This window comes from Embleya sp. NPDC008237 (genome assembly GCF_042956465.1).
In the GTDB taxonomy this organism is placed as follows: Bacteria; Actinomycetota; Actinomycetes; order Streptomycetales; family Streptomycetaceae; genus Embleya.
Genome location: NZ_JBIBGL010000026.1, coordinates 56,424 through 108,981, shown reverse-complemented (window position 1 = coordinate 108,981; position 52,558 = coordinate 56,424). Strand labels below are relative to the sequence as shown.

43 protein-coding genes and 4 pseudogenes are annotated in these 52,558 nt (G+C 71.1%); 28 read left to right on the top strand and 19 right to left on the bottom strand.

The annotated features are described in order from the left end of the window. Positions 1–379 precede the first annotated feature (379 nt). Positions 380–1,270, top strand: coding sequence for a phosphotransferase family protein (locus ACFZBU_RS43420; RefSeq protein WP_391589320.1), 891 nt, complete (start codon positions 380–382; stop codon positions 1,268–1,270). A 294-nt stretch (positions 1,271–1,564) separates the two neighbouring features. Here the strand turns inward: ACFZBU_RS43420 and ACFZBU_RS43415 are convergent. From ACFZBU_RS43415 to ACFZBU_RS43400, 4 genes and pseudogenes are all read right to left on the bottom strand, one after another. Then, positions 1,565–1,756 (bottom strand): annotated as a pseudogene (locus tag ACFZBU_RS43415) (class I SAM-dependent methyltransferase); the annotation flags it as partial. 372 nt (positions 1,757–2,128) lie between these two features. Then, positions 2,129–2,473, bottom strand: coding sequence for a hypothetical protein (locus ACFZBU_RS43410; protein WP_391589319.1), 345 nt, complete (start codon positions 2,471–2,473; stop codon positions 2,129–2,131). Positions 2,474–3,071: 598 nt separating this feature from the next. Further along, positions 3,072–3,929: a S1 family peptidase gene (locus ACFZBU_RS43405; protein ID WP_391589318.1), complete on the bottom strand. Its 858-nt coding sequence runs from the start codon at positions 3,927–3,929 to the stop codon at positions 3,072–3,074. A 1,314-nt stretch (positions 3,930–5,243) separates the two neighbouring features. Beyond that, a complete protein-coding gene (locus tag ACFZBU_RS43400; protein WP_391589317.1) occupies positions 5,244–6,158 on the bottom strand; it encodes a LysR family transcriptional regulator in 915 nt (304 codons plus the stop codon). A gap of 101 nt (positions 6,159–6,259) precedes the next feature. Between ACFZBU_RS43400 and ACFZBU_RS43395 the strand changes: the two genes are divergently transcribed. Continuing rightward, positions 6,260–7,273, top strand: coding sequence for an NADP-dependent oxidoreductase (locus ACFZBU_RS43395; RefSeq protein ID WP_391589316.1), 1,014 nt, complete (start codon positions 6,260–6,262; stop codon positions 7,271–7,273). Positions 7,274–7,678: 405 nt separating this feature from the next. Here ACFZBU_RS43395 and ACFZBU_RS43390 read toward each other — a convergent pair whose 3' ends face one another. Further along, positions 7,679–7,990 carry a chaplin gene (locus ACFZBU_RS43390; protein WP_391589315.1) on the bottom strand — a complete coding sequence of 104 codons (312 nt, stop codon included), beginning with the start codon at positions 7,988–7,990 and terminating at the stop codon, positions 7,679–7,681. A gap of 408 nt (positions 7,991–8,398) precedes the next feature. Between ACFZBU_RS43390 and ACFZBU_RS43385 the strand changes: the two genes are divergently transcribed. The 8 genes from ACFZBU_RS43385 to ACFZBU_RS43350 all read left to right on the top strand — a co-directional run bounded on the left by ACFZBU_RS43385 (position 8,399) and on the right by ACFZBU_RS43350 (position 15,206). Beyond that, positions 8,399–9,010: a hypothetical protein gene (locus ACFZBU_RS43385; RefSeq protein WP_391589314.1), complete on the top strand. Its 612-nt coding sequence runs from the start codon at positions 8,399–8,401 to the stop codon at positions 9,008–9,010. Between the two features lie 474 nt (positions 9,011–9,484). Further along, positions 9,485–9,799, top strand: coding sequence for an integration host factor, actinobacterial type (gene mihF / locus ACFZBU_RS43380; RefSeq protein ID WP_391589313.1), 315 nt, complete (start codon positions 9,485–9,487; stop codon positions 9,797–9,799). A 133-nt stretch (positions 9,800–9,932) separates the two neighbouring features. Next, on the top strand, positions 9,933–10,937 hold the full coding sequence (locus ACFZBU_RS43375) for a YdcF family protein (protein WP_391589312.1): 1,005 nt from the start codon (positions 9,933–9,935) through the stop codon (positions 10,935–10,937). Positions 10,938–11,348: 411 nt separating this feature from the next. Next, the gene (locus tag ACFZBU_RS43370; protein WP_391589311.1) at positions 11,349–11,519 is read left to right on the top strand and encodes a hypothetical protein; all 171 of its coding nucleotides are present in this window, start codon (positions 11,349–11,351) and stop codon (positions 11,517–11,519) included. A 71-nt stretch (positions 11,520–11,590) separates the two neighbouring features. After that, positions 11,591–12,160, top strand: a complete 570-nt coding sequence (locus ACFZBU_RS43365) for a MauE/DoxX family redox-associated membrane protein (protein ID WP_391589310.1) — start codon at positions 11,591–11,593, stop codon at positions 12,158–12,160. Between the two features lie 30 nt (positions 12,161–12,190). After that, positions 12,191–12,745 (top strand): hypothetical protein, encoded by a 555-nt coding sequence (locus ACFZBU_RS43360; protein ID WP_391589309.1) that lies wholly within the window; start codon positions 12,191–12,193, stop codon positions 12,743–12,745. Beyond that, positions 12,742–14,658, top strand: a complete 1,917-nt coding sequence (locus ACFZBU_RS43355) for an ABC transporter ATP-binding protein (RefSeq protein ID WP_391589308.1) — start codon at positions 12,742–12,744, stop codon at positions 14,656–14,658. Before ACFZBU_RS43360 ends, ACFZBU_RS43355 begins: the two co-directional genes overlap by 4 nt. Then, on the top strand, positions 14,655–15,206 hold the full coding sequence (locus ACFZBU_RS43350; protein ID WP_391589307.1) for a S26 family signal peptidase: 552 nt from the start codon (positions 14,655–14,657) through the stop codon (positions 15,204–15,206). The genes ACFZBU_RS43355 and ACFZBU_RS43350 overlap by 4 nt, the downstream gene beginning before the upstream one ends. Positions 15,207–15,209: 3 nt before the next feature. Here ACFZBU_RS43350 and ACFZBU_RS43345 read toward each other — a convergent pair whose 3' ends face one another. Beyond that, positions 15,210–16,274, bottom strand: a complete 1,065-nt coding sequence (locus ACFZBU_RS43345) for a hypothetical protein (protein WP_391589306.1) — start codon at positions 16,272–16,274, stop codon at positions 15,210–15,212. A 988-nt stretch (positions 16,275–17,262) separates the two neighbouring features. Then, positions 17,263–19,968, bottom strand: a complete 2,706-nt coding sequence (locus ACFZBU_RS43340) for an AAA family ATPase (RefSeq protein ID WP_391589305.1) — start codon at positions 19,966–19,968, stop codon at positions 17,263–17,265. Positions 19,969–20,289: 321 nt separating this feature from the next. Between ACFZBU_RS43340 and ACFZBU_RS43335 the strand changes: the two genes are divergently transcribed. Together ACFZBU_RS43335 and ACFZBU_RS43330 are read left to right on the top strand one after the other, a co-directional pair. Further along, complete coding sequence (locus ACFZBU_RS43335; RefSeq protein ID WP_391589304.1) at positions 20,290–20,865, top strand: hypothetical protein; 576 nt, start codon at positions 20,290–20,292, stop codon at positions 20,863–20,865. A 151-nt stretch (positions 20,866–21,016) separates the two neighbouring features. Further along, a complete protein-coding gene (locus ACFZBU_RS43330) occupies positions 21,017–21,676 on the top strand; it encodes a hypothetical protein (protein WP_391589303.1) in 660 nt (219 codons plus the stop codon). 311 nt (positions 21,677–21,987) lie between these two features. Here the strand turns inward: ACFZBU_RS43330 and ACFZBU_RS43325 are convergent, their stop codons facing one another. Both ACFZBU_RS43325 and ACFZBU_RS43320 read right to left on the bottom strand, forming a co-directional pair. Continuing rightward, complete coding sequence (locus tag ACFZBU_RS43325; protein ID WP_391589302.1) at positions 21,988–23,052, bottom strand: hypothetical protein; 1,065 nt, start codon at positions 23,050–23,052, stop codon at positions 21,988–21,990. A 410-nt stretch (positions 23,053–23,462) separates the two neighbouring features. Continuing rightward, complete coding sequence (locus tag ACFZBU_RS43320) at positions 23,463–23,609, bottom strand: hypothetical protein (protein WP_391589301.1); 147 nt, start codon at positions 23,607–23,609, stop codon at positions 23,463–23,465. A 28-nt stretch (positions 23,610–23,637) separates the two neighbouring features. On the opposite strand from ACFZBU_RS43320, the gene ACFZBU_RS43315 reads away from it, so the two are divergent. The 3 genes from ACFZBU_RS43315 to ACFZBU_RS43305 all read left to right on the top strand — a co-directional run bounded on the left by ACFZBU_RS43315 (position 23,638) and on the right by ACFZBU_RS43305 (position 27,079). Next, positions 23,638–23,946: an SH3 domain-containing protein gene (locus ACFZBU_RS43315; RefSeq protein WP_391589300.1), complete on the top strand. Its 309-nt coding sequence runs from the start codon at positions 23,638–23,640 to the stop codon at positions 23,944–23,946. 956 nt (positions 23,947–24,902) lie between these two features. Further along, complete coding sequence (locus ACFZBU_RS43310; protein WP_391589299.1) at positions 24,903–25,784, top strand: hypothetical protein; 882 nt, start codon at positions 24,903–24,905, stop codon at positions 25,782–25,784. Positions 25,785–26,227: 443 nt separating this feature from the next. Beyond that, positions 26,228–27,079 (top strand): alpha/beta fold hydrolase, encoded by an 852-nt coding sequence (locus ACFZBU_RS43305; RefSeq protein ID WP_391589298.1) that lies wholly within the window; start codon positions 26,228–26,230, stop codon positions 27,077–27,079. A gap of 78 nt (positions 27,080–27,157) precedes the next feature. Here ACFZBU_RS43305 and ACFZBU_RS43300 read toward each other — a convergent pair whose 3' ends face one another. Then, complete coding sequence (locus ACFZBU_RS43300; protein WP_391589297.1) at positions 27,158–27,913, bottom strand: class I SAM-dependent methyltransferase; 756 nt, start codon at positions 27,911–27,913, stop codon at positions 27,158–27,160. A gap of 728 nt (positions 27,914–28,641) precedes the next feature. On the opposite strand from ACFZBU_RS43300, the pseudogene ACFZBU_RS43295 reads away from it, so the two are divergent. The 6 genes and pseudogenes from ACFZBU_RS43295 to ACFZBU_RS43270 all read left to right on the top strand — a co-directional run. After that, positions 28,642–29,286 (top strand): annotated as a pseudogene (locus tag ACFZBU_RS43295) (ABC transporter ATP-binding protein); the annotation flags it as partial. A 77-nt stretch (positions 29,287–29,363) separates the two neighbouring features. Further along, entirely contained in the window at positions 29,364–30,158 is a 795-nt protein-coding gene (locus ACFZBU_RS43290) for an ABC transporter permease (protein ID WP_391589296.1), read from the top strand. Positions 30,159–30,253: 95 nt separating this feature from the next. Beyond that, on the top strand, positions 30,254–30,517 hold the full coding sequence (locus ACFZBU_RS43285) for a hypothetical protein (RefSeq protein ID WP_391589295.1): 264 nt from the start codon (positions 30,254–30,256) through the stop codon (positions 30,515–30,517). A gap of 342 nt (positions 30,518–30,859) precedes the next feature. Beyond that, positions 30,860–32,005 carry an epoxide hydrolase family protein gene (locus tag ACFZBU_RS43280; RefSeq protein ID WP_391589294.1) on the top strand — a complete coding sequence of 382 codons (1,146 nt, stop codon included), beginning with the start codon at positions 30,860–30,862 and terminating at the stop codon, positions 32,003–32,005. Positions 32,006–32,090: 85 nt separating this feature from the next. Continuing rightward, complete coding sequence (locus ACFZBU_RS43275) at positions 32,091–32,744, top strand: EF-hand domain-containing protein (protein ID WP_391589293.1); 654 nt, start codon at positions 32,091–32,093, stop codon at positions 32,742–32,744. An 85-nt stretch (positions 32,745–32,829) separates the two neighbouring features. Then, positions 32,830–33,519: a class I SAM-dependent methyltransferase gene (locus ACFZBU_RS43270; protein WP_391589292.1), complete on the top strand. Its 690-nt coding sequence runs from the start codon at positions 32,830–32,832 to the stop codon at positions 33,517–33,519. Positions 33,520–34,208: 689 nt separating this feature from the next. Here ACFZBU_RS43270 and ACFZBU_RS43265 read toward each other — a convergent pair. Further along, positions 34,209–34,769, bottom strand: a complete 561-nt coding sequence (locus tag ACFZBU_RS43265; RefSeq protein WP_391589291.1) for a hypothetical protein — start codon at positions 34,767–34,769, stop codon at positions 34,209–34,211. A 1,389-nt stretch (positions 34,770–36,158) separates the two neighbouring features. After that, on the bottom strand, positions 36,159–36,377 hold the full coding sequence (locus ACFZBU_RS43260) for a hypothetical protein (RefSeq protein WP_391589290.1): 219 nt from the start codon (positions 36,375–36,377) through the stop codon (positions 36,159–36,161). A 1,040-nt stretch (positions 36,378–37,417) separates the two neighbouring features. Between ACFZBU_RS43260 and ACFZBU_RS43255 the strand changes: the two genes are divergently transcribed. The 3 genes and pseudogenes from ACFZBU_RS43255 to ACFZBU_RS43245 all read left to right on the top strand — a co-directional run bounded on the left by ACFZBU_RS43255 (position 37,418) and on the right by ACFZBU_RS43245 (position 41,388). Then, positions 37,418–38,953 (top strand): serine hydrolase domain-containing protein, encoded by a 1,536-nt coding sequence (locus ACFZBU_RS43255; RefSeq protein WP_391589289.1) that lies wholly within the window; start codon positions 37,418–37,420, stop codon positions 38,951–38,953. A 44-nt stretch (positions 38,954–38,997) separates the two neighbouring features. Then, positions 38,998–39,153 (top strand): annotated as a pseudogene (locus ACFZBU_RS43250) (IS5/IS1182 family transposase); the annotation flags it as partial. A 246-nt stretch (positions 39,154–39,399) separates the two neighbouring features. After that, entirely contained in the window at positions 39,400–41,388 is a 1,989-nt protein-coding gene (locus ACFZBU_RS43245) for a hypothetical protein (protein WP_391589288.1), read from the top strand. A 532-nt stretch (positions 41,389–41,920) separates the two neighbouring features. Here the strand turns inward: ACFZBU_RS43245 and ACFZBU_RS43240 are convergent. Both ACFZBU_RS43240 and ACFZBU_RS43235 read right to left on the bottom strand, forming a co-directional pair. Further along, a complete protein-coding gene (locus ACFZBU_RS43240) occupies positions 41,921–42,838 on the bottom strand; it encodes a DUF6891 domain-containing protein (RefSeq protein ID WP_391589287.1) in 918 nt (305 codons plus the stop codon). A 67-nt stretch (positions 42,839–42,905) separates the two neighbouring features. Beyond that, entirely contained in the window at positions 42,906–43,895 is a 990-nt protein-coding gene (locus ACFZBU_RS43235; RefSeq protein ID WP_391589286.1) for an NAD(P)H-dependent oxidoreductase, read from the bottom strand. 169 nt (positions 43,896–44,064) lie between these two features. Between ACFZBU_RS43235 and sigJ the strand changes: the two genes are divergently transcribed. The 4 genes from sigJ (at position 44,065) to ACFZBU_RS43215 (ending at position 46,537) form a co-directional block, all read left to right on the top strand. Then, a complete protein-coding gene (sigJ, locus tag ACFZBU_RS43230; RefSeq protein WP_391589285.1) occupies positions 44,065–45,012 on the top strand; it encodes an RNA polymerase sigma factor SigJ in 948 nt (315 codons plus the stop codon). Between the two features lie 441 nt (positions 45,013–45,453). Further along, a complete protein-coding gene (locus tag ACFZBU_RS43225; protein WP_391589284.1) occupies positions 45,454–45,669 on the top strand; it encodes a hypothetical protein in 216 nt (71 codons plus the stop codon). Between the two features lie 12 nt (positions 45,670–45,681). After that, entirely contained in the window at positions 45,682–45,903 is a 222-nt protein-coding gene (locus tag ACFZBU_RS43220) for a hypothetical protein (RefSeq protein ID WP_391589283.1), read from the top strand. Between the two features lie 352 nt (positions 45,904–46,255). Further along, on the top strand, positions 46,256–46,537 hold the full coding sequence (locus ACFZBU_RS43215) for a hypothetical protein (protein WP_391589282.1): 282 nt from the start codon (positions 46,256–46,258) through the stop codon (positions 46,535–46,537). Between the two features lie 169 nt (positions 46,538–46,706). Here ACFZBU_RS43215 and ACFZBU_RS43210 read toward each other — a convergent pair whose 3' ends face one another. The 5 genes and pseudogenes from ACFZBU_RS43210 to ACFZBU_RS43190 all read right to left on the bottom strand — a co-directional run bounded on the left by ACFZBU_RS43210 (position 46,707) and on the right by ACFZBU_RS43190 (position 52,478). Then, entirely contained in the window at positions 46,707–46,877 is a 171-nt protein-coding gene (locus ACFZBU_RS43210) for a hypothetical protein (RefSeq protein WP_391589281.1), read from the bottom strand. 314 nt (positions 46,878–47,191) lie between these two features. Next, on the bottom strand, positions 47,192–48,223 hold the full coding sequence (locus ACFZBU_RS43205) for a LacI family DNA-binding transcriptional regulator (RefSeq protein ID WP_391589280.1): 1,032 nt from the start codon (positions 48,221–48,223) through the stop codon (positions 47,192–47,194). A gap of 158 nt (positions 48,224–48,381) precedes the next feature. Then, positions 48,382–50,613, bottom strand: a complete 2,232-nt coding sequence (locus tag ACFZBU_RS43200) for an RICIN domain-containing protein (RefSeq protein WP_391589279.1) — start codon at positions 50,611–50,613, stop codon at positions 48,382–48,384. 480 nt (positions 50,614–51,093) lie between these two features. Then, positions 51,094–51,419 (bottom strand): annotated as a pseudogene (locus ACFZBU_RS43195) (sugar phosphate isomerase/epimerase); the annotation flags it as partial. A 111-nt stretch (positions 51,420–51,530) separates the two neighbouring features. Next, positions 51,531–52,478 carry a hypothetical protein gene (locus ACFZBU_RS43190; protein ID WP_391589278.1) on the bottom strand — a complete coding sequence of 316 codons (948 nt, stop codon included), beginning with the start codon at positions 52,476–52,478 and terminating at the stop codon, positions 51,531–51,533. Positions 52,479–52,558: the final 80 nt, after the last annotated feature.

Sequence of the window (52,558 nt, the reverse complement as noted above, 5' to 3'; positions counted from 1 at the left end):
CGCGGTCTCCGGCAAGTCGCCCAAGGACGTGCTGGACCAGCTCCAGAAGGAAGCCGAAGCGGCGGTCGCGCAGCAGAAGAGCTGACGCACCACAGGTGATCACGAGACCGGAGACCGGAGCGGACGGGCGACCACGACGGCTCGGAACGCCTCGCCCGCCAAGCCGTCGACGCCGAAACACACCGACCCACCGAGACTGAGTCCGCTTCACCCGGACACCCGCCCGGTCCTCGACAAAGGCGATACGCCGAAGCCGACAGGGTGTCGCGCCGGTTGGCGGCGGGTACGGCCGGTCGCGCGCGGCGCCCGGATCCGGTGGGTCCGTCGGCCCTGGTCGGGGCCGGCGCGCTGCTCGTGCTGCCGGCGGGCGTTCGGGGGCGTGGCCACGCCGGTTTCCGCCGTCGAACTGGGCACGGGGATGTACAACAACGTGTACCGCGTGACCCTCGCCGGGTGGGACCGGCCGGTGATCCTGCGGGTCGCGCCGGAAGCGGCCCGCCAGTTCCGCAGTGAGCGCCACCTGATGCGGAACGAGTACGGCAGCGTGCCCTGGTTGGCGGTGATCGCTCCGCTGGCGCCGCAGGTCCTCGCCGTGGACCGGTCACACGAGGTGATCGGCCGGGACTGGATGATCCAGTCCCACCTGGACGGCGTTGCGGCTGCGGAGCACCTGGGGACGTATCCGCGCAGGGCGTGGCCGGCGTTCTTCCGGCAGATGGGCGCCATCGCCCGCTCCGTGCACGACGTGCGGGGTCCGTGCTTCGGGCCTGTCGGCGGCCCGGGGTACGGGAGGTGGAGCGAGGCGGTGATCACGTCCCTGGAGGAGATCGCCGCCGACCTGGACGGGGCCGGTCTGGATGCGGCCGATGTGCGAAAGGCCGTCGCGGTGGCCGCGCACGACCGTGCCGTGCTCGACGAGGTGACCGAACCGAGGTTGCTGACCGGGGAACTGTGGACGGTCAACGTGATGCTCGACGCCGGGGCCGCGGAGCCCACGATCACCGGAGTGCTCGACATGGACCGCACATGGTGGGGCGACCCGGCCGCGGACTGGACGATCCGCATGGCACTGGCGAAGCAGGACGAGCGCGTCGCGTTCTGGGAGGCGTACGGTGACCGGGACCGCTCTCCCGCCGCGGTATGGCGTTCGCTGGTCCACGAGGTCCGGCACCTCGGCGCCGTGCGTCTGGAGCACCACCGGCTGGGCAACGCCGCCGGGGTGGAGAACACCTACGACGCCATGGCTACCGTTCTGGCCGACCTGGACTGACGTTTCCACACCACCGGTGCGCCGGGTCGGTCGGAGGTTCGGCCGGAGATGGTGGTGACGGCGACCCTGGGCAGGAGGTGGGCGGTGGGCAGGCGCCGGCGGGCTTTGCTTTGCAGTCCGGCGAGTGCGGTGTCCGGGTCCGGGTCCGGGTCCGGGTCGCCGAGTCGGAGCGCGACGCGGTAGATGTTCCGGTAGGTGTCGATCCAGGCCCGGACGGGTGTGGCATCGCACGGCGGTGAACCCGGCGGTATGCAGTGCCGCGGGCCAGTCGCTGTGGCGGTGGCGTGCGGGCAGTCATGGGTCGCCGGGGTTGGGCGGGTGCCGGCCGGTGACGACGAGACGCCCGCCCGGTCGGAGAATCCGGCGGGCCTCCCGGGCCGCCGGGGAGCGGTCGTCGCCGTACTGGAGAGCATCGATGGAGACGGCCGCCGACACGCTCGTGTGGGGAAGCCCGGTGGTGGTCAGGTCGTTCACCATGAAGTGCGCCGTGCCTTCGTCGCGTTGGAGTCGGCCGTTGTCGTGCCTGGGTCACCGCGACCGGCGAGAAGTCGACACCGAGCAGGTCGACGTGTGCCGCGCGGGCCGGCCTCGGACCGAGGCCGCCGCGTCTGCATTCGAGATCGGCCGGCACCTCGCCCTCCTTCAGGGCCAGTTCAGCGGCAATGTGGTGCAGCAGATCGGCGCAGAGGAAGGAGAGTCGGCCCCGCGAACGCGGGGATTGCTGCCTGCTATTCGTCCCCAAGGCCCGGGATTGACAGGTCGACTCGCGCAGACAGGATGTGCGCGAATGCGCCCATGCGCACCGGGGTACTTCACAATCCCCCGGTGCCCGTCCCGCCGCGGCTTGACGACCGTCCCTCAGAGGTCGAAGCGCTGTTCGGTGGCGGTGGGATCGGACGCGGACCCGTATCGCAGAACGCCGTGCGCCGGGCGGAAGGGCAGAGCGTGCAGCACCGGTGCCATCACGGCGAAGAGCGCGTCGGCGTCGGGACCGTAGGCGTAGAACACGACCTCGCCGCCTCCGAACTCGTGCCCGTCGAACTCGCCGACGCCGGCTTGGTCGATCGCGTCGGTCAACCGCGCCTCGACCCGGCGGACGGCGGCCCGTTGGTGCTGTGTGCCGAAGCCGTCTTCCGCCAGCCGAAGCCGGTTCAGAACGCACGCTATCTGCTCATCGACGCGCAGGCCCGGCTCACGACACACGATCTTCCAACTGTGGCAGACCGCTACCGCGGGCCGGCTGACGCTGCTTCCGCGAACCGTCGTCTCATCCGGTCGACGGCTCGGCCCACGAGCACGTCGGTCGACGAGGACCCGGCAGCTGCCGGAGCGACGGGTCCGTGAAGCCGTCGACGGCCATCGCCCCGGCGGGCCGAGCCGTGGGTGTAGCGCGGCCACGGCGTCGTCGAGGGAACGGGCTCGTGCCACCCGGCTGCGAGATGCACCAGGTCGTAGCCCGGCCGTGGTCTTCTCGTCCGCTGTGTCCGACGAAACGTGAGCGGCCGGGCACGGTCACACGAGGTGTACCTGTGCCCGGCCTGCTCCCGCGGCTACCCCGACGCGCAGACGCTGCTTCCGGTCTTCGGTTGCCATGTGAGGGGCAGGTGACCGAGGTTCGTACGGACCCGGTCGCAACCCTCGCCCGCGCCCGGGGAAACGGCCGTCAGTCGTCGACTGGGACGGGACAGCGTCCCCCGGACGGCGACCCCGGACGGTGACCCCCGACGGCGGGCGGTTCCCCAACCGGCACCACACCGGCGCCCGGCGTGGATCAGCACGCGCCGGGCGCCGGCGTCTCGGCCTACTTGTGGCCGTGGATCGTCTTCTGGATCCAGTTCTTGTACGCGGTGTCGTTCGTGTACAGGCCCGGGCCCGTCGCGCAGCCGGGCTTGCCGTCGCCGTCGCCCGAGGTGGTGCCGATCAGTTCCCACCGGCCGCCGCGGTTCTTTTGGATCTGCGGGCCGCCGGAGTCGCCGAAGCAGGCCATGGCCTTGGGCTTCTGGCTGATCGTGCACAGGCGGGTGGCGTCGGTGCGGCCGTTGCACTCGGCGCTGGTGCCCAGGCGGGTGTCCAGCTCCTGGAGTCGGTTCGGGAAGACCGCGTTCTCCAGGCTGTCCGGGTCGACTATGGTGCCGAAGCCCAGGAGCCGAGTCGGCGTGCCCACCGGCCCGGCCTGCTTGGCGAGCTTGATCGGCTTCTCCTTGACCGGCCGGTCCAGGCGGATCAACGCGAGGTCGTTCACGTTGTAGCCACCATCCTCGGCCGGCTGCGAGTAGCCGGGGTGCATCACGATCTTGTCGATGCCGCGAACGGTACCGCCCTGCGAGCGGTTCTCGCTGCCGATCCGCACCGTCCCGGCCAGTTCGATCGGCAGATCACGGTCGACACAGTGCGCCGCGGTGAGCACCCACTGTCGATCGATCAGGGTGGCTCCGCAGCCGGCGTCCACGCCCCCCGCCTTCATCGGGACGTAGGCCATGAACGGGTAACTCTGGGTGGAGTCCTGCCCGTTGATGATCGCCCCGGCGCTGCCGGCGAACGCCGTGGAGCCGAGCACGAGTGCCGCCCCCGTGGCCGCGATCGCCTTGGCGACCAGACCGCGCCGGCGGCGCGAGGTGGGGCCGGTTTCGGCGGTGGGACGCGAGGTGAATGCGCGCATGTAGTGACCTTTCGTGAAGGAAGGATCGGCCGCACGAGGGGTGCGGCGGCCGTATCCGGGCCGAACGCTTCGCGCGTCCGGGCCCGTGCAATTCATCCTCGGTGCGGCGCGCCGCCGGAAACAGTCGGCTCGATGTCATCCTCGGTCAGATTCCGGACACGCCAGTGGTCGCGGCACTCGCGGCACTCGCGGCACTCGCGGTCGACGGGCCGTCGGACACCGGTTCGCCGCCCCCGGCCGGCTTTCGGCACTGCCGCCCGGCACCACCCACACGCCGGTTCGCGACAAGCGGCGGCCGCGCGAGGATCAGCGGGCCCGTCAGCCCTCTGCGCGCGACACGAGGATGGGTCCGGTCCGGTCCGACCGGTGGGGTCGGGTCCGGACCGGACCGGTCGGCCGTCGCAGCCACCGCATCCCACCAAACAGGTGGGGCAGGGAGCAAGGGTTTTCAGACACAATCGCCCCTCCGATACGCCGAGCAGGGGCGGCCGGCAGGACCGACGCGGTCTCCTGCGCGTCGGTGCCTGCCGGCCTCGTGGCGCTGAAGGCCGTGGAACCACGCCTACCAGGGATTCCCGCCGGGGCGGTTCCTCCTGGCCACGAGCCGCTCGCGGACGGACGCGGTGCAGTTCCATCATCACGTCGCGTCACGTCGCGATCGAAGACGATGGTCGCAAGTTCCACATCGGGGTGGGGAGCGGCGGCGGCCCCTTCGAAGGGCAGGTTCAGCGAGCGCGGGTGGGGCGCGACGATGTCCTCCAACGACTCGATGAGATCGGCACCCACCCCCGGTCCACCAGGTTCTCGATCACGCTCTCGTCCCATTGGCAACTCAGGAGCTCCGTGGTCTCCAGGCCGCACGCCGGGGTTCCGTCACCCGTCGGGGAAACGGTTGCACGACGTCCCGCGAGGAGCCGTCGTCGTTGCGATCGGGTACGGACGGCGGACCCAGTCGGGTCACGAGAGTGAGTGAAGACGGAGCCGCCTCGTTTGGTGTTTCCGGGCCGCAGGATTCGGCGAGGGTCGCCGGCGCCAGACCCGGAGGTCGAGAACCCGGAAACAGGACCATTCGGGTGCCACTGCGGCGCACGCGGAGGCAACCGTGCAAGGCCGTGCGTTCCGGGGAGACAGCCGGAACTGCGTCTACACGGACGCCGCGCCGTGGGCGGGATCGGTTCGTGTCGCGCCCGGACCGAGGGCATCGTGCTCGGGGACCTCATGCCCGTGATGGCGCCGGAGCCGGCCGGCCACAACCAGATCATGTCGTCGTCACGCTGCGGGATCACCACCCCGGAGCCGGAAGAACCGAACGCTTCACCGGTAGGTCGCTCGGAGTTCGCGGATCAGGGCGCGGACGGAGAGGCTGGAGGCCAGCTCCGGGGTGGTGATGTAGCCCACGGAACGGGTCGGGCGCTCGGGTCCGAGATCGGTGATCTCGATGCCGTCCGGTGCTTCGTTCAGCGAGAGCGCGGGCATGATCGCCATTCCGAGACCTCTGCTCACCATTGAGAGCACCGCTCCGTCGTCCTCGGTCAGGACGGTCGCCTTCGGAATCCAGTCCTGCTCGGCCCACCACCGGCGGGTGTAGGAACCGCAGTTCTCGTGCCAGTCCACCAGCGGCAGGGAGCGCGGGGCGGGGTGGCCGGCCGGGTGCACCAGCGAGTAGTGCTCCTCGATGAGTACGTCGCCGATGAGCCCGGCGGGCACGAGCGAGGTGGCGCCGATCGTTGCGATGCCCACGTCCGCACGCCCCCCGGCGACCTCACCGGCGGTGCCCGCGCCCAGTTCTCGGACGACATGCACCTCCGGTTCGATGCCGGGGTGGCGGGCGGTGAGGCGCTCCAGGACGGGCGGCAGCAGGTAGAGGGCGGCGCTACGAAAGGCGGCGATCCGCAGCGGGCCGGCGACCGTGCCCCGTTCGGCGCCGCGGGCCTCTGCGGCCAGGGTGTCCAGGAGCCGCAGGACCCGGCGGGCGTGGGCGGCAGCGGCGGTACCGGCCGCGGTGGGCGTCGCGCCCCTCCGGCCTCGCTCGAAGAGGACCACGCCGACCTTGCGTTCCGTCCCGCGTATGGAGTGCGAGACTGCGGACTGGGTCAGTCCGAGGACCTTGGCGGCCGCCGAGAACCCACGCTCGCGGTCGACGGCCACGAGGATGCGGAGCTCGTGCGGGGCGAGGTCGGTGGCGGCAGCCGCGGTGGGTGCCGAAGATATCGGGGCTGAGGCTGTCATAGGGGGTCCCACCTGCTGCTATGAGGGCTCTTCATGGATCGGGCCATTCCATGAGCGCAACCCTCTCCTCGGCCTCCGCATTCCTCCGTACGGTCGCCGTCATGACCGAGACCGCGCTCACCGTGCACCAGACCGCCCGCCCTCATGGCTTCCCCACTGCCGACCACTTCGCCTTCGTAGAGTCCGCCATGCCGGAGCCCGGCCCGGGAACGGCGCTGGTGGAGAACTTGTACTGGTCGGTGGACCCCTACCACCGGGAGATGATGGACGGGCACTTCGCGCTGAACGCTCCCCTGGAGGGCCGCACGATCGGCCGGGTCGTGGACTCCCGCGATCCGGCGCTCCGCGAGGGCGAGATCGTCTTCCACCGGCAGGGCTGGCGCACTCACACTGTCCTCGCCTCCGAAGAGGCGCGTGCGGTCCCCCATTTCGACGGCGTACCGCTCTCCGCGCACCTGAGCATCCTCGGCGGCACCGGCCTGACCGCCTACGTCGGTCTCACCCGCATTGCCGAACTCCGCGAGGGGCAGGACGTGTTCGTCTCGGCGGCGGCCGGCGGTGTGGGCACGGCCACCGGGCGGCTCGCCCGGCTGATGGGCGCGGGACGGCTGGTCGGCAGCGCGAGCAGGGCGGCGAAGGCCGCCTACCTGACCGAACACGTCGGCTACGACGAGGTCTTCGACTATCGCTCGGGCCCGGCGGCCGAACTGCTCGCCAAGGCGGCGCCCGAAGGAATCGACCTCTACATGGACAACGTCGGCGGCGAGCTCCTCGAAGCGGCGATCTCCTCGCTGCGGGAGCACGGACGGATCGTGCGGATCGGCACGATCGCCCAGTACAACAGCACCGGCACGCCCTACGCCCTGCGCAACCTTCCCGACATTGTCGAGAAGAGCCTGCGCATGGAGGGCTTTTTGGTCCGCAACTACCGTGATGTTCAGGAGGAGTTGTACGAGTTCGTCGTGCCGCACCTGCAGAGTGGACGCGTCACGCTCGACGAGACCGTGGTCGACGGCTTCGGCGGCATCGTGGACGGGTTCCTGGGAATGCTGCGGGGCGAGAACCAGGGCAAGATCATCGTGCGGGCGGCCGGGGCGGCCGGGGCGGACGTCTGACGGACTGGGGCGTGCCCGGCGCCGCAGAGGAGCGGGGATCCACCTCCGACAGGGCGAGCGCACCGGCCGGGCCGAGCATGCCTTTCCAGTCACGCCGGCCGGGCGAGGCAGCGCCGCTTGAATCATCGAGGCGCTCCACAAGATGATTCGCGCGCCGGCGGCGACCACCACCACGTCCCCGGCGCATCCGCATCGCGGCCGGCTGCCGGCCGGCTGGGGAAAGTCGCCGGCGCCCTCGGTAGGGACCGGGCCGGCGTGCAGCGCGTCTCCCCGGCCTGTCCCGGCCCGCCGGTGGGTTTCGTCGTGCGGGTGCTTCCGGATGTGCCGAGACCCCCGCGGGATGCAGGCGCGGGGGTCTCGGTGTGTCGGACGTGGAGGAACGTCCGGTGTGGCTGGTCCCTGGGGTCAGCCTCGGTGGCCTTCGTGCTGCGGCGCCTGGTGGCCGCTGTCGTGGCCCTTGTGCTCGTCGTCGCTACCGTCGACGTTGAGGCAGGTGTTGCCGATGGCGGGGTTGAGGATGCCGACGATGTTGACGGTGTTCCCGCACAGGTTGATCGGGACGTGGACCGGGATCTGGATCTGGTTGCCGGAGGCCACGCCGGGGGAGCCGACCGCGGCGCCGTCCGCGTCGGCTTCGGCGTGGGCGGCGCCCGCGCCCGCCATCAGGACGGCGGCGGTGCCGGCCATCACCATGGTGACCTTCTTGAACGAACCCACGAACACTCCCTCGTCGCCGTGGCGTCGGTCTGTCCCGACGCCCTCGTGTCGATCAACGACGCACACGCCCGAAGGACTTCGGCCTCGCCCGTTGTTCACCCGAATGCCACACACCACACAGCACACCCCATCCGGCGCCGCAGCCCGGTCGCCGTTGCCGTGCAGCACGGCGTCGTCCCCCGTGACCGCCGCGAGGCCCGCAGCGGGCGGTCCGCGTCGTCCCGGCGTCGAGGTGGGGCCGGCGGGAAGCGCGCGTCGGACGGCGCTCGCGGAGCGGCGGGCACTGTCGAGTTGCCGACAGGAGTGGGCGGAAGTCTTGGCGTCCGGGAGCGTCCGGGCGTGTCGGGTTGTCGCGTCCTGCCGGGGCTTCCATGAAGGGAGCGTCCGGGGCCACCGACAATGCGGGGCATGGATGACGTGTTCACACTCCTTTGCCAGGCCCTCGATCTGCTGCCCGAGGACGCCGCGGCGGACAACGGCCAGACGGTCGGGGACGTTCGCGAGGACCTCGGGCGGCGGGAGTGGGGGCCGGCGCTCGGCGTTCTCGAGGAGATCGCGGATGTGCATCCAGTGTCCGTGGACTTCTGGGAGCTTCTCGCCGAAGCCGCTCGCCGGATGGCGCTCGATCGCAGTCGTCGTTGGTGTCGGTGGCGGGCCTGGGAAGTCCGGCACGGCACGATCCGGGCAACGTTGCATCTGATGGATCCGAAGGAGGGCGGACCTCGAACCGCCTTTCCCGGGGACGGTCGGCTCAGGCCGATGTGGGACATCGGTGGTCGCAGTCGCAGCACGGACGGAGAACGAGCACTCCGCGTCGCGAGGCTGTGGGTGGAGTTTCAGCCACGGCTCGGCCCCGGCGAGACAGCCACCGTGCGCCTGGCCCCCCTGCACCCCGAACAGTGGCGGCACCTCGAGCCCGGTGACGTGACCTTCATGCACCAGGCCCGACTCGTCGCGGACCCGCCCCCCGCGCACGCCGGCATCGCCGAGATCATCGAGATCCTGCCGCCTCGCGTTTGACGCCACCGGACCGGGCGGGCGCGAGATGCCCGCGGCGCGCACCGCCGCCGGCCGCCACCAGGGCTCGCCGTGAGCCCGCCGGAGCCGGCACGGCAACCGGGCGACTCGCCGATGCGGGATCCCTCCACCCACAATCCGAACACGGACGGGCAAACGGCCGGCGCCGACGCGCTCCGTCGACCGCATGGCCGAGCTTCGAGAGCAGTATCGGCAAAGGCCTTTCGCGGACAAGGAGTTACGGCTTTCGCGGACAAAGAGTTACGAGCAGACACGATCTCGCCCGCGCGTTCCTCCGCACACCACCCCCGGGGTGGCCGATCGGCCCGAGACATGTCCCGGTCGGCCGCATGACGTCGCCTGCCCGCCCTCTCGATCGGGACCCCGGGTTGGCGAAATCGTTGGTCGAGGCTCCGGGTGGAGGGGCATGATGGGCCCGTTCCGTTCCGTTCCGAGCGATGCGAGGAGAGCACCCCGATGGCCGTGCCGCCTTTGACCCCCGAGGAGCGCCGGGCCGCGCTCGCGAAGGCCGCCGCCGTGCGGAGTGAGCGGGCGGAGGTGAGGGAGGCGCTCAAGCGCGGCCGGTTGTCGCTGGGCGAGGTGTTGGCGGCCGACTCCGACGCCGTGCGCAGGATGCCGGTCCGTGCCCTGCTCGAATCCCTTCCCGGCGTCGGCAAGGCGCGGGCCGCCAGGCTCTTGGCCGAGTTGGAGATCTCCGAGCGCCGCCGGGTGCGCGGCCTCGGCGTCCAACAACGCAACCGGCTTCTGGAGCGGTTCGACCCGCGGGGCTGACCGACAAGGCATGGTCCCTGCGCCGGGCACGGGTCGAGCACGCGATCCGACCGTGATCGCGGCCGTGGTCCTGCGTGACACCCTCCGTGACACCCTCGGGAGTGCCGCCGAGCGCGCTGCATAGGATTCGGCGGTGTTCGCCTATCTCCTTTCCGCATTGTTCTTTGCGTTCTTCCTCGTCGGAGTCCTGCGCGACCGCCGCCGGTTCGGCAACGCCGTGTACCTGGGGTTGGCCTTCGTCGCCCTTGTCGTCGGGCTGCTCGGTGAACTCGATCGGCTGCCGGGGCCGCTCGTCACGGCGGTGACCGTGGTCCTCATGCTCGCGCCGGCCGTGGGCGTGCTCGTGCTGGCCGGCGCGCTGGTGTCCAACGGCGCGACGATGGTGCGTCGGGAGGGAATCCGCCCAGCCAACCTGCTCTCGCTGCTGGCGGGGCTGACCATCGTCGCCGTGGTCGCGCTTCTGGTGACGGCCCTGATCACCCGCTCACGCACACTGATCGTGGTCACCGGCGCCGTCGTCCTGGTCGTCGGCTACGTGTCCTTCCTTTTTCTGTGCTTCGTCTGCTACGCCTTCCTCTACGAGCGGTTGCGGGTGCGCCGCTCGGTCGACTTCGTGGTCGTACTCGGCTCGGGACTCGTCGGCGGAGATACGGTGCCACCCCTGCTGGCCGGTCGACTCGACCGCGCGCGAGCCCTCTTCGACGCCCAAGCAGCGCGCGGAAACCAGCCCGTACTCATCACCTCGGGCGGCCAGGGCCCCGACGAGAACCTGCCGGAGTCGCACGCGATGGCCGACTACCTGATCGCCGGCGGGTTCCCCGCGGAACGGATCGTGCGCGAGGACCGCTCACGCACCACCGAGGAGAACCTGCTCTTCAGCAAGGCGATCATGACGGCCGCCGACCCCGACTACCGGTGCCTGATCGTCACCAACAACTTCCACGCCTTCCGCGCCGCCCTCACCGCCCGACGCACCGGAGTCCGCGGCCACGTGATCGGCGCTCCGACGGCCCCGTACTTCCGCCCCAGCGCAACGATCCGCGAATTCGTCGCGGTGTTCCTGACCTACAAGGTCGTCAACCTCGGTGTGTGCCTGCTCATTGCCGCATCCGGCATGGCCGCCTGGCTGCGCCTGTGAAAGGATCCGGGAGCCGGCGACGCCGACGGACGCCGACGCGCACCGGGCCTGGAGCTGCACCGACCGAGCCGGCGTCATGAGCGCGCTCGGGCAGCGTGGTCGCGACCACCCTCCCAACGGGCGACCGGTAGGACTTCATTTCGGACGTCGACCCGATCGCTGAACCGAACGTCCACCGCACCACGACCGGCCACCCCCGGCCACGCTGTTCCCGGCCAGGGCCTTCGTGTTGTCCCGGACAGGCGGACGGTGCGGGACGCGAACGGTCGTTGTCCAGGACATGTCCCGGACGCCCGTTCGGCTTGTCACGGTCGCTCCATGCGCCGGAGTCTCGAATCGTCCCTCCCGCCGGATCGCCGCGGCGGCCCGCCGGGAGGGCTTATCGATTCCATCGATCCGAGGAGCGTTCGAATGCTCGCGAAGCTCGAAGCCGTGGGGGCCGGTCTGCTGGCCCGCCTCGTTCCCGAGACCGAGGCTCAGGCCGCGACCTGCAAGGTGCGCTGCGTCGACGGTTGGTACTGGTGGTGCTGCAAGCACGGCAACACCTGGACCTGCACGGACCGTTCCGAGAGCCCCTGCTGATCCGATCCACCCAATGGGCCGGGCGGTTCCCCCGCGGGAACCGCCCGCCTCCGGCATTGCGGAGCCCGGTCATGCCCTACCTGGTCGTTGCGATCCGGTGTGCGATCGCACTGATTTTCGCCGTTTCCGCGTTCTCCAAGGTGCGCCGTCGCGCATCGTTCGGGCTCTTCGTCGCCTCCCTCCGGGAGATGGCGGTGCTGCCCGCCGCGCTGGTGCGTCCGACCGCAGTGGCGGTCGTCGCGGCCGAGTTCGCCGTCTGTACCGCGGTCGCCAACCCGTTCGGCCGGGCTTGGTATCCGTGGGGCCTGGCGATGGCCGGCGCCCTGCTCGTCGCCTTCACCGTCGGCATCGTGCGAGTGCGGCGCGCCGGTTCACGCGCGACGTGTCGTTGTTTCGGCGCTTCCACCCGCGCGCTGGGTCCGCTGCACGTCGTACGCAACACCGTCTGGGCCCTGGCGGCTCTGGGGGCCGCCTGGTGCGGTTTCGCCGATGCGGACGGCGGCGCGGTGCGAGCCGGCGGGGTGTCGACGGCGCTGGGCGTCGGCGTCCTCCTGGCCGTGTCGACGGTCGAACTCGAAGACATCGTCGACCTGTTTCGCGCACCGGCGGCCACCCCGGGTGACATCTCGCGTGCCGGCTGACGTCGGTCGTCCCGAAATCCTGGAGATCTCATGCGCTTTCTTGTGGTCGCCGTAATTTTGGTGGGTCTGCTGTGCGCCCTCGATCTGCTCCTGACGCTCGGGGTGGTCAAACGCCTGCGCCGGCACGCCGAACTGCTCGACGCACGCGTGCGCGACGCCGACGACGTTCGCTTGCCGATCGCCGAAATCGGTTCCGTGGTCGCCGACTTCACCACGGTGAGCGTCGACGGTCGGGAGTTGACCACGCGCGACGTCGCCGACGACACGCTGGTCGCGTTCCTGTCGCCGAACTGCGCACCGTGTCGCGAGAAGCTGCCGGATCTGGTCGCATACGCCGCCGCACTGCCGGGCGAACCGGATCGCGTGCTCGCCGTGGTCACCGGCGAACGCGCGCAATGCGCCGCCTTCGTCGGGGAGTTGTCCCCCGTCGCCCGCGTGGTGGTGGAGCCCCCCGGTGGCCCGGTCGGCCGGGCCTTCGCCACCTCGGCCTACCCGGCCACGCTTCGCGTCCGTCGGGTGGCCGACGGCCGGCTCGCCGTCGTCGACAACGACGTGGAACTCGCCGCGCCCGGTGTCGGGCGATGATCCCGGTACGCGTCACGGGTAGTCGACCATGGGCTGCGACCGCCCTGGCCGTACGGGCCGCGAAGGGTCCGCTGGCGATCCAGGTCGCGTTGACGGTGGTCTCCGGTGCGCTGCCGGTCTGCGTCGCCTGGCTGACCAAGCTCACCCTGGACGGCTTGGTGGAGGGCGTCCCGGGCTCGACCATGGTCGGGCTCGGCACGGCCTTGGCGGTCGTCGGTCTCGTCGCCGGGATCCTGCCGCAGGTGTCCCATTACGTTCGACGGGAGAGCGACCGCCGCATCGGCTTGATGGCGGACGAACGGCTGTGCACGGCGGTGAACGGCTTCGTGGGGCTGTCCCGATTCGAGGATCCGGCCTTCGTCGATCGGCTACGCCTGGCCCGGCAGGGCGGCGGGAAGAACCCCGGCACCGTCGTCGACGGATACCTCGGCATCGTCCGGGCGCTGCTCACCATCTCCGGCTTCTTGGCGACGCTGCTGGTGCTCAGCCCGCTGATGACCGTGCTGGTGTCGGCCGCGGGGGTGCCGACGATGATTGCGGAGTGGGCCCTGGCTCGTCGCCGGGCTCGCCTGGTGTGGACCATCGGACCCACCGAGCGCCGCGAGTTCTTCTACGGTTCGCTGATTTCCGACGGCGAAGCAGCCAAGGAGTTGCGGCTGTTCGGCATCGGCGGATTCCTGCGGGATCGAATGCTGGCCGACCGGCGCACCGCCAACGCAGCCAAGCGGGCCCTGGACCGCCGGGAGGTGGCCGTGCAGAGCGGCCTCGCCGCGCTCGCCGCCGCGGCCTCCGGGGCGGGCCTGATCTGGGCGGTCGGTGCCGCGCACGCCGGACGCCTGAGCGTCGGCGGCATCGTGGTGTTCATCGCCGCCGTGGCCGGGGTGCAGGCCGCAGTGCGCACGCTGGCCGCCGAACTGGCGCGCTGCTACGAGGCGGTGCTGCTGTTCGACCACTATCGCGCCGTGCTCGACTGTGCCCCCGACCTGCCGGTGGCCGCTTCGCCGCGCGCGCTGCCCGCGTTGCGTCGAGGCATCGAGTTGCGCGATGTCTGGTTCCGCTACACCGACGAGCACCCCTGGGTGCTGCGCGGCGTGGATCTGTGGATTCCGTACGGGGATTCGGTGGCTCTGGTGGGTCTCAACGGCGCCGGCAAGTCGACCGTGGTCAAGCTGCTGTGCCGGATGTACGACCCGACGCGCGGACAGGTGCTGTGGGACGGTGTGGACATCCGGGACGTCGACCCCTGCGCGTTGCGCGAGCGGATCGGCGCGGTGTTCCAGGACTTCGTCAGCTACGACATGACCGCTGCCGAGAACATCGCCCTCGGCGACCTGTCCGTGCTCGAGGCGTTGGACGCCGCCGGACCGAACGGTGGGGATGCGGAAGCCCCGGTCGAGATCCGCGCGGCGGCACTTCGGGCCGGCGTCCACGAAACCGTGGCACGGCTGCCGCACGGATACCGCACGCTGTTGAGCCGCACGTTCTTCACGGAGGCCGATCGCGACGACCCGGCGACGGGCGTCATGCTCTCCGGAGGGCAGAGCCAACGACTCGCGCTCGCTCGCGCGTTCCTGCGCGATCGCCGGGATCTGATGATCCTCGACGAGCCGTCCGCCGGCCTCGACGCGGAGGCCGAACACGAGATTCACGCCTCGCTGCGCCTGCACCGCAGAAACCGCACGAGCGTACTGGTCTCGCACCGCCTGGGCGCGGTCCGCGAGGCGGACGCCATCGTGGTGCTTTCCGGCGGCCGAGTCGTGGAACAGGGCGCGCACCACGAACTCCTGGCAAGGGATGGCGAGTACGCCAGGCTCTTCACCCTCCAGGCGGAGGGCTACCGAGCCGACGAGGACGAGATCTTGACGACGTCGGGCTCCCAACCGGGCACCGAGTCCCTGCGGGAGTTGTCATGAGCGGCTTCGCCCCACTTCGCGCGATCGCCGGCCGAGTGCTTGCCGCGCTCGCCGTCGCTGCGGGCGTCGGTGGGCTGTTGCGCTACGGCCTGGTCACCGTCACGGTGCGTGGGGCGAGCATGGCGCCCGCCTTCCGTGACGGAGACCGGGTCCTGGTGCTGCGCACCCGCGCGATCGGTGCCGGTGGCCGGCTCGTGCCCGCCCCCGGGCGCGGCCGGGTGGTCGTGGCCGAACGGCCGGACTCGGGGTCACCGAGCCCCGACCTGGCCCGGAAGCTGCGCCCGTGGTTGGTCAAACGTGTGCGTGCGACGCCGGGAGACCCGGTGCCGCTCGCCTCGGTGCCGGACCTGGGCGGGACGCCGGACGGCCGCGTGCCGGCGAACCGATGGGTTCTGCTCGGGGACAACCCCACAGTCAGCGTGGACTCGCGGGACCTGGGCTACTTCGCGTCGACGTCGGTCCGTGGCCTGGTGCTGTGTCTGCTGCCGCCGGCGCGGACGCCCGGGGCAGATTTCGTCGAGAGACCGGGGCGCACCCGCGGCGCGTAGGCGCTACCCGGAGGCCGTGTCCGCCGGCGAGACCCATCGGGCGATGTGGGTCCGGCCCCCGGCGCTTCGGCAGATCAGCCCGCCCTCGACGACTGTTCGCTCCCCGCGTTGTGGCGGTGGGAGTTCGAGCAGGCCGCGCCACCGGCCGGTCCGGAGATCCAGGACGGCCAAGCCCGTGGCCTCCCATTCGTAACGGCCACCGGCCGGGTACTCGTGTTCGACCACTGCGGCGAGCAATCGGCCGCGTGTGAAGATCGGCCCGTTGCATGCCCACGTGTCGTCGTCCGGCAGAGGTTCGCCGCTGTGTGCGACGATGCGCGCGCTCATCCCGGGGGTCCGCCACGGCACGGTCGAGACGAAGCCGTCGGAGTCGAGCACCACGAGGTCGGCGGTGTCCGACAGGGCGATCGCCATGACGCGTTCGCCGGGCACGCCCTCGGCCAACGCCGCGGGGTCGGTGTCGAGACCGTGCCACCGCAGGACGCCGTCCGCGGTCTCCGCGACGGCCAAGAGCGCAGTGTCGTCACCGGAGCACGCCGCCAAGGCGATCGTCGTGGACGCGCCGGGACCGATGGCGATCTCGACTCCTTCGTCCACCACGGCCGGCTGAGCGGTGACGCGCGTTTCGAGCGCCGCATTGTCCATTGGCTCCAGTGTCGCGGCGTCGAGCAGAAGCAGCCGCCCGCCCGCCTCCTGCCCGGTGTTCCATACCAGCGCCAGGCAGGCGCCGTCGGCGGTGAACCGGAGCGAGGGCCGGATGGGTCGTCCCGTCGCGACGGGGAGGGCGCTGCGGCGGGCCTGCCCGTCCGGGCCGTGCACCTCGATCGTCAGGTCTGCGCGCAGGACGGCCAGGCCGGTGCCGTCGGGACCGACCGCCAGGGCTTCTCCCGGGACGCGGTAGGGGCAGGACATGACGGCGGTCAGGCCCCGGTGGGAGTCGTGCACGGTGAGCCGGCCGCGGTCTTCCAAGGCGACGAATCGTCCGGCCGGATCCATCGCGGCCACCCGGCCGGCGGCAACGCCGACGTCGACGATGCGCCCGGCGGGGGAGGGGAGAGTGGTCGACATGGCTCCGTTCTACCTCGGTGGTCGGACGCGCAACGCGGGAGCCTCCGAGCAGCGGAGTGTTTCACGAGCGGTCACCCACCCGACGCCGTCACCGACCCCCGCGGCAACGCCACCATCCACACCGTCCAGGCCGACGGCAAGGTCGACCGCGTCACCGACGCCCAAGGGCACGAACGCGACACCACGTACGACGCGAACAACGACGTGCGGACGGCCGCCGACGCCATGGGCACCGGAACGGCCGGAACCGGATTCGTCCGCGAACCCTCGGGCAGCATCGTCGGTGTGAACATCGGGGCACCCACGTACTACCTCACCGACGCCCAAGGCTCCGTCGTCGGTCTCACCGACACCGCCGGTACCAAATCACCTACGCCTACGACCCCTACGGCAACACTCGCACCGCCACCGAAACGGTCCCCGACCCGCTCCGCCACATTGGCGCCCTACCTCGACCCGGCAGGCCTGTACAAGACCGGAGCCCGCAGTCCTGGCGTTCCTGAGACCACCCGACCCGTCGGGCCCGTCAGGTGCCCCGACGGCGCCACCGGAAAGGGCAGACATGACCGGGGCCTCGACGACGAGGAACAACAACCATCCATGGCGAACCTTCGTGGCCGCCTTCGTCTTCCTCTACGTGCTCATCGGCGTTGTCATGACGCTGGCCGGCTCCTCGGCGCAAAGCGCTTGGACCGCGCCCTCGGTCCTCGTGGCACCCGCCCTGGGTGTGGCAGCGGTGAGGTACCGGCGAACCCGGACGTAGCAGTCGGCGCCGCGAGCGATGTGTCGGAACGTGGCGCCGTCGCGTCGGCGACGGGGCCACGGGATGTCCCAAGTCGGCGCCGACGGTCGTGCCCCGGCACCACGACGCCGTAGTACGGCCGGAAGCATCCCGGCCGCACGACGACACCGAGAACTCTGCGTGCCCTGTACGAAGACGGCCGCGTTCCCCCAAGGGCCACGCGGCCACTCGGTCACAGTCGCTGTTTCAGGTAGTCCTTGCGGTGGGCAGGATCGAGCGCAGGCCGTGGCGGTCGCGGACGCCGACCTTTCGGTAGGCGCGGCCCAGCGTGTTGTCGACGGTGCGAATCGACAACCCGCACGTCACGGCGATCTCCCTGCTGGTGTGACCCTGTGCGGCCAGGAGGGCGATCTGATGCTCGCGGACGCTGAGGCTCGCGGCGGTGGACAGGGTCGCCAATGCCGGCGTCGCCGCCTCCTCGCATTCCGCGACCAGGATCAGCGCCCGCGATTCGGCGCGTCGGGCCGCCGCTTCCGCGCGTGCGTCGTGCGCGTGTCGGCGGAGTCGGGCGGACCGGGCCAGGCACTCGGCCGCGAGCAATACCGCGCCGTGGGCGGCCCACTGATCCGCCACGGCGCTCAGCGCATGCGGGTCGGCCGTGGCGACCGCGCGGGCATGGGCGGCGCGAGCCGCCGCGTGTGCGCCTTGGACCACGTCGGTCGACGCGATCACGCGGATCGCCGCTGCCCGGTCGCCCCAGCGGACCAGGTCGTGTTCGAGGGTCAGGGCCGCGCTCGGGTCGCCCCGGTCGCGGGCCGAGGCGGCGCCGGCGCGCAGGACCGCGTGAGCCTCGTCCGCGTGCCCGCGGCAACGCAGCGCCCAGGCGTACGCGCGCGTGGTGTCCCACCCGCACAGCGCGCTTTCGCCGTCGGCGACGGTCAGCGCGAGCTCGTCCGCCTCCGCTCCGGCGTGGCCGGCCTGGGCCCGGGCCAGGACCAGGCCGGCGAGCGCGCGCTGCTCGGCGAATCGGTGGCCCTGCACATGGGCCTGGGCGCGGGCCTCGGCGAAGAGCGTGGCGGCCTCCCGTAGGCGCCCGCGATCCAGCGCGATCCGGCCGTGTACCCAGCCGAACCACACGACCAGCGCCGGAACCGGTGCGCGCAGCAATTCGTCCAGGCCCTCGACGAGTACCCGTTCGGCCTCGTCGAGGCGCCCGGCCTCCAAGAGCGCCCAGGCAACCAGGTACGAGCTGCGGGCGGGATAGAAGACCTCGGTCCGGTCGGTGAGTTCGCGGTGCGCGGCGTACGCGGCGCGGGCAGTGCGGATCGCGTCCTCCGGCCGCGCGCGGGCGAGTTCGATGCGCAGGCGGGCCTGGAGATGCAGGACCAGGTCCGGTCCCGGCCGATCGTCGGCGCCGATGCCGGGGCCGGCGGCGAGTTCGTCGCCGGCCCGCGCGACTCGTCCCGTCGCGCCGAGGATGGTCGCGGTCCACGCGGACAGCGCGGGGGAGGGGCCGGCCCGACGAGCGGCCTCGCGTAGTACGGCCAGCGCGCGGGGCAGGTCACCGGGCCCGTAGAAGTGGTGCACGGCCAGGGCCAGCCCCGCCGGATGGGCGTCGGCGCCCCGGGCCGCGGCGAAGGTCTGCTCCAGGACCGCGATGCCCTCCGCGAACTCGCCCCGCTGTCCCAGCGCTTCGCCCAGCATCACCCCGGCCCGCACGTCGGGTCCGTGCCGCAGGGCGGCTCGGGCCAATCGGCACATGGTCTCCACGTCGCCGACGCCCAAAGCCTCGGCGGCGCCGCGGACCAGGAGTTCGCTGTCGGCGGTGCCGGTGGCGGCCAACTCCCAACGGGCCAGGGCCAGGGCGTCGCCGGTGCGATGCGCGCCGTGCGCCCGTACCCGCGCGGCCTGCTCCAGCAGGATGGCGCGGGCGCGCAGTCGGCCCACGCCGGCCCGCAGGACGGGCGCGTGGGCCGGTTGGGCGAGCACGAGGCGTTCCCGACGGTCGTCGCGGCGCAGACCCACCAGGTGCGCCGCCTCCAGGTCGGCCAACGCGTCGGCCGGGGTCTCCGGCGGCAGGTCGCACAGCGCGATCGGGCCGCACAGCGCGAGGAGTTCCAGCACGGCCCGCCGGTCGGGGGACAGCAGGTCGATCCGTTCGTCGAACGAGACACCCTCCAGCGAGTCGGCCAAGGGCCGCTTCAGGCACCAGATGCCGTGGGCCGGGCCCAGCCGATCGTCCGCGATCGCGGCACGCAGCGCCTCGCGGAGGTGGAGCGGGTTGCCCTGGCCCGCCGTCCACAGCGCCCGGACGGCGACCGTGGTGATCGGCGCGCCCAGGGCGGCGCGGAGCAGGGCGCCCGCCTGCCCGACGTCCAACGCGGGCAGTGCCACGTGCCGCAACGCGCCGCGACGCCACAGCGAGCGCAACGAGTCGGGCCAATCGGCGCCGTCGGGCAGCGTGGCCAGTAGGAAGATCGTGTCTTCGGCCAGCAACAGCGCGAGCAGTGCGGACGAGGATGCGTCGAGCAGGTGGACATCGTCGATCGCGACCACCGGCCTGCTCCCTCCGGCCGCCCGGCGCGCGGCCAGTTCGTCGCGTACCTGCCCGAAGAACGTCGCGGGCTCCTCCGGGCGCGCGCCGTGGGGCAGCAACGGGGTCAGCGCCGACAATGCCACGGACGCCGAAGCTCGGGTGGCCCGCACCCGTACGACGTGCCGACGCCGAAAGGCGGCCCCCGCGCCCGCCCTCGGCGGGCGGACGTCCGCCGGATCACCGCCACCGGCGGACCGGCCGAGGAACTCCTCGACGAGACGGCTCTTGCCGATCCCACCAGCCCCCGTGATCACGGTGCCGGTGCAGGTGGACGCGCGTAACGCACGCTCCAGCTGGTTCAGTTCCACGTCGCGGCCCACGAACGGCAAGCGCGTTTCTCCCGGAGCGATGTCCATCGTGACCCCCGTACCCCCGTCGTATCGGCCCCCCGGCCACGGCCCGCCAGACGGACACGTTCTCGGCAGCATGCCGGCCCCGGCTCGCCGCCGCACGAATTCGCGCCCTCGGGGACCGCGTTCGTTCGACGGGTCGGCGGTTCGATGGAGTATGCGTCGCGCCGAAATGGAGTAGCGGACCACTCTGTGTGCGGCGAGGCGGCCCGGTTGACAGTAGCCGTGCCGAGGACCGGTCGACCAAGTGCCGTCCGAGGTCCCGGCATTCCATATCGCTCGTCGGGCCGATCCGTTCGGCGCGACGTCATCGAACAGGACACCGATGTGAACGCGAGACGACTTACCCGTCGGTTGGCGCCGTTGGCGTTGATCACCGTGATCGCGGCCGGCACCCTCACGGTCGGCACCGCCGCCGCGGAGCGCTGCCAGGACTGCGAGCCGGGCGGCGGCGGAGGCACCGGCGGCGGCACCGGCGGGGGCGGCGGTGGTACCGGATCGAGCGGACCCACCCGCCACGTCCGGCTGACCGGCTCCGTCGCGACGACCGACGCGGAGGGCATCTTCGGCGACGACAAGCACTGCACCGACGCCTTCGCGTACGAACTGGCCGCGCCGATCGGCCAGTGGACGGTGAGCCGACGGGACAGCTTCTGCGGCGGCGAAGTGCGGTTGGAGACGTATGTGGACGTCTTTCCGGCGGCCGACGGAACGATGCAGGCGGTGGTGCGCCTCAAGCTGTTCGAGGGCACGAACTACCAGACGCAGGACCTGGACGGCGAGGCGAGCAAGATCCTGCCGACCATCGCGGTGGGCGGGTCCGGCGGGGCGAACGTCTACGTGCACAGCGGCGAGGGCGCCGCCGACGACGGCAGGTCGGACATCACCATCGAGAACTTCTGAGTGGGACCCACCGAACGAGAGTAGTTCCGAGTGGAGCCCACCGAACGAGCGGACTTCCGAGTGGGACCCACCGAACGAGAGCACTTCCGAGCGGGACCCACCGAACGAGAGAACGGCTGAGCGGGACACACCGAACGAGGGGGACGGATCCATGCGAGACAAGCTTCGGCGGCGGATGCGCAAGGCGGCTGTGCTCACGGCAAGCACCACCCTGGCGATGGGCGCGCTGACGATCGGCTCCGCGTCGGCGGAGCGCTGCCAGGACTGCGAGCCGGGCGGCGGCGGGGGCGGCGGTACGGGAGGCGGCACGACCACGCCGGTGGTCTACCGGCACGTCGGCCTGGAGGGCTGGGTGAACCTGTACGACCACGAGGGCGGCAGCACCTACACGCGCTGCGAGGGCAGCGGCGGCGACTACTTTTGGTACGACCTGCAGGCGCCGGTCGGCCAGTGGACCGCCAGTCGGCGGGACAGTTTCTGCGGCGGCGAAGTGCGCCTGGAAACCAGGATCGAGGTCAGGCCGAACGCCGACGGCACGCTGGACTACCGCGGCACCCAACTGCTCTACGAGGGCACCAGCACCACGACCAACGACCTCGACGGCAAAGCGGCGATCCCGCAGGCCGCTCCGGTGGGCGCGGGGGCCACCGCGGGCTTCGACGTCGCGGCCAAGAACGGCAACGAACAGGGGCATATCAACTTCGAGTTCGGCTCGACCGATGACGGCTTCCAGGTCTCCTTCAACTGGGTGCACGACGAGGGCGACCCCACCGACTTCACGGTCTCCCGCTTCCGGGTCCACAACGTCTGACCGGGTGATCGGACGCCCCGATCACCGGTTCGCCACCCCGGTGTTCGGGTCGCCTCGCTGTTCGGACCACGGCCACGTGCGGACGCAGCAGGCGCCGCGCCCCGGCCCCACCCGCCGTCCCCGGCTCCGGCGCGCCAGGCGGAGGCCCGGGGTCGGCGACTCCGGGGCCGGCTACCCGTGACCACGCGTAGACCTGCGGTGGGGCCGGCGTGGTGGGCGCCACGTCGGAGACCCCGAACCAGGGACACGAGCACGATCGAGGGTCGAGTCGAGGCTTTCACATGCACAGGTGGCGAAGTACCTCGGGAGTGCTACGGCTTGTAGGTGTTGCCGCCCGTGTCCTTGACGGCCTTGCACGTGCGGCCGGTGTCCGTCCCTGAGAAAACCGCCGGCGCCTTCTTGTTGTAGTAGTTCACGCTGTAGGTGTTGCCCGAGAACGTGTTCCCACCACTGCCGCAGATGTCCGCCCTCGGGAACGCCCAGTAGGTGAACATCCCGTGGTTGCCGTTCCCTCGGATCTTCCCCTCGAAGTCGCGGCCCTTCTTGAACACGTTGTTCTGGACCTTGTTGCCGCTGCTGCCGTCACTGGCACGGACCGGGTCGCCGGAGACGACCTGGAAGGTGTTCCCCTTCACCAGATTCCCGTTGCTCCCAGGGGTCTTCTGCGTCTGGTTGAAGGCGAGGTAGACGCCGTGGGTGTTCCCCGGGGCCTCCTTGTTCTCGAGATTGACGAATCGGTTGTTGGTGATCCTGGCCTGCGAAACGTAGTTCAGGTGTACACCGGCGTAGCCGTTGCCACCCTTGACCCAGGCATTGCCGATTTCCTTGAAGGTGATCCCGTTGACCACCAGCCCCTTGACCGGACCGTCCTGCTTGGTTCCGGTGGCCTTGATCCCGCCGTCGCCGTAGCGCTGCACGGTGTACGGCCCCTGGAAGTTCAGTTTCGGCGACTTCGGACCGACCTTCGTCCAGTACCCGTCCTTGGCCGCCCGCCCGTCGAAGGTGACGGGCCCCGTCCCAGGCTGAGCCTTGACGGTGACGGTCCCGGAGGCGATGCCCGGCGCCCACTCGACCCCGGCATCCGTGTAGGTGCCGCCGCGGAGCACGATCGTCGCGTTCTTCGTGTGCCTGGCCTCGAGCACAACCTGGGCATCACGCAGGGACCTGACCGGACTCTGCGCAGTCAGGCCGATCTTCCCGGCCGTCCGCGGAAGCGAATCCCCCGAACGGTCGGCTGGCGACAACCCGTCGGGGTCGACGTAAACGGTGACATCCTCGCCTGCGGCCGGGGCCGCCAGTGCCTCCGGCCCGCCCGGAACCAGGATCAGCACGGCCGCCGCCAGGCCCGGCAGACCGATGCGTAGGTGTTTGCGCATGGGCGTTCCTCCGCGTTCAAAGGTCATGTGCGGCACGAGGGAGAAGTCCGGCGCCGCCGCTCGTGCTGCCGAGGACGCTGCCGTGTGCACACCACCACCGGCAAGCACTTCACCCCGTTCGGGACTGTTCGGGACTGTCCCGGACAGCCCGTCCACCCCGGTGCCGAGGTCCGCCGAGGCGGCGCGGCGCCTGGCCGGGGCGACGATGGCGGCGCCGTAGGCGACGAGTTCGCGGCCTCGGCGGGCGATGCGTACGTGGTGGCCCGGGGCCGGTGGGCGGCGACTCGGCCGCCGCGCCGGATCTCCCACCGGGACCGGCTCGACCGGGCGGCGCGGCTGCGCCCGGTGACCGTCCACCGGTCCGACGCGCGATCTCGTTCGGCACCGACGGAGCGCTCGGCGTGGGACGTTCAACCGTCCGTGTGCGGCTGATCGTCGGTTGTCGGCGGTCCGTGCAGGCCGTGTTCGATCATGTCGACGAGGTCGTCGGTGGACGCGCGGGCCTGGGCGGGGGTGAGGCCGCGCAGGGGGCCGTCGACGAGGAGCGCGGCGAGCAAACCGGGCCGGAACGCCGCCGCGGTGCTGATGTCGGTGTCGCTCTTCGCGGGTGTGGGCGTCGCGCTCGCGCCGTCTGCCTCAGCCGCGAGCCACCCTGCGTGCTACCGGGATCTCAGGGATCACACCGCCAAGATCACGGGCAACAACGTCAATCTGCGCAAGGCCAAGGGCACTTGGAACCCGATTCTGCGGGTCCTGCAGAAGGGCGCGAAGGTCACCGTCTACTGCCAGGGCGTGGTCTACCGGGACGGCGACGCCGAGGCCGGCGAGTGGTACTACGTCAAGCACCAGGCATCGGGCATCAAGGGTTGGGTGCTGACCAAGTACGTTCGCTGATCGGCGGCCGCGAACGCGGCTCGGTTCAGGCCGCGACCACACGCCGAACACCTTCCGGAGGCCGGCACTCGAACCCGCACGCCACCGAACCCGCACGGCCTGCTGGGACTGGTCGACCAGGACGTCCTGTTCACCACGGTGCCCTCCCCGTCCGGCGGCCGGGCGTCGTTCTCAGGCCGCGGATCCGCGCCGACGGCCGCCCCGGCCACACGTCCGCGCCGACGCCGTGTGCGAGTCGGGTGGCGGGGGTTGCCGGGACGGGGCAGCGAGGGCGGTTCGCCGTGAGGTCGGCCCCGTCTCGGGGTGCGCGGTTTCAGGCGCGGGTTCGATCCGGACGAGTCGCGCGGATCGTCCGTCGCGCAGGAGGTCGTCGTGGTGGCGACGGGCCAGGGCAGAGGCAGCGCGGGTTCCGGGGGAATCTCCGGGGGCCCGGCCGTCCCAGGGGTTACAGCCAGGGTTGTCGTCCTCGTTCGTCAACCGTGGGCGCCCGGCGCCGGGGGAGTTCCGCGGGCGGCCCACACGTGTCGACCGGCCTTCCGGCGTCGGCCGGGTCCGGCATCGGCTTCTGGGGGCGCGGCATGCTGACGCAAGCTCCCACGCCCGACACGCACCCCGGACGAGGGGTGGCGTGCCCAGGCAAGGCGTCGGTCGAGCTGGGCGGGGCAGGGTTCGAGAAAATCGGGCAACGCCGTCGAGAAACGGACGGACAGGGCGGGGGAAGGCGGCACTCACGCCGCGGGGAACCGTCCCGGGGCGAGTCGGCGTCCGGCGTGTAGGGCGCCGCCGAGGTGGCCGAGTGGGGGCGGACCAGGACGTTGCCCTCGACGGACGCGGCCCAGGCACGGGCGGCGACGGCCTTGACGGCCCACCTGAGCTGTGTCGACGATTGTTCACTCAGGCGGCGACGCGAACGCTCCACCGGCTGACGCCGCCGAGAGGGGAGAGGAGAACCGACCGTGCCGGAGACGAGCGCGCTGGATGACGTCCTGCGAAGTGCTGTCCGAGTCCGCATTTCCTCCTCCATCTCGTCGTCCGGGGGCCTGATCGACGGAAAGATCGTTGTGGATCTGTCGGATCGGGCCGAGCGTGACCGCCTGCGCGTTGCCATGTCGGTGGAGTCACCGCTGCAGTGGCGCTGCATGTGCGGCGGCGATGTCAGGTTCGAGTTTTTCGACGCGGACGCACGACATCTGACCGCCGTGGTCCTCCACCATGGTGCGATGCTGCGTTGGGAGGGCTGGGCAGGTGACGCCGTCCTGACCGACGGCCAGGGGCTGCTGCGTTGGCTCCACGCACGCGGCGCACCTGGCCCGCTGCGGAAAGCCGAGGAAGACGAACTCCGCCGTGTGCAGCGCAAACTGGAGGAAGAGCGCTGGCTCGCGGCGATGCCGGACGCACTCGATGACCTTTCCGACCGGCTCCTCGGACTGTCCAGGAGCCCCGAAATCGTGTCATCGGGGTTCCTGGTCGAGCTTCACGATCGGGTGCGGCAGGCAATCCCCGATTCCACCGGCCGAGCACTGGCGCTTCTTGCGTGGCACAGCGGCGGTACCGGCCGATGTTCCGGATATCCGGTGCACGAAGACGTGCCGAGCCTGCTCCTCAAGGACCTGCCCATCGGCGACATCATCGCTGCCCTGCAGGATCCGAGGGCCGACGCGCGCCACCACGCGGGGGCCGTACGTCACCTCGTCGGGTGGAAGACGCGGCACAACCAGCAGAGCGACATCGATGCCGTCCCCGAGGCACTGAAGGCACGCCTGCTGCATTCGGCCCGGACGTCCGGCGACGAGGACAAGCAGGGCCGCGCGGAGCGGTGGCTGGCCGGCAGGTCCTGAACCGGTTCGTCGGAAGCAGGTACTGACCCTCGCGCTCCTGGTGGCGTGGGCGGCCAGTCCGTCGTCGACGGCGGCGTCGGGGTGTGACCACACCACGCCGAGCATGACGAGTCTCCGGGTGCGGTCGTGGTCGAGGCGTCCGGCGGCGAACCCGCCGCATCGGACCGCGCTGTGCCCGACGAGTATCCGTCGACCCCGTCGCGCGCGCGTCGACCACCGAGAACCCCCCACGCCCGACACCAAACGCCATCCGGGTCGTGCGTCGAATCACGCGGACATTTGGGTCGGTCGTCGCAGCGCCACGCTCGGGTCGCAGCGCCACGCTCACTCGGGGTGTTGTCGACGCCCTCGGGAGGCCATTCCGTCCGCAGCGGTATCGGGCGTGTTCCCGGGTAAAGGTGCCGATCATGCGCGGAAGAGGAGACGGAGCAGGAGATCAAGGCATGAGCTGGACACTCGGCGAGGAATTCGAGACGCCCGAGGGCGTGGTGCGATGGGGGGTGATGGGCAGCGGGGATCCGGTCGTATTGGTGCACGGTACCCCGTATTCCTCCTTCCTCTGGCGGGACATCGCTCCGGCGCTCGCCCGTACGCGCACGGTCTTCGTCTTCGACCATCTCGGCTTCGGCCGGTCCGACCGGCGCGAGGGCCAGGACCTCGGTTTGGTGGCCCACGGGAGGAACTTCGCCCGGCTCCTCGACCATTGGGAGCTGTCCCGTCCCAGCGTCGTGGCGCACGACATCGGCGGGGCCGTGGCGCTGCGGACGCTGCTGTCGGAGGGGAGGGACTACCGCGACCTGACGCTCTTCGACGCGGTAAGCGGCGGTGAGTGGGAGCGTGGACTCTTCCGGCTCATCCTGGAGCACGCGGATGTCCTGGGGCAGCTTCCGGACTACGCACACGAGGCGCTGGTCGCGAGCCACATGCGGCACGCGACGCACGTCGGCTTCCGCCCCGGGGTCCTCGACGCGTTTCTCGAACCGTGGCGAGGGCCGGCGGGACAGGCCGCGTTCTACCGCCAGTACCGCCAGATCAGGCAGGCGGACACTGCCGAGTACGAGCACCTGCTCGGTGGGATCTCGATTCCGGTGCGCATCGTCTGGGGCCGCGAGGACCGCATCCTGCCCCCGGAGTACGCCGAGTGGCTGCACGCGCGCATTCCGCACGCCGAACTGCACTGGATCGAGGGGGCGGGCCACCTCCTTCAGGAGGACGCGCCAGGGCAACTGGTGTCCCACCTCATCGCCGGGTTCCCACGAACGGATCAGGAAGGACGAACGGATCAGGAAGGATGACGGGAAAGCGGCGGCGACCGGCACCCGTGACGACCGGCGACGACGTACCCACCTTCGCCGCCCGGTGGATGTTCTTTGCTACCGGCGGTGGTCGGCGCGGAGTCGGAAGACCATGTAGGCGGCGTCATCCTCGACGGGATTGTCGTCCCCGTCCGCGACCGACACGGTCGTCAGCCCGGCCGCTGTGGCGAGTTCCTCGAATCCGGAGCGGGTGTACCAATGCAGCAGCCATGGGCGCTCCACGACGGTGCTCCCGTCTCTCGCGAGGCGTTCATAGCGCAGCAGGGAGGTTTGGGTTCGTGTTCTTTCGTCGTGTTCCTCGGACACCAGGGAGAATCGCAACTCGGCGCCGTCGTCGGCGGTGGCGGTTCGTACCCGCCCGATGCGATCGGGTGGGGTGGGTGAGGGGACGTGCAGCGGGATCAACGCGGACCCGCCGTCGACCAAGTGGTGCCGCACGCTTCGGAGGGCGGCGCCGGCGGCGGTGTCGTCCGGCAAGAGGTTGAAGGTCGGGCCGGCCAGGAAGATCGCGCGGAATCGCCGCGGCAGGTCGAGCGCCTCCATGCGTTGATGGTGGAGGGTGACGGTGATACCCGCCTCATCGGCCCGACGCCGGCAGCGCTCCAGCATGTCCGCAGAGGAGTCGACACCTTCGACATCCAGGCCGATTCGGCGCAGAGCGAGCAGCGGATCGCCGTCGCCGCAACCCAACTCCAGCGCCGGGCCACCCACTTCACGCACGAAGTTTACGTAGCTCTCGGGGTCCGGGGAGAAGGACTTCAACGGCCCATAGGACTCCGCGACGATTCCGGTATAGAAATCAGCCGGCTCCATGCGCCCCTCGTCAGCCCCATCCTTCACTGGATTACCCATCGTCGGCCCTTGGCTCGGTGGATCGCCGGCTCGCGGGATTGCTTGCTGCGGCACGGAGAACGGGATGATCCGCTCCGCGTTCTCGGTGCAGGGTAGCGCCGGCGTGATCGAAGCGACCAGCGAATAGACGAGCGCGAGGGCGTCTGTTGAGCGTTACCGTGAGCGGGCGGGTGAGTCTCGGCTTTACGATCCCCGCGGTGGCGAGGGCGGGTCGATCCGGCCCGGGTTGCGTGATCGTGTGTCGCCCTCGTTGTCGGGCCGGAGCAGCGGGCAGCCCCCGAATACCTCGAAGCGGTGCCTCGGCGACGAAGCCCGAAGGTGGTCGGTGTCGGCGTCGGCGGGGGAACCGGGGCATCGGATATCCGAGCCCGACGCCGTCACCGAGGCCGGGAAGGCCATGGCAGCCGCGAAGTTGGGACGGTGGCTCGAGGACAGGTCGAACGTACGCGTGTAGGTGATGGGTGCGACGAGCGGCCGGACGGGGCGGGCAGCGTGGTGCGTACTGGAACATCCCATCATCGTGCCGGGTCGCTCTGCCTCGAACCTCCCCCGTGCGGGGGAGGTCGTCCCCACGGTCGGGGGATCCGGCGAAGTACCCCGACATCGCAACCTTGAGGCACCGCGGCAAGCGGACGGCCCGACCCCGTGGCCGACCCCACGAGCCGACCGCACCTCAGGGAGCGAAACACATGATCCGGATCCGGAACCTGACCAAGCGTTATGGCGACGTGCTCGCCGTCGACGACCTCTCCTTCGAGGTCGCCTCCGGCGCCGTGACCGGCTTCCTCGGCCCCAACGGCTCGGGCAAGTCGACCACGATGCGGATGGCCTTGGGGCTGGACCGGCCCACGTCCGGTGGCATCACGATCGGCGGCCGGGAGTACACCGAGCTGCGCGAGCCGCTGCGACACGTGGGAGCCCTGCTCGACGCCGGTGCTGTGCACAAGCGTCGACGAGGGTACGACCACCTGCTCTACCTCGCGCAGTCCAACCGCATACCGGTCTCGCGCGTCGACGAAGTGTTGGCCGAGGTCGGCATGACCGATGCGGCCCGGCGTCGCACCGGCGGCTACTCGCTGGGCATGCGCCAGCGCCTGGGCATAGCCGCCGCGCTACTCGGCGACCCCGAGGTGTTGATCTTCGACGAGCCGGTCAACGGCCTGGATCCCGAGGGCATCCGCTGGATCCGCGACTTGATGCGATCGCTCGCCGCCGAGGGGCGCACGGTCTTCGTGTCGAGCCACCTGATGAGCGAGATGGCGCTCACCGCCGACCACCTCGTGGTGATAGCCGGCGGGCGACTGCTCGCCGACACGGCACTGAACGAATTCGTCGGTACGGGCGAGGCATTGGAAGACGTCTATCTCCGGCTGACCGCCGGGCGTGAGCAATTCGTGGGAGGTGGCCGGGCGTGAGCACGATGACAACGGCGCGGATGGTCGGGACCGATTCGATGTTCCCGGCCGCCGTGCGCGCCGAATGGACCAAGATCCGTTCGGTGCCCTCGACCGCATGGCTGCCCCTGGCGACCGTGGTTCTGATCGCCGGAGTGAGCACCCTCGTCAGCGCGTTCGTCGCCGAGGGGCAGCGCCGGGAGGACGGCGCCGAATACGACCCCTTCACCCTGGTGCACTACGGCGTCAACTTCGGGCAGATGGCACTCGTGGCCTTCGCCGTCCTCGCCGTGGCCGGAGAGTACGGCAGCGGCACGATTTGCTCGTCGCTGGCTGCGGTGCCCGATCGCCGGGTGTTCGCCACCGCGAAGTTGACGGTGATCACCGCGATCGCCCTGGTCACCGCCGTCGCATCGAGCCTGAGCTGTACGCTGCTCGCCCGCCTGGTCATGCCCGCCGGCGACATCTCTCTGACCGCGACGGAGACTTGGCGCACGGCGTTCGGACATGCCGCGTATCTGACCCTGTTGGCGGTGCTGTGTGCGGGGGCCGCATTCCTGCTGCGCACCCCGATGGCCTCGATGGGCCTGCTGATGCCCCTGTTGTTTCTGGGCACGGCCGCGCTCACGGCCATACCCGGCGTGCGCGAAGTGGCCCGGTTCCTGCCGGACAAGGCGGGCCAACGCATCATGCGACTGCGCGACTTCAACGCGCACGAGGTCGACCCGTGGCTCGGCATCGGTGTCATGGCCGTGTGGGCGATGGCGGCGACCGTCGCCGCGCTGGCCGCAGTGCGCAGGCGTGACGCGTAACGGCTACGGCCACGGCCGAGACGATTGGGCGGGCCGGAAGCCGAGGCTGCCTCGACGGGGTAGCCGGGGCGCTGCGGACAAGGAGGGGACTGCGGGTGGATCCGGACCGCATGGCCGGCATCAAGGCAATTGCGCAAGAGACCCGTGCGGAGCTGGGGTCGTCACCGGATCCGGAGGAGTTGCAGAGGTATCTGTTCGACAGAGGTGTTCACGGGGCGGATGCCGTTCTTGTGACCACGCAGGTTCTGGAGATCGGCTTGCGCGACGCGAATGCCGCGTTCTTCGGCAGCCCCCTTCGAGCCGCGGAACGCGACCTTCAGAACTCGTTCATCGATGCGCTTGCGCGGGCGTGGAGGTGAGGAGAACGGCCCACAACAAGCTTCGTATCTTGCGGTGTTCGTCGCGGGTGGCGGCCGTGGTGGATGCCGAGGCCGTCTCCGGCGCGGATGCGCAGCCGAGCGAGGTCGATCAGGGCATCGAGTACCGGCGGACGGCCTGCGCTGGGCCACACAACGATCCGTGCGAAACGGCCTGGGCGGATACCGGATCGCCGGCTGCCCCTACGACTGTCCGGAATCAGCCATCCGGAATCAGCGGAGACCGGTCGGTGTTTTCAGCTATCGATGCGATGCCCTCGCCGGCCGCGCCCCGGTCGTCCCGGGGGCACGCGCCCTGCCGGCGGACGAACCACCGAAGGACACATGAGCACGGAGCGATACCACATCTCGGTTCCAGACCACGTGCTCGACGACCTGCGCGAGCGGCTGGTACGCACCCGGTTCACCACCGCGACGGACGCGGTGCACTGGGCGGCCGGGGTCGATCCCGGCGACCTCCGCGAGCTCGTGGCGTACTGGGCGGACGGCTTCGACTGGCGGGCGGCCGAGGCCCGGCTGAACGCCTACCCGCACTTCCACGCCGAAGTCGGCGGCCGCAAGGTGCACTTCGTGCACATGCGCGGCAAGGGCCCGGCCGCAGCGCCGGCACCTCTGCCGCTGGTGCTCAGCCACGGATGGCCGAGCAGCTTCGTGGAGATGCTGCGGATCGCCGAACTGCTGACCGACCCGGGTGCACACGGTGCAGACCCGGCGGACGCGTTCGACGTAGTGATCCCGTCGCTGCCCGGGTTCGCCTTCTCCGAGCCGCCGAGCGGCCCGTTCACGCGGCGCGCCGTCGCCGAGACGTGGCACGCGCTCATGGTCGACGTGCTCGGCTACCCGCGCTTCGGTGCGGAGGGGGGCGACATCGGCGGCGGGATCACACAGTGGCTCGGCGCGCTGTTTCCGGACGAGGTGGCCGGCGTACTGGTCACCTCGTCGGTGGTCCCGACCGACTTCGGTGCGACGCCGCCGACGCCCGAGGAGCGGGAGTTCCTCGACGCGCTGGCCGGGTACGACGCCGCCGACGGCGGCTACAGCGGGATCATGTCCACCCGCCCGGACACCGTCGCGGCCGCGCTGGTCGACTCCCCGGCGGGGCTGCTGGCGTGGATCGTGGACAAGTACCGCGACTGGAGCGACTGCGGAGGCGATGTGGCGACGCGCTGGGACCGCGACACGCTGCTGACGGTGGCGACGCTGTACTGGGCGACCGGGTCGATCGGCACCTCGTTCCGCGAGTACTACGACTGGCCGCGCAACCGGCCGGTGCCGCCGATCGCCGTCCCCGGCGCCGTGACGCTGAGTAACGAGCCGGCGTTCCGCGGCATGCCGCGCGGCCTCGCCGAGCGGATCTTCACCGACCTGCGGCAGTGGCGCACCCCGGAGCGCGGCGGGCACTTCATGGCCCACGAGGAACCCGAGCAACTGGCCCGCGACCTGCGGGACTTCTTCCGGCCACTGCGGTGACAGGAGTAGGGCGCGCATCCAGTCGAGAGCAATGGGTACTGCTTCCGGTGAGCGGTCACCGGTTCACCGTCGGCGTCGTGGACCAGTGTCCGATGGCGGGCAGTTGTCGGTGGCCGACACCGACAACGACGGCAGGGTCGACGTCCACGAGGTCCACGCCCTCATGGACCGGCTGCATTCCATGCCGGAGGCCGTCACGGCCACCGCTCGGATCATCTTCGACGCCATCGACGAGAACCGCGACGGCCGAATCTCCCGCACCGAACACCGCCGCCTCGTCGAGACCTGGTACGGCCGCAGCGTCGACACGGACGCGGTCTTCGACCTGCTCGACCTCGACGGCGACGGCTACCTGAGCCGGCCGGAATTCGCCCTCCTGTGGTCCCAGTTCTGGATGAGCGACGACCCCGCCGAGCCCGGAAACCTGCTCTGCGGACGCATCCCGGAATCGGGCCGGCGAGCCGGAGGGCGTGATCCGGCAACTCGCCCGGCCGACGGGCTCCCGGTACTGCGAGGCAGGGTCGACCGCTCCTCCGCCGCCCGGGATGACGCGCCGGGTCGCCGTTCGGGGCAGCGCGGGTCCGGCGCGGAAACGGCGAGTGAGTTCCCGGGTCCTGTCCGATACGGCGCCGCGCGGGGTCGGAGTCGATCACCATCGGCCGAGTCGGGCACGCGATCCGGCCCGAACGCGCCTCGGTCGACGTCCCGCAATCGGTCGGCATTGTGTCGAAACCGTTGACAGCTCCGGGCCGTTGCGGTTTGGGTGGGCGCGTTGCTGTCCGTTTCGTGAGCGACCGTGGGTCGTTCGGGGGAAGGGATCGGTCATGGCGCGTATTCGTGAGGGGTATCGCGGCGAGGGACCCGGGGCGTTCACGCCGGACGGGTGCGCCGTGGACATGTACGACCGTCTGCCGGTGCGCGAGGAGCCGGAGATGATCGCCCTCGGCGCTCGCGAAGGGGCCCGTACCCTGCTCGAACTCGGTTGTGGAGCCGGGCGGGTGACCCATGCGTTGGTCGAGCGCGGGTGGGAGGTCACGGCGGTGGACGAGTCGTCGGAGATGCTCGATCGGGTACGCGGGGCAAAGACCGTACTGTCCACGATCGAGGACCTGCGGCTCGGGGAGCGCTTCGACGTGGTGTTGTTGGCGTCCTATCTGGTGCACACGGTCGAGCCCGCGTTCCGCCGGGCGATGCTCGACGCCTGTCGGGCACACGTCGCCGACGACGGGGTGGTGCTGATCCAGCGCGAAGGCGTCGGCTGGCACGACCAGTTGCCCCGGATCAGCCGGCATCCCGACGGTGCCGTGAAGATCCTCAGCTCCGAGCCGATCGGAGACGGAGTGCGCGCGGTGCACATCGAATACGAATTCAAGGACGCCACCTGGGTGCACGAGTTCCGTTGCCGCCCGCTGACGGACGAGGAGTTCGAGGCGATATTGGCGGAATCGAACCTGGCGCTGGACGGCCACCTGGACGAACTCCGCACGTGGGCACGCGTGTTGCCGGTCGTCTGAGAACGCTCCCGCCGAGCCTGGTCACCAACCGCCCGGCGGATAGCCCGCCTTCGACGCGTAGCCGGTGGGTGAGGTGGCCGCCGGTCGTCGGCCACCCGCCCGGCCTTCCACGGCGGCGATGGCGGCTCCGGCGTTTGCCCGGTCGCCGGTTCGAGGCCGAGGCCACGCTGTTCGACGACAGCGGCCCACCGGCGACCCCTCGGCGGTGGCGCCTTGGCGGCGGTACCGGCACCGGGGGGCTGCTACCGCCTCCGCTCGCGACCGGAACGGGCCGACGACCAAAACGCCCGCCCCGGCCGAGACCAAGCGCGAGCGTAGATCGGGACCACGATGGGCGCGCCCTTGATCGCCGCCCCTCCGTCCAGCCAATTCCGCCCAGCCAATTCCGCTTCGGCACAAGGCCGTTCACCGCCCTGAGCCGGGTGCCCTCCGCGGCCCGCCGAGCAAGGCCGCACGACGCCGGAGTTGCCACCCGGCGTAGGCGAGGCGGGAAGCACGGCGCGATGCCGCGCGACGACGCCGGAGTTCCCACCCGGCGTAGGGGAGGCGGGAACCACAACGCGATGCCGCGCGCCTCCCGGTGTCCGACCGTGGGTCCGGCCGGCCGGCCGGCGGTCGCGCTGTGGGAATCCACAGGCAGCCGCCGGCCGACGGGAGCCGCGTGGCGTCCCGGTGTCGCGCGGCGACCGTCAGGCGCGAACGGTCAACCAGGCGCCGAGTCCGTTGCATCCGCTCGCGCTGTAGGTGGTGCTCCGGTAGCCGGCCGGGATGGGCGAGCCGGGGCAGGTCCAGATGCCGTTGCGGACGAGTTGGTGGTACCAGGCGCCGATGCCGCTGCAGCCGTTGCGGTCGTACCCGGTCACGACGTAGCCGGACACGATGGGTGAGCCCGAACAGGTCCAGATGCCGTCCCGTGCGAGTCGGTGGTACCAGGCGCCGACGCCGCTGCAGCCGTTGCGGTCGTACCCGGCGATGACATACCCCGACACGATGGGTGAGCCCGAACAGGTCCAGATCCCGTCACGAACGGGCTGCTGTAACCAAGCTCCCCGGCCGCCACAACCGTTGCGGTCGAAGGCGGTGATGACATACCCGGCAGGCACCGGCTCGCCCGGGCAGGTCCACCCGCCCACGCGCGCGGCGGGCGCCGCCTCGGTTGCGGCGGCGGCCGTACCCGTGGCCGCGCCGGTGAGCATCACGGCTGCCAACAGAGCGACCGCTCCCACGATCGCGGCGGCCCTGTCCCGCATGGCCGCCATCGTCGTGCGACTCCACAGTCGACGGAATTCGCTGTTCAATTCACACCAGCCCTCTCGGCGTGTTCGCTTGATATCTCTGAGTAATCAAGGACCACCCGACAATAGGACAGGACGCACCGAACGCAAGCTTGATGGTCAGGATGGAAGAATCCGCGAAGAAGAACAGAAAAGCCACCCGCGAGGGCCGGAATACGACGCCTCCCGGTTTCCGGCCATCAGGCGCGCACGGGCCTTCCGGCCGGTTCGTGTCGGCAGGCGCTGCGTCTGACCAGCGGCGTTCCGAACAGTGGGTATACGAAAATCGTTGAACTCCGAGAGGCATGCGGAGCGGGATCCCCGCCCCGGGCTCGGCATGGGGTCTCGAAACGCCTCTCGTAGGAGGGTGCGTGACCGGCGATGATGCCGCGGTCGAGAAAGATGGGCGCAACACTTCCGAAAGTTTCCCGGGGCGACGGGGTCCGAGACGAGGGGCCCCTCGGCCTGTCCCGCGGCGATCCGGTCGCGGCAATCCCGTCGCGCCCCCTCGGACGCGATGGGCCGCGCCGGCCGTGCGTCACGGGATCGTGGGTCTCCGGCGGGTGCGCGGTTGCGGATGCCGGTGAAGTGCCCCGTGAACGCTCGGCGCGCTCGCTGGGCGCCGCGGGACGCGACCGTCTCGAACACCTCGCGGTGCCGGTCGCGACGTCGGGCGCCGACTCGCCGATCGGAGGCAGGTCGGCGGCGAGCCGGTCGTAGGCGTCCCAGAACACGGCGAGCAGGCGCAGCGTCAGGTCGTTGCCGAGCGGTCGGTGGTGCGTCTCGTGAAACTGCCGGTTCGTCGAAGCCCGCATCGCGGCAGGCGACTCGCCGCCGAAACACTCGGTCCGTAAGCGCCCCTGGCGTTGCGACCGCCCCGGCCGGACCGTACCTCCCCAGTCGCGGAGCAGGGAGGCCGACAAGGTGGTCGCGCCCCAGTCGCTCGCACCGGCACGGGTTCCGCCTCGGACGCCTCGACCGGGGATCGGTGTCTCGTACGTGTCGAGCGCCGGCCCGGGACCCCGACCGGGCCGTCGCCCACGTCGTCATGAACGCGGCGGTCACCGGCGGGGGTGACCATATGCGGGCGCGTCGCGTGCCGACAATGCCGGCGCCGGTGCACCGGCAGCCGGCCCGGGAGCGCACGCCCAGCTGATCCGGACGGACCCGGCGCCGCAATTCCGGCGTGCCGAAGAGGTGTTCGGGTCGTCGGTGCCCGTGACGACCTCCTCGCCGGCCCGGGTCGAGGGCGGCTCCCGAGGTCTTCTCGGTGAGGGTTGGCGGCGGGTCTGCTCGGATGGCCGTTGCCACGTGGGCGGTGGGTGCCCGGGGGATCGAGGTCGCGGCGGTCTGCGGTTCGTGGAGCTACGGGTGGTTCGGTGGCCAGGGGTAGCCGTACTGCTCGGCGGCTTCCCGCGTACCTCCCCAGAGCCGGGCGCCGGCCCGGGGGTCGCCTGCGGTCAGCCCTGCCGCGATTTGCTCTGCCTGCTCGGAGGGGTCGCCGGCGGAGATCTCGATGGTCAGCCCGAACTGGAGCCAATGGCGGTCGGTGTCTGTCGCGCCGCGGGGACACGTCAGGACCACGTCGATGCGATCGGGTTCCGTGCGCTCGGACCAGACGGCGTCCAGGTCGCAGTCCCACCGGGCCGGCCCACCACCGCACCACCGCGCCGAACAGCCGCCTGGCGTTCGAGCCCTTCCGACGTCATGTGCCTTGGTTGCGGTGCCCGAGGCCCGTGGTGATCGTCTCCCGGGTGTGGCCGGCATCCACTACCGCACCATCGACACCGTCCAGCGCCTCCCGGCCGCCTGCCGCGCGACGTCCGCACCTTCGCGGAGCGGGAGATGCGGTAGCGGAGGCGGCGATGGGCGGGTGTCGGCCGGCTCACTGCCGAACGCGCTTGCCGCTCACGGTCGTTCGCTGTGGGTACCGCTCCGATACGGACGCCTCACAGTCGTTCGCCGTGGGTTCCGCTCCGATACGGACGCCTCCCGGCCGTTCGAGAACTGAGCAGCATGCCGGAAGCGTGCACGTTCGCGTGTGCGCCCCGGCAGCACAAGAGCCGCGCCTCGGTCTCCCGGTGCGCGCGGACCACGTTGAGGCAGTGCCGATGGTCGGGGCCCTCGATCCGCGCCGTCGTCCCCGCTTCGGTCAGCGGGATCCGCCCACGGTCGGGTCGGCCGGTGCGAATCCGGACGTCCCGGACGCCACCGTGGCCGCTCGGCGCCCTGTGGCGAAAGCACCACGTCGTCGGTTCACCCGGTGGTCGTCGTGGGCTCGGGCACCGAGGGCGAGGTCGCGCACCATACCGACGCAGACTTCCGAACCCCCCGGACGGCTGATCTTCGTCCTGGGTTCGCGCGACCGGCGGTGGGCGTAAGGGGAACCGGAGAGGTATCCGAGTCCTCCCACGTGAGAACGATGCCGCTCGAGACCCCGCTTCCTACTCTCGTCGAACGGGGGAGCGACGCGCCCGCACCCGGGGTGCGACGTCGCCGGGACGCGTCGCGTGTGGACGCCGTGTTCCCGGAGCGACGGCAAGACGGTCGTCGGCGTCTTCGGGCGCGCACGGTCCGGTCGCTTCCCCCGCCTGCACGACCGACATCGATCGAGAGGCAGATTCGTGACCCACCCTCCCCGGATCCCTTCCTCGGCGGAAGCCGCCGACGGCACCCGAAGCACACCCACCCGGCGCACCGTGCTGCGCGGTTCGCTGGCCGCCGCCGCGGTGGCGGGCACGGCCGGAGCGGCGGTCGTCGGCGCCGCGCCGGCCGCGCACGCGAGCGACGCACCACCGGCCGAGGCGGAGCTTGCGGGCGAGACGTCCGCCGCCCGGCACTGGCGCTCCAGGCTTGCCACGCTGGCCGCCCGACACCAGGTGCCCGGCGCCTCGTTGGGCATTCTGGCCGGCGACCGGGTCGTCAAGGTCGCCGCCGGTCTGGCCAACGCCGACGACCGCATCGAGGCCACGCCCGACACGCTCTGGCAGATCGGCTCCATCACCAAGGTCTGGACCGCCACACTCGCCATGCGCCTGGTGGACGAGGGCACAATCGACCTCGACACTCCGGTCGTACGCCACCTGCCCGAACTGCGACTGCCCGACCCCGACCGGACCAGGCGCCTGACGCTGCGTCACCTGCTCGCCCACACCAGCGGGATCGACGGCGACGTGCTCCCCGACACCGGACGCGGCGACGACTGCCTGGAGCGGTTCACCGCCCTGCTCAAGGACGTTCCGGCGGTCCACCCGCTGGGCCGCGCGTACTCGTACTGCAACGTCGGCCTGATCCTCGCCGGCCGGCTGATCGAACGTCGCACCGGCACGACCTGGGACACCGCGCTGCGCGAACGCGTGATCGCGCCGCTGGGCCTGACCCGCAGCCACACGCTGCCGGAGGACGTGCTCGCGCATCGCGCCGCCGCCGGTCACACCTCGGGACCGGACGGGCGGCCGCGCGTCGATCCCACGTGGATGCCTCGCTCGCAGGGCCCGTGCGGCATCGTGTGCTCCAGCGTCGGCGACGTGCTCGCCTTCGTCCGCCTGCACCTGAACGACGGCCTCGGGCCCGACGGCACCCGGCTGCTGTCGGCGCGCGCCGCCGAGGAGATGCGCTCGTTCCAGACGGCCACGCCCAACACCCCGGACAACGGCGAAACCCGCGGCCTGGGGTGGGCCCGTTGGGACTGGGACGGTCGGGCGGTGTACGGCCACGACGGCAGGACCCAGGGTCAGTCGTCCTACCTTCGGGTACTGCCCGACGCCCGTCTCGCGGTCGTTCTGCTGACCAACGGAGGCGACGCCCAGGCGCTCTACCACGACCTGTACCGGGAGATCTTCACCGACCTCGCCGGCGTCGCGCCCCGCCCGCCGCATGGCCCCGACGGCACCAGGCCACCGCACGACGCGGGAGGCTACCTGGGCCGTTACCAACGCGTGGGGGTGCTCGAAGAGATCCTCGAACGCGGCGGTGCGCTGTTCCTGCGCCGGACCTTCACGGGAGGTACTCCCAGCGAGTTCGAGCTCCACCCCGCCGGTCGGGACCTCTACGTCCACCGCTTGCCCGGCGTTCGCGACTGGGAGCCGCTCAAGTGCTTCACCCTGGACGGCACGCGTTACGTGTGCCAGAGCGACCGGGTGCTGCCGCAGATCTCCTGACGCCGCGCACTCCTGATTCCGGATGACCGCTCGGGGCACGACACCGGTTCTCCCGGTGGGAGGCGGACGGGACGTGGTCCGTGCTGTTCGAGCACGTGCGGGTGCGTGACGACGCGGTCGGCCGGGTCGACTGGTCGGTGTCGGTGGACTCCACGATCGTCCGCGCCCACCAACACGCGGCCGGCGCACGGAAAGGGGGTTGCGGACGGGGATACCCGAACGTGCCGGGGCGGGCGCGGCGCATGAGTTGGTGGAGGGCTTGCGTGAGGTTCACCTCGTGGATGTCGGCGTCGGGGTGGGGTGGGGTGTATGCGGAGGTGGGGACAAAACGGTGAACTCCCAGGAGTGAACGGGCGGGTCCGACAGCGGCGGGCCCGATACCGGCGGCTCCGACGGCGGCGGGTCCGCGCCGCCGGGCCCGGTCCGATCGCCGGTATCGTCGCGGGGTGAAAGACGACGAGAGCGGGCGGGTGTCCGCGGCCGATCTGCTGCTCGAGTACACCGACGCGGCGACAGCCGCGCGGGCCCGCTTCCGCCTCGGGCTGTCGACCGTCGCCTCCGACGTCGAAACCGGTGTCCCCAACGCCCCGATCGGCGCCGCGGCGCGCGGCACGCAGTCGCCGCCGGCCGGCGCGAGCCCGGACCCGAGCACCCCATGGGCGGAACGGCTGCGGAACCCCGAGACCCGCGTGGACGGCGCGGCCCTCGACGGACACTCCCGCAGCGACTGGGACCTGGTCGCGGCCGAACACCTGCGCGCGCCATACCGCGACGAGATCGCCCGGCAGTTGGTCGTCCACCCCGACTGCCCGACGGACGCCGCCCTCGTCCTGGCCGCCGAGTCGCCGTTCGACGTCACTATGGCGCGCCAGGGCACCGCGTTCAGCGCGGCGCTGGACCGACGCGTCCTGACCGCCCGTCAATTCGCCCTCGAGGGCAGACCCGCGTGGCGCGCGCTCACCACCCTGACACGGCACGCGCGCGCCGTGTACGCCGAGCCCCGCATCGCACCACTCGACCGCGTCGTGGACGAAGCGGCCCGCATGCTCCCGGGCCCCGACCCGGCCGCGTGGGCGTGGCTGGCGCGCCACGCGCCGGACTACCCGGGGACGTTCACCGAGTTGTGCGCGGACGCCGCAAGAGCCGCCGGCCCGGACCAGGCAGCCGCCGCAGCGCCCCTCGTAGGGTCCGATCCGCCCGACCCCGACACCGCCCACGCCATGTCGCGGCGTTGGGGCCACACGTCCCCGCTCGGCCTGCTGGGCCGGCTCCCGCCCGAGGACGCCGCCGCCGTGCTCGCGGTGCTGCCCTCCGACGTCTGCGACGTGTTCAGGCGGGTCAACGAGCCGCTTGCCGGCCACGTCGTCCTCGCGCTGATGCGGGACCCGGAGATCGACGCGGGCGCCCTCATCGGCCGCCTGATCCCCGACCGGGAGACGGTGGGCGTGCTGCTCGCCAGGCACGACCGGCACATCAACGCCGTGCTGCTGGCCGAGTCGTCGGACGCCGCGACCCTGTACGCGGCTTTCACAGCGACCCGCCGCGACGCGTCGCCCCGCGTGCGGCTGACGGCATTCGACCGCAGCCGGCTGAACGGGTACCGGGACGGCTGCCTGGAGGCGGTCCACGGCCATCACACCGCGTTGCTCCGCACGGTGCTGCGCCGCCGCGCCGACGACCTGGGCCCGGCGGGCGTGCTGCGGGGGCTGGTCAGCCTGTGGGAGGCGCAGGGCCGGGCGGCGCTGCTCGACCCCCGGCTGCGGTCGCTGCTGCGCAGCACGCCCGCCACGCGGCAGGCCTTGCGGTGGGCCCTCAACGCCCCCGACGGCCTGGCCCGATTGCGCGCCGAAACCCTGCGCCACGAGCATCCGGACGAACTCGTCGCCGCCATCCGCGAACGGCCCGCCCGCGCGGCGCGGTACGTGCCGGACTCGTTCTGGCCCGCGGCCATGGCGGCCCACGAGCACGATCCGCTGCCCCGCGCGGCGCTGCTGCTCCTCGCCCGGCATCCGTCGTGTCCCGCCGAACTGCTCCGTCGGGCCGCGGACGTGGACGATCGGCTGGCCGTCGAGTTGGCCGCCGGCTCGCGCGAGCACGCGCTCGCGGCACTGGCCGGGCCACTCCCGCCCACGTCGAGGCAGGCTCGCCTCGGACTCGGCTGGTTCGGCAACGCTCTCGCCGACGAAGTGCTCTCGGTCAGGGAGTTCGTCGAACTCGGCCACCCGGCGGCGCGGTTGCTGGAAGCGCTGGCGGACCTGTCCGGCGTCTTCCCCGACGGCCACGCCGAAGCCTCGGCCATGATCGCCGAGCACGCGCGGGCGACGATCGGCGGCGACCCGGAGGCGTGGGCGGTGGCCGTGATGTTGTTGCCGGACTTCAGCGGGACGGTGCCCGAACTGCTCGCGACGGCAGCGGCGGTGGCCGCGTCCACGTGACCGGGACTCCCGGCGCTCCCGGGGACACAGCGCCGGGACGACCAGGTGGTCGCCGGCACTGCGCCTCAACCACCTCCGGGACCTCGGACCTCACCAAGTCCAGGTGTTCCGGAACCCCGTCGGCGTCGCGGAGTTGTGCCGAGGCGCGCTGGTTCCTCTGGTTCCTCTGCCCTCCGGTTCGTCACATCGACACGATTGTTGTGACCCGGGTCGCCGGCGCGCGCGGTTGTCATTCGACCGGGACACGTCTTTGGGCAGTCCAGGAGGTGGTCGGACCGACCCCGGCCGGTGGCAGCACGTTTGCCTTGTCGGCCGATGGTGACAAGCAGCGCGCCGATCCGGTGACGACCAGCGTGCTTCGTCGGTAGGAAGTCACAGCTCGGGGCGCGTTGTTCGGGACGACTATCGTGCTTCGGCGCATACGGGTGACAGCGGGGTGTGGCGTTGCCGGCCTGGTTTGTGGCGGTCGGGGCCGGGCGCGAGGGCTGCAGGAGGGTGTCCAGGCCGCTTCTCGGCGGGCTCGGCGGTGTTGCTATCCGACCAGGCGGCGGCGCCAGTCCAGAGGGGTCACGGTGATCGCCCGACCGGGGTCGCGGTCCCATTCGGCGGTCAGGCCGGCCGCTTCGAGCGCGGCCACGACCTCGTGGCCGACGGCTGCGGTGGTCTCGGGCGAACCGTCGAAGCCGCCGTAGAGCAGCGTCAATCCGTGGCCTGCCGCCGCCGAGTCCGTGCACTGGGTGTGGAAGTAGACGTATCCGCGGGCGCCGGGCCTGCTTTCGCCGGCGATCTCGGAGTCGCCGCAGGTGCGGCAGCAGGTGAAGTGCTCACGGGCGGTGATGCCCGCCTCCCGAAGGACGGCGAACGCGCGGGCAAGCCGTTCGGGGTCGGTCTCGCCCTGCCACTCGGCCTGCTCCGCGACGCGCTCCACCCACAACCGATCGGCCAGCGCCGTCCCCTGCTCACGCGACACGGGCCGACGATCCCCCGTGACCAGGTACTCCTCGGCAAGCTCCGCCAGTTGGGCGCGGGAGGCGTACCCGCCGACCAGCACTTCGCGAACCCGCCTCTCCAGCAGCTCGCACGCGCTTTCGTCCAGGTCGAGCGGCGGCACGTCACGTGACGGCCCCATGTCCAGCACCGACCAGGCCAGACCGGCGGCCCAGCCGGATTCCTCGCGGGCCCAGCCGGTCATCGCCGCGATCACGGCCTCGGGGTCGGCGACCGTCACCTGGAAGTGTCGGTCGGCGGCGCCGTCGCGGTGCTCCAGCGTGTAGTCCCCGCCGGCCTCGTGCCAGACCTGGGCGAAGACGTCCGGCAGGTCGGGTATCCGCTGGACCACCAGGAATCGATCACCGTCACCGCCGATCCGCCGGACCAACTCGGCCAAGTCCTCGGCGGACACGCGGACGTACCGCCCCCCGCTCTCCGTCCCCACCACGATCTCCGGCATGCGCAGACTCTGACACAACCCCCTGACAACGACGCACCGGCCCGGGAGCCGCACGGGCCCGCAGGCGTCACGGTTCGAGGTCGACGACCCCCCTGCCGCCCGGCATGTCCAGCGGTACGGAGACCTGGTCGTGCGTGATCAGCCAATCGCCGTCGATCTTCCGGAAGCAGAAGGTGACCCGGACCCACATGCCGCCCACCGCCGTTCCGTCGGGCAGTGTGCCGCTGAGGCGACCGAAGGCGTGCGTGAACGCCACGTCTTCGCCCACCGTGGGCATCAGGTGGCGCAGTTCGTAGGTCACCTCCCGGAAGAACGTGAACACGTTCGCCCAGTTCGCGAGTTTCGCGTCGATCCCCACGTGCCGGAGCGGCGGATCGATGTCGAAGGACACGACGTCCGTGGAGTAGTGCCGCCTCAGGCCCTCGAGGTCCTTGGCCCGGATCGCGTCGATGATCTTGCCGATGTGGTGGCGGATCGCGGCTTCGTCCGTCTCGCGCTGTGTGGGCGTGGCCGTCCGTCCTTCCGTGCTGTGGGTGACGACGTCGTCCAGCAGTGTGTCCAGGGCGCTGACGTGGTGGGCACCCGGGGTGAGTGTCGCGTCGTCCTCGAAGTCGGTGTGCAGGGACAGCGAGACCTGTGGGGTCACGGCAGACATCCGAAGCAGCTCGCACACTGTCCGCAGCTGCCGGGCGGCGCGCGTGCCGCCCCCACCGCCGTAGGAGACGAACCCGACGGCCTTGTGGGTCCACTCCGCGTACAGGTAATCGATGGCGTTCTTCAGGACGCCGGGGATGGAGGCGTTGTACTCCGGGGTGACCATGACGAATCCGTCGAAGCGGGCGATGGTGTCCGCCCATGCCCGGGTGTGCCCGTGCCGATACCGCCCGGCGAGCGCGGGCAGCGGCTCGTCCAGGTGCGGCAGCGGGTGGTCGAGCAGGTCGATCACCTCGAATTCGGCGTCGCCGCGGCGGGCCGCCCGCTCGTGAACCCACCGGGCGACCCGGTCGCCCTTGCGGCCGGGGCGGGTGCTGCCGATGAGTATTCCGATCCTGGTCATCGCCGTCTCCTGAGGTGTCCTACCCGGGCTCTCCGGGCCGGTGGTGTCTTCGAGTGGTACGACGACGCGGCCCCGCGGAACGTCAGGAGGAGTCGCGGACCTGACAATCGGACGTGCTCTCTCGTCGGACCGGTGAGGGACGATCCGAACTTGGGGAGCCACCGAAACCATGACCGATCACGCGGCATCACGGCACGACGAGTCCGACGCGGGCTTGGGTGCGATCATCGGCGAGCGGCGGCACCTGATCGGTCTCGCCTACCGGCTCCTCGGTTCCCTGGTCGAGGCCGAGGACGCGGTCCAGGAGACCTACACCCGCTGGTACGCCATGTCCCGACAGCGGCAGGACGCCATCGACTCGCCCGGCGCCTGGCTGACGACGGTCGCCACCCGCGTGTGCCTGGACCTTCTCGGCTCGGCACGTGTGCGGCGCGAGCGCTACGTGGGCGAATGGATCCCGGAGCCGCTGCCCGGGCGGACCGACTGGATCGGCGGGCGCCCGGGTACCGCCGCGACCGACCCCGCGGACCCGGCCGACCGGGTCACGCTCGACGAGTCGGTGAGCATGGCGTTTCTCGTCGTCCTCGAATCCATGACCCCGGCCCAACGGGTCGCACTCGTCCTGCACGACGTCTTCGGCTTCTCGTTCGCCGAGATCGCCGAGATCACCGGCCGCACCCCGGCGGCGTGCCGCGAACTGGCCTCCTCCGCCCGGCGCCGCGTACGAACCTCCCGACCCGTCGAGACCCAGGCGGCCCATCAGGCGGGCCTCGTCGCGGACTTCAAGCGGGCGTGGGACGCACAGGACATCAACGCCCTCGTCGGCCTCCTCGCCCCCGGCGCCACCTTCACGGTGGACGGCGGCGGCGTGGTCGCCGCCGCGCTCCACCCGGTCGAGGGCGGCGAGGGGATCGCGCGCTACCTCACGGACCTCGCCGTCCGGGCATCCGGCGGCCTGATGGTCCTGGAGCGCACGGTCAACGGCCGGGCCGGTCTGGTGATCGAGCACGAGGGCGTCATCGTGGCGGTGTACGCGTTCGACGTCGCGCACGACCGGATCACGCGCATCTGGGCCGTGCGCAACCCCGACAAACTCCACCCGTGGACGGCGGGCTGACCGCACGATCGGTTCAAAGTCGCGGTCGGTGTGGGAAGTCGCCGCTCCCAGCGTGTCGACGATCGTGCGGAACGCCGTGCCTTCGACGTCGAAGCTGCGGTTGACGTCACGGCTGCACCCGGCCTGCGGCGGCAGCTCGATGGAATGGCACCTGTCGTTGATCGCGATGGACGACTCGGCACCGCCCGACGACGCCGAAGGTTGGGAAGGCGACCGGGGACAAAGCCCCCGTGACGGGCTGCGCCATGCCGTGTCGCTGCGCCGTTGGTTGTCGATCCGGGCGAATGGTGGTCAGGTATGGGACGACGTCCTGGCCGACGACCGAAAGTGGCGAGGGTGGTCGCGTGCGCGAAGCGGCCTTCGGGTCGGGGATAGGAGATTCGGGGCGTGGAGGAAGCGTGGGCCGTGCGGGACAGAGTGAAGTGGGATTTCATTTTATTCGTGGGAGTGGGTCCTCTGCGGTTCGGTATGACGTTCGACGAGGTGCGGGCTGCCCTGCTCGACCCCACGTCCTACATCCCGGGGCGATGGATGGAGTTCGACGATCTCGGCGTCTCGCTGTACTTCGGTGAGGGCGCGTCGGGACTGTGCGCCGTCGCCCTGCACGCGGAGCGGGGCCCGCAGGTTCGCATCGGGGATGTCGACCTCGTGGGTTAACGTCCGTCCAAGGTGGCGGAGCAGGTCATGGACCACGCGGAACACAACGGCATGGATATTCGCTTCACCCTCGAGGGGGACACCGCGATCGAGGCGTTGGGCCTGGTGATGCGTTCTCGGCGGTCCGTGGACGTGCTCAAGACCCGGCCGGTTCTCGTGGCACGGGAGTGGGCATCCGGTTCCGCGGACGAGGTCTACGGGGAGATTCCGAAAATGGAATGGGACAGAACTTGACCTGATCGTGGGTGCTTCGGGAGCAGCGTGCGCCGCGACCCCTTGTGTTCGCTACACGACGAGCCGTCATCCCCGAGGACTCCCGAACGGGTCCGGTCACTCCGCTTCACGAACTGCCGAAGTCCTTTGCGTGGGGCGGGATTCGCCCTAGGGTTTACCAGAGCACCGCCACCTCTCCGCCGGGCGCGCCCCGCACGTCGCGTGCCTCGGTCCATTCGATCGGTCGCGCCCCGACCAGGACGCCGGCCCCGCCGAATCGGGCTTTGCCGCGCCCGGTGCCCGAGCCCTCGGCCGGACACGTACGTCACGGGAAAGCCACGGGAAAGTCACGCGGAAAGAGGACGCCTCCGCCATGAGCAACTCAGACAGCTCCGCCGTCCGGGTGGGCGCCTCCGTCGCCGCCTCGCTCTGGGTCGCGGCCGTCGTGGGCGAACTCGTCTACGCTCTGATCCGGGCCGACGACACCTCCGTATGGGGACTGTCGAACGTGTACTTCGGCGACCGCAGGACCGATATCGCGATATCCGTCGACGTGTCCGCGGCCCTGTTGTGGCTCGGAGCGACCATCTTGTTCACCGTCCTCACGGCCATTGCCCGCAGCGGGGGTGCCACCGGTGGGCACGGGGAGCTCTGAGGCACCGCCCGCGCATCGCCCGCGGACACGACCCCCCGATGCCTTGCCGACGACTCGGGCGCGGCGCTTCTCGCCACGAGTACATGTCGCCTGCGAACGCCGTCGCCTCCGGTCCCGGCCGGCGCGCCGATGCCGGAGCCCTCCACCTGGGGAGGCGGGCCCTTGGCGGCTACTTCTTGGCTCGCTCCGTCCGCGCCACCAGGTACCGCCCGTACAACTCGCGCCCCCCGAGCACGACAAGCGGCGCCAGTCCGATCAAAACGCCCACCCACGACATGGACATGGCCAACACCACCACCAGCAACGCGCACGCGATCACAGCGGTCGTCGTCGTATTCATTTCGCCCCCTCACAACAGCCCCAACGGCTGTCAACCGTCGAACAGTACGGCCGACCACCAGCCCAAGCCAGTCGCGGAGGCCACCACGACCCCGCCGTCGCCGCTTGACGTCGCGCCGTCGGCCCCGACCCGGAGCACCGCCGTGCCCGGGCGCACGCCGCACCTCGGTGACCCGTCCGGCCCGTCGCGCGCCCCCGCTCGGCCGGTGGGGCGCGGAGGGATTCGGCGGCTACCGCCGGCTCTCTCGGGGACAGTGCAACCGGCGTTCGACCACGGGACCGGTCGGGGTGCGGCTTCGATCGGCGAGGCCGCGACTACGCTCCGGGTGCCGGTCCCGTGCTGGCTCGTACCACGAGCGCCGGTTCCACCGTGGCCGGTTGCTCCGGGGCCGACGGGTCGGCGATGTGGCGCAGGAGGTGGCCGACCGCGAGGGCTCCCATCTCCTCGAACGGCTGGGCCACCGTGGTCAGGGACGGCGAGCAGTACTCTGCCAACGGGATGTCGTCCACACCCACCACGGAGATGTCCGCGGGCACGCGCCGGCCGAGTTCGTGCAGGGCGCGGATCACCCCGAAGGCCATCTCGTCGCTGGCCACGAAGACCGCGGTGACGTCGGGGATCTTGCCCAGGATCAGGCCGTTGCGATAGCCGGAGGCGGGCGACCAGTCGCCCTCCAACACCGGCGGTGCCGACCGGCCCTCCTCCTCCAGGGTCGCGAGCCAGCCCCGCGAGCGGCTGGCCGCGTCGAGCCACTCCTGCGGCCCGGAGACGTGCCAGACCGTCTCGTGTCCGAGTTCGAGCAGGTGCCGCGTGGCCAGCCGGGCCACCAACTGCTGGTCGACGGCCACCACTTCGGTCGCCGCAGTACGCGAACCGTCGACGGTGATGGTGGGCACCGCGGAGGTGAGCTGTTCGATGCGTCGGCTGACGTGGATCAGCGGCACGGCGAGGATGACGCCCTCGACGTGTTGTTCGGACAGCCGAACGAGCGCGGCTTCGATCGCGGAGGTGTCCAGCGAGGCGGTGGTGGCGGTACTCACGGTGTAGCCGGCCCGGTCCGCCGCGCGTTCGACGCCGACGGTGAGCGCGGTCCGCGAGTGGAAGCCGGTCTGTAGCGTGACCACGCCGATGGAGCGGCTGCGGCCGGAGGAGAGCACCCTGGCCGCGTTGTTCTTGCGGTAGCCGAGTTGATCCACGGCGACGAGCACTCGCGCGAGAGTCGCGGCCTGGACGTTCGGATGGCCGGCCAGCGCCCGGGAGACGGTCTGTGCGGAGACGCCCGCGACCCTGGCGACATCGGCCATCCCGGGAGGCCGGGCGGTGTGGGATGCGCCGTCGTTCGCCATGGGGCTCCTTCCCCGTCGAGCCGCCTTGATATCGATGCCAGTCGATCACAAACGGGATATCGATACAAGGCGGCCCGACCGACCCCCGGATTGGGATCGATGACATGCACGGGCGGCGGGGACGGACCTCGCCTGGGTGTTCCCTAGGCCGGATCCGGTCAGGTGATCGTCCACCGCTGGAGCGGGGATCGAGCGTCCGATTGCTGCGTCACCGGGGCGCCGTTTGCGGCGGAGGCGGTGGTGAGTGAAAGTCCGCTGCGCACGGAAGCGACGATGTAGGTGCCGGTGGGTTGCCTGGTGACGGTCCAGTGCTGATTGTCGTGGCCGTTGCAGGTCCATTGGATGATCCTGGCGCCGGCCGTGGTGGAGGCGCCTTCGACGTCGGCGCACAACCCGGATTCGGCGTTGGCCAGTTCGTAGGAGCCGTCGCTCTGCCGGGTGAACCGCCAACTCTGGTTGAGGCCGGCGCCGGCGGCCCAGGTGATGAGTGGGGTGCCCGCGGCGGTGCTGTGGTTCGGGTCGTCGAGCGCCTTGCCACCGGTGGTAAGGGTGTGGATGCCGTCCAGGGAACCGGGCCCGGTGCCGATGGCCGTGATGGTCAGGGTCTGCTCCGCGGCGGTGCGGCCCGCCCCGACGGGGTTGCCGGTGGTATCGGTCCAGGCCCGGACCGGGGTCGTCTCGGCGAGTCGGCCGGTCGTGGCGGAGAGCCCGATGACCAGGCCGCTGTAGCGGTTCACCAGCTTGTAGGTGCCCGCGGCCCCGCCGTTGCCGGCGGAGGTCGTGGGGATGACGAACCACTGTTGGCCGACGGTCGGCCCGCCGGCGCCGGCCGGCGTGACGGTGGGTGCGGTTCCCCAGGCACGGCCCGCAGCCGGGGTGCCGGGTACGCCGAGGAGTCGGCCGGTGGCGGCGTTGGTGATGCGGTAGGAGCCGTCACCGTTGGCCGCGAAGCTCCACGCGTCCAGGTTCGATCCATCGGAGGCGGCGAGTGAGGTGGTGGCGGATCCGCCGGATACCTGGGCCAGGACGCGGTTGCCCCCGCTGCCGATGCGGTAGGTCTTCGCGGGGTCGAACGGCGGGACGGCGGGCGCCGAACCGGCGATGGCGAGGTTGACGTACTCGCCGGAGGAGCCGGCGGAGCAGCCGAAGGAGCAGTAGGAGCGGAAGTCCTTGCCGACGATCGCGGAACCGGTCTTGCTCGTACCGTCGAGGAACCAGCGGTACCACGAAGCCGTGTGGTAGCCGCCGGTGTCGCCGATCAGCGTCCACTTCTGGGTGGCGAGGTTGTCGGTGGCGTAGAACTGCTGGGGCGCGTTTCCGCTTTGGTCGACCGCCTGCGGCTGCCCGATGTACAGACCGAGGTAGGCGTTGTACGTGATGTCCATGACGAACAGCGGCGAGGTCGGCGGGGCGGTGCCGGCCGCGACCTGCTGGGCCACCGTGCCGGTGTTGGCCGGGTCGTACTCCTTCGACGCGGGCGTGTAGCCCGTGGTGTCGGCGGAGTTCACCGGCACCATGTTGCTCTCCTTGCCGCCCACACCGGGTTGCGACCAGGAGCCGTCGTACCACTTCTGCCAGGAACCGGCCGCCATCTTCCCCGAGATGGGTGCCCGGGCCACGTGGGCGTAGAACGCCTTCCAGCCGCCGTTCTTGTCCACGGCGCGCGAGCCGTAGAAGGCGTAGAAGTAGCCCGAGGCGGTGTCCACGTACAGCCGTTGGTCGCCGTCGCCGTAGTAGTAGGTCTGGTTCGGGAAGGCGGCGGTGTCACCCCGCTTGGTGCTGTAGGGGGACGTGATGGCGTGGTCCTTGATCGTCCACGTCCGGCCTCGGTCCCGGGAGATCGCGTAGTCGATGGAGTCGTAGTGGACGCCGTCGCCGAAGGGTTGCGGACTGAACTCGTTGTGGACCAGCCCGTACCAGTCGCCGGTGTCCGGATCGACCCACATCCCGGTCAGGTCGCAGAAGTTCCGCTGCGAGTAGCCCGAAGCGCCGGGCGCGTAGGTGGACTCCACGCCGGTGGGGCTGTTGTTGCAGAGGGCGGTGGTATCCGGATTCGTGCCCGCGTTGCCGATCGCATCGGAGAAGGCGGCCGAGTCGAAGTCGGTCCCGGTGAAGAAGCTCCACGCGCGGTCCTGGGTGGCGCCGTAGAGGGAATGGGCCTGCTGGAAGTAGAAGGTGCCGTCCTTGTCGATGTACGGGTTGGCCGGGGTGTCGTCCGGGTGCGTCCACGAGCCTTTGGCGCCTACGGTGACGGAATATGTGGCGGAGGACGGGGCCGCCGTCGGCGAAGTCCTGTCCGTTGGCGAAGCCGTCGTCGTCGGCGCGCCGACGCCCACGAGCGCCAGGGCCGTGCCGAGGACCGCCACGATGATTCTTCCGGGAGGTGACATCTCTCTCCGTTCTCCGACGACCTGCCGTGCTACGCGTCGACAGGGCATTCTGATATCGATAACAGAGCTGGGGATCGGTCGTGACGGCTTGGAAAGGCCGGAACTCCGAGTAAATCGCGAGTATGTCGTGCCGGCGCTCGCGCGCCGATGTCAGGCACTATGGCAGAGGATGTTATCGATGCCAATGCTCGCGAGGAGACTGCTTCCGGCGCGCGCGGGCACGTGCCGGTCGGAAGCCGCCGGTCCGCCGCTCCCACCACCGGAGCGGCCCGGTGGTCGGGATACCGCCTCGGTCGGTTCGTTCGAAGGCCGGGCCGAAGGAGGCGAAGGGCCGTTCCAGGTCGAAGCTCCCGAGATGGACAAGAGCTCCGGCGCACGCCGCAGGCGGTCCGCGCCCGCGCCCTCCCACACGACGGAGACGGGGCCTCGCAGCCGATGGAACCCAGTCCTGGAAGCGGTCCTCGACCATGGCCCGGTGGCGGGCGGAAACATGGCGACCAGGTGCCGGATGGCCGAACCGGTGAAGCCCACGACGGTGTCGACGTCGAAGGCAGCCGGCGCCCGCGCGGTGTCCGCGATCTCGGCCGCGGCACGCCCCCGCACGCCCTCGGGCCGGCCCTCGCCTCGATGCGCGCGCGGGCAGGATCGCCCGGTGCCGCCCGTCGATGAGTGCGTCGCATACGGCCCCGGCCGACCAGGGGGTTCGAGATCGCCCGGCGCTGTGGGTCGTACTCGGCGAGCAGCACGCGCCCGGAGGACACGGACGCGGAATCGGCGATGGCCCTGTCGCTCTCGAAGTGGCCGCCGACGAGCGTACGCGCCGGGCGTATCGGGGGTCCGAGGCGGTGGGCAATCTTTCTCGTGCCGACCGCCCGGAACGGGTCGTCGTTCCGGGCGGCGACGTGTGGGGACGGGTGCTATGCCTTCGATCGGGCGGGCTCGGCGCCGGCCGCCTGCTCGATGATCACCGCACCGGGCTTCGACGTGACCGTGCGGGCGTCTCGGCGGCGGGACATCGTGGCGCGGGGGCGTGGGATCGACGCCAGGCCGGAGAGCGCGATGCCTCGCGTGGAGACCTGGAACCCGCCGACGCACAGGACCTGGAGTCGGGCACCCTCTCCCGGCGCGGCGGGAAGCTCCATCGTCGCGGCCGAACGCCCACCCGGTTCCAGGCGGAAGTGCTCCCCGGGCAGCGGCTTCCCGGGGCCGCCGTCCACATCGCCGGGAGCGAGCCGGAAGTACATCGCCGTCGGGGCGACGGCTCGCGGATCGGCGACCGTCGTGATCTCGAGGACGGTGGAGCCGGCGCGGGCGCCCAGGCGGGCGTCGATCTCGGGACCGGGCTCGCCGTAGGGGTGGTGGGCGGTTCTGCCGCACGGCCGGCAGGACACGGTGACCCGGTCCATGACGCCCGGGTAGAGGCTGGTGTACACCACCCGCTCGCCGGCGTTCCCGCAGCGACCGCAGGGTTTGGCGGGGCCCACTCGCACGACCTGGTGGGTCGCGATCAGGGCGTCGCACAGGTGGTCGAACCACCCCGCGTTCTCGACCAGACGGGCCAACGCGTGCGCCCAACGCGCCGCGTGGTCGCCCAGCTCCTTCGCGAGCGGGCCGTCCGTCGTCTCCGTGGCGCCGGCACGTACGGCCGAGAGGATCGAGGCCTGCGCCTCGTCGTTGTGCAGGCGCATCGCACGCAGCGGTCTCGCACCGGGATCCGTGGTCCGGTTGCGGAGTTGGGCGTCCAGGTAGTGGTGGATCCGGTCCACCGTCGCGATGTCCTCCAGCCACGACGCGATCCGTGTCGTGGATGCCGTGATCGTGACAGGCTCGCCGTTGAGCCTGTCACCGTGATGAGTGACGGTCACTGTTCCTCCGAGAGTGAGGCGCGGGTCGCTGCCCGGCCGATTGCTCGGAGCCTGTCCACGCTTCGACGACGCTGTCGAAG

What these genes read in the sequence shown, in the direction of transcription:
- ACFZBU_RS43340 (WP_391589305.1), bottom strand. Translation starts at nt 19,968, where the DNA reads ATGGACATCGCTCCGGGAGAAACGCGCTTGCCGTTCGTGGGCCGCGAC.
- ACFZBU_RS43235 (WP_391589286.1), bottom strand. Translation starts at nt 43,895, where the DNA reads ATGACCAGGATCGGAATACTCATCGGCAGCACCCGCCCCGGCCGCAAG.
- ACFZBU_RS43400 (WP_391589317.1), bottom strand. Translation starts at nt 6,158, where the DNA reads ATGACAGCCTCAGCCCCGATATCTTCGGCACCCACCGCGGCTGCCGCC.
- sigJ (WP_391589285.1), top strand. Translation starts at nt 44,065, where the DNA reads ATGACCGATCACGCGGCATCACGGCACGACGAGTCCGACGCGGGCTTG.
- ACFZBU_RS43370 (WP_391589311.1), top strand. Translation starts at nt 11,349, where the DNA reads ATGCTCGCGAAGCTCGAAGCCGTGGGGGCCGGTCTGCTGGCCCGCCTC.
- ACFZBU_RS43365 (WP_391589310.1), top strand. Translation starts at nt 11,591, where the DNA reads ATGCCCTACCTGGTCGTTGCGATCCGGTGTGCGATCGCACTGATTTTC.
- ACFZBU_RS43270 (WP_391589292.1), top strand. Translation starts at nt 32,830, where the DNA reads ATGGCGCGTATTCGTGAGGGGTATCGCGGCGAGGGACCCGGGGCGTTC.
- ACFZBU_RS43325 (WP_391589302.1), bottom strand. Translation starts at nt 23,052, where the DNA reads ATGCGCAAACACCTACGCATCGGTCTGCCGGGCCTGGCGGCGGCCGTG.
- ACFZBU_RS43300 (WP_391589297.1), bottom strand. Translation starts at nt 27,913, where the DNA reads ATGGAGCCGGCTGATTTCTATACCGGAATCGTCGCGGAGTCCTATGGG.
- ACFZBU_RS43345 (WP_391589306.1), bottom strand. Translation starts at nt 16,274, where the DNA reads ATGTCGACCACTCTCCCCTCCCCCGCCGGGCGCATCGTCGACGTCGGC.
- ACFZBU_RS43265 (WP_391589291.1), bottom strand. Translation starts at nt 34,769, where the DNA reads ATGCGGGACAGGGCCGCCGCGATCGTGGGAGCGGTCGCTCTGTTGGCA.
- ACFZBU_RS43395 (WP_391589316.1), top strand. Translation starts at nt 6,260, where the DNA reads ATGACCGAGACCGCGCTCACCGTGCACCAGACCGCCCGCCCTCATGGC.
- ACFZBU_RS43385 (WP_391589314.1), top strand. Translation starts at nt 8,399, where the DNA reads ATGGATGACGTGTTCACACTCCTTTGCCAGGCCCTCGATCTGCTGCCC.
- ACFZBU_RS43280 (WP_391589294.1), top strand. Translation starts at nt 30,860, where the DNA reads ATGAGCACGGAGCGATACCACATCTCGGTTCCAGACCACGTGCTCGAC.
- mihF (WP_391589313.1), top strand. Translation starts at nt 9,485, where the DNA reads ATGGCCGTGCCGCCTTTGACCCCCGAGGAGCGCCGGGCCGCGCTCGCG.
- ACFZBU_RS43305 (WP_391589298.1), top strand. Translation starts at nt 26,228, where the DNA reads ATGAGCTGGACACTCGGCGAGGAATTCGAGACGCCCGAGGGCGTGGTG.
- ACFZBU_RS43330 (WP_391589303.1), top strand. Translation starts at nt 21,017, where the DNA reads ATGCGAGACAAGCTTCGGCGGCGGATGCGCAAGGCGGCTGTGCTCACG.
- ACFZBU_RS43205 (WP_391589280.1), bottom strand. Translation starts at nt 48,223, where the DNA reads ATGGCGAACGACGGCGCATCCCACACCGCCCGGCCTCCCGGGATGGCC.
- ACFZBU_RS43215 (WP_391589282.1), top strand. Translation starts at nt 46,256, where the DNA reads ATGAGCAACTCAGACAGCTCCGCCGTCCGGGTGGGCGCCTCCGTCGCC.
- ACFZBU_RS43240 (WP_391589287.1), bottom strand. Translation starts at nt 42,838, where the DNA reads ATGCCGGAGATCGTGGTGGGGACGGAGAGCGGGGGGCGGTACGTCCGC.
- ACFZBU_RS43405 (WP_391589318.1), bottom strand. Translation starts at nt 3,929, where the DNA reads ATGCGCGCATTCACCTCGCGTCCCACCGCCGAAACCGGCCCCACCTCG.
- ACFZBU_RS43210 (WP_391589281.1), bottom strand. Translation starts at nt 46,877, where the DNA reads ATGAATACGACGACGACCGCTGTGATCGCGTGCGCGTTGCTGGTGGTG.
- ACFZBU_RS43350 (WP_391589307.1), top strand. Translation starts at nt 14,655, where the DNA reads ATGAGCGGCTTCGCCCCACTTCGCGCGATCGCCGGCCGAGTGCTTGCC.
- ACFZBU_RS43315 (WP_391589300.1), top strand. Translation starts at nt 23,638, where the DNA reads ATGTCGGTGTCGCTCTTCGCGGGTGTGGGCGTCGCGCTCGCGCCGTCT.
- ACFZBU_RS43360 (WP_391589309.1), top strand. Translation starts at nt 12,191, where the DNA reads ATGCGCTTTCTTGTGGTCGCCGTAATTTTGGTGGGTCTGCTGTGCGCC.
- ACFZBU_RS43355 (WP_391589308.1), top strand. Translation starts at nt 12,742, where the DNA reads ATGATCCCGGTACGCGTCACGGGTAGTCGACCATGGGCTGCGACCGCC.
- ACFZBU_RS43200 (WP_391589279.1), bottom strand. Translation starts at nt 50,613, where the DNA reads ATGTCACCTCCCGGAAGAATCATCGTGGCGGTCCTCGGCACGGCCCTG.